This is a genomic window from Domibacillus mangrovi, assembly GCF_001906925.1.
In the GTDB taxonomy this organism is placed as follows: domain Bacteria; phylum Bacillota; class Bacilli; order Bacillales; family Domibacillaceae; genus Domibacillus; species Domibacillus mangrovi.
Genome location: NZ_MRWQ01000001.1, coordinates 115343 through 173013, shown reverse-complemented (window position 1 = coordinate 173013; position 57671 = coordinate 115343). Strand labels below are relative to the sequence as shown.

Sequence of the window (57671 nt, the reverse complement as noted above, 5' to 3'; positions counted from 1 at the left end):
ACATGAACCGGAAGAATCATATGATTCATATGAAATGCCTGAAGAAAGTTCTGGATTCCAAATTGGCGATATTCTAGGTGATCAATTAAAAGACTTAAAATAAGATGGTGATGAATAATTGAGCAGAGCGGAGCGAAAGATTGATCATATTCACTATGCGCTTTCAACGGGACAAAGCCGAGGTACTGGACTGGGTGATATTCAGTTCGTTCATCGTAGCATCCCGGGTTCCTCTGTCAACGACATATCGCTTTCAACCGAAATTGGCGGACTTCAATGGAGTTCGCCAATTTTTGTGAATGCGATGACAGGCGGAGGCGGAAAAAAAACGGCTGATATTAACCGGCAGCTAGCAGAAATGGCTGCAACATGCAGAATTCCGATGGCAGTAGGATCGCAAATGTCAGCGCTGCGTCATTCGCAAGAACGAGATACATTTACAGTAGCAAGGAAAGTGAACAAGAACGGGCTTATATTCGCGAATATTGGATCAGAAGCAACACCGGATGAAGCGCTAGCGGTGTGTGACATGATTGAAGCAGATGCTCTGCAAATTCATTTAAATGTGATTCAAGAATTGGCCATGCCAGAAGGAGATCGTGACTTTCGTGGAATGGCGGAGCGAATCGAATTGATTTCGAAGCGTGTACCTGTTCCAGTGATTGTGAAAGAGACAGGATTTGGCATAGGACGTGAAACGGCTGCACTGTTAAATGAACTTCCTGTGGCAGCGATTGATACAGGAGGTTTTGGTGGGACCAATTTTGCAATGATCGAAAATGAACGATCTGAAAAACCAATGTCGTTTTTTAATAACTGGGGTCTTCCTACGGCATCGTCTATAGTAGAAACGGTAATAGGAGCACCGGGGAAAAGAACCATCGCATCAGGAGGTCTTCAAACAGCTGAAGATTTAGTGAAATCACTAGCGCTCGGTGCATCAGCAGCGGGCATGTCTGGCTTTCTATTAAACGTTTTAATCAATGATGGTGCAGATGCATTAATCGAATATGTAGAACAATTAAAGAAAGATATGCGGATGATGATGTGTGCACTCGGTGCAAAAACGATAACAGACCTTCATCAGGTGCCGCTCGTTATTCATGGTGAAACGCATCATTGGCTGCGGGTTCGTAAATGTGATCCTGATCGGTTTGCGGTGAGAATTCCGCCGTCATTTGATTCATGAAAGAAATATTGGTAAAATAAGATGTTGACTGAACCCCTTCTCGCGGCAGAAGGGTTTTCTTTTGAACAAAATAAATAAAACGGGAATAAATGAATGAACTATTGAAGGGGAAGATGCAATAATGAAACGGACTGTAGCCATCGTCGGCAGGCCAAATGTCGGGAAATCGACGATCTTTAACCGCATTGCCGGCGAGCGTATTTCGATTGTCGAAGATGTGCCTGGTGTAACACGTGATCGAATTTACAGCTCTGGAGAGTGGCTGACGCATGAATTCAATTTAATTGATACAGGCGGAATCGATTTGAGTGACGAACCATTCTTGGAGCAAATTCGGCAGCAGGCAGAAATCGCTATTGATGAAGCGGATGTTATCGTCTTTATTGTCAATGGACGTGAAGGCGTCACATCAGCAGATGAAGAAGTGGCAAAAATTTTGTACCGATCGAAAAAACCAATCGTACTAGGCGTCAATAAAATTGATAATCCGGATATGCGCAGCGATATATATGATTTTTATTCGCTCGGTTTTGGTGAAGTTTATCCGATTTCCGGTTCACACGGAATTGGTTTAGGTGACCTTCTCGATGAAGTAGTTTCACATTTTCCTACCGGCGAAGATAAGCCGTACGATGATGACACAATTAAATTTTCATTGATCGGCCGTCCAAATGTGGGCAAGTCGTCACTTGTGAATGCACTTCTTGGTGAAGAGAGGGTTATCGTCAGTGATATTGCTGGCACAACACGGGATGCGGTTGACTCGCCTTATACGTATAACGGGCAGAAGTATGTGCTGATTGATACAGCGGGTATACGTAAACGTGGAAAAGTATATGAAACGACAGAAAAATACAGTGTATTACGTGCGATGCGTGCAATTGAACGCTCTGACGTTGTCCTCGTCGTCCTAAATGCAGAAGAAGGCATTCGCGAGCAGGACAAACATATTGCTGGTTATGCACATGAAGCGGGACGGGCAGTCGTCATTGTTGTGAATAAATGGGATGCAGTTGAAAAAGATGAAAAAACGATGAGTGAATTTGAAGAAAATATTCGCAGTCATTTTCAGTTTTTGGATTATGCACCGATCGTATATTTATCCGCGAAAACGAAAAAACGAATTCATACGCTCATGCCATTTATTGACCGGGCAAGTGAAAGCCATTCAATGCGTGTTCAATCAAGCGTGTTAAATGATGTCATTGCGGATGCAGTCGCGATGAACCCTGCGCCGGCGGATAAAGGGAAACGTCTTCGCGTGTACTATGCGACACAGGTTGCAGTCAAGCCGCCGACATTTGTTGTTTTTGTCAATGAGCCGGAACTGATGCATTTTTCGTATATTCGCTTCTTAGAAAACCGTATTCGTGATGCGTTTGTGTTTGAGGGTACACCCCTTCATATTATCGCACGTGCGAGAAAATAATCAGAAAGGCAGGGGTTCGCGTGACTAAGAAAATTGCCGTACTTGGAGCAGGCAGCTGGGGAACGGCGCTTGCGCTCGTTCTTGCAGACAATAGGCATAATGTCTTTTTATGGACGGAAAATGAAGAGCGAGTGAATGAGATAAACATGACTCATATGAACAGCCGTTATTTGCCGAATATTAAGCTGCCTGAAAACATTACGAGCACAATATCTTTAGAAGAGGCGCTTGTAGACGTTGACATTGTGGTGTTAGCTGTGCCGACAAAGGCAATCAGAGAAGTGGTTGCCGAAGTCGTAACGGTAGCTACGACGCCTGTCACGATCGTTCATGTATCAAAAGGAATTGAACCAGATTCACTTTTGCGCATATCTGAAATGATTGAACAAGAAATACCTGCAAATGTGCTTCGCAATGTGGTTGTGCTGTCCGGTCCTTCTCATGCAGAAGAAGTAAGCTTGCGTCATCCGACAACGGTTACGGTTTCCTCAAAGTCGCCCGAAGCTGCAGGAGAAATACAAGATTTATTTATGAATCAGCATTTTCGGGTCTATACAAATCCAGATATTATCGGTGTTGAAATCGGTGGTGCGCTGAAAAATATTATCGCGCTTGCCGCAGGGATATCAGATGGTATCGGTTATGGCGATAATGCAAAAGCGGCCTTGATTACACGCGGCCTCGCTGAAATTGCTCGGCTCGGGACGAAAATGGGAGCTAATCCGCTCACATTTTCGGGCCTTGCTGGTATCGGCGACTTAATTGTAACATGTACGAGTGTACATTCACGTAATTGGCGTGCTGGCAATATGCTTGGAAAAGGACAGAAGCTTGCTGAAGTACTGGGAAATATGGGCATGGTCGTTGAAGGAGTACGCACGACGGAAGCCGCTCATCAGTTATCTGCAAAGTATGACGTGCAAATGCCAATTACAAATGCATTGTATAATATTTTATTTAAACAGCAGGATCCGAAAAAAGCGGTGGATGAATTAATGGCCCGTGTCAAAAAACATGAACTGGAAGATTTAATCAATGTGCTAGGAGCGAAACAGGACGAGGTATTATAAACGAAAGGACGAACCGGAATGTCAGCATCAATGCTCAAAATGTGGATATCATTTGCTGGAATGGGGCTGATGATTATCGCCATTTTTTCGATATATGTAAGCCGATATAAAATAAACAACAGGGTTATAAAAGGTGTGACTGCACTTTTTGCCTATATGTGCATGGGCATTGGCGGTCTTATTGTGGCTTATGTGGTGTTAAGTGGTCCGACTGGCCTATAAAGGAGTATCGTGCGATGAAGAAAAAAAATCAAACAGTTGTTTTTGTAATGATGACCGCGGTGCTATTCTTAAGCGGCTGTTTATATCCCGATGAAAACCGCAGTCAAAATCAAGTGCCATATGAAGATCAATTGAAGGCTGTACAGGTAGCGGTCGATCAATTTCAATCGGAGCAGGATGGGATTTTGCCTATTAAAACAAAAGAAGATGACCCGGATCTATATGAAAAATACCCGATTGACTTCAGTAAAATTTCACCGCAGTATATGGCAGAACCGCCAGGAAATGCGTTTGAAAACGGTGGTGTTTACCAGTATGTTCTTGTGGATGTGGAAACCGATCCAACCGTTAAATTAATCGACTTACGCATTGCCGAGCAAATTCGAAGCATTCATATTCGGTTGATTGCACATAAGTATCCTCCGTTTAAAGATACACTTGCTGATAACGTGTATTCGATTAATTTCAAGGAACTCGGTTATAAAGAAGAACCGTATGTGACCAGTCCATATTCACAGAAGCAACTGCCGCTTGTTATGAGTGGTGATGGAACGTTGTATATTGATTATGCAGCCGATTTGTATGCCATATTGCAGGAAACGAAAGAAAAGCCAGAGTCAGGTGAGGATATCCGTTCATTACTCGTGAAATCATCGCCGTTTGTACCGGCTTACTCTGTCCCATACACAGTGGATGAGCAGGGAGAACCTATTTTTATGAACGGCAAGAAGTCTGACTAACCTAGTCAGACTTCTTTTTTTCATAAAGACAGGCACACGTTCATACAATGTATTGTTGGCGGCGGACGGGCCGTTAAGTACGGAAGGGGGCTCCTCATGGAAAAGGCAGAGCTGATGAAAGATATAGCAGAGCGAACGGAAGGAGATATTTACTTAGGCGTGGTTGGTGCTGTTCGGACGGGGAAATCAACATTCATTAAGCGTTTTATGGAACTGCTCGTCTTGCCAAATATGGACAGTGAATCGGAGCGGCGTAGAGCACAGGATGAGCTACCGCAAAGCGCATCTGGTAAAACGATTATGACGACTGAACCGAAATTTGTCCCAAGCCGTGCGGCTGCCGTGCAGGCAGGCGGTGTGCAAGTGAACATCCGGCTCGTTGACTGTGTCGGCTATGTCATTCCGGAAGCGATAGGGTATGAAGATGAACATGGCCCGCGGATGATTCAAACGCCATGGTTTGATGAGCCAGTCCCATTTCATGAAGCAGCTGATATCGGAACGCGCAAAGTGATTGAAGAGCATTCGACAATTGGTGTTGTGGTTACAACAGATGGCTCGTTTGGTGAGATAAGACGCAGCGTATATGTAGAAGCGGAAGAAAAAGCGATTGAAGGGCTTAAAGAAGTAGGTAAACCGTTTATTGTCATTATTAATACCGCAAGACCTGAGCATGCTGAAACGGTACAGTTACAACAAGAACTAAGTGAGAAATATGATATTCCGGTACTGGCAATGTCTGTGGAAGCGATGACAGAGTCGAATGTGTTGCATGTGCTGCAAGAAGCGCTGTTTGAGTTCCCAGTCCACGAAGTAAACGTACATTTGCCTTCGTGGATTATGGCACTTGATGAATCTCATTGGCTGCGTGACCGCTATAATGACATGGTCAAAGAAACAGTGAAAGATATTAAGCGGCTTCGCGATGTCAATCGTGTTGTCGATCAATTTGGCGGAGGCGAGTATATACAATCAGCTGTTTTAACTGGGATGGACATGGGTCAGGGTGTTGCAGAAATTAATTTAAACGCACCGGACGGTTTGTATGAAACCATTGTCAACGAAATTATTGGTGAACCGTTGCGAGGTAAAGAACACTTGCTGGAAATTATGCAGCATTATGCCCGCATTAAAGAAGAATACGGACAGGTGGAAGAAGCAGTGAATATGGTGCGACAAACGGGCTATGGAGTTGCGGTGCCGTCGCTTTCGGATATGCGTCTTGAAGAACCGGAAATTATTCGTCACGGCTCAAGATATGGTGTCAGAATAAGAGCGGTCGCACCATCTATTCATATGATTAAAGTTGATGTAGACTCAGAATTCTCTCCTATCATAGGGACAGAAAAACAAAGTGAAGAACTTGTACAGCACGTCATGAAAAACTATGATGAAGATCCATTGTCCGTTTGGGAAAGCGATATTTTCGGGCGTAATTTAAGCTCGATTGTCCGTGAGGGTATCCAATCAAAAGTATCTCTTATGCCGGACAATGCACGCTATAAATTAAAAGATACGCTTGAGAAAATCATTAATGAAGGATCGGGCGGCATGATTGCTATTTTACTATGAAAACGGTCAGGCTCTCGATTTCGAGAGTCTTTTTTGTATGGAAATGGTGAAATTGAACGTTTGAGGGGGATTCTACTTGATATGACCGAACACATGTGATAATCTTTTAACAGAATTACGGTAAAACATTGATACAACAATGTTTATCGGGTCCTATCCAGGAGGAGGTGAATGGCATGAATAAAACTGATTTAATCAATGAAGTGGCAGAAACAGCAGAACTTTCAAAGAAAGACGCTACGAAAGCGGTGGATGCTCTTTTCGATGCCATCCAGAACACATTGGCAAAAGGCGACAAAGTACAATTGATTGGTTTCGGAAATTTCGAAGTACGCGAACGTTCTGCACGTAAAGGACGCAATCCACAAACAGGTGAAGAAATCGAAATTGCTGCAAGTAAGGTACCTGCATTCAAACCGGGTAAAGCTTTAAAAGATGCAGTTAAATAAGTACATAGCCAATTGAGGCTGCAGATGGGACTGCTCTATTAAGGGCGGTTCCATTTTTTATGAAAAACTTCCCTTTGCGGGGCAATGAATTGGTGTGCTAATATGGATAATAGTACAATAGTACATAAATAAACGCATTGAGCATATATAGGAGTGATTAAAATGGCTGGAGTAGATCATGCCAAAATTCAAGAGGCTGTGCGCCTCATTTTAGAAGCAGTGGGAGAAAATCCGGACCGTGAAGGCCTGCAGGAGACACCAAAGAGGGTAGCGAAAATGTATGAAGAAGTTTTTTCTGGTCTTCATACGGATCCAAAAGAATATTTTAAAACAGTCTTTGAGGAGCAGTATGAAGAGCTTGTACTTGTAAAGGATATTCCGTTCTATTCGATGTGTGAACATCATCTTGTTCCATTTTTTGGACATGCCCATGTCGCTTACCTGCCAAAAGGCGGAAAAGTAACGGGTCTTAGCAAACTAGCTCGTGCTGTTGAAACGGTGGCACGGCGTCCACAGCTGCAAGAACGGATTACAAATGAAGTTGCAAACGCCATTATGGAAATGCTAGAGCCGCATGGTGCGATGGTGATTGTAGAAGCGGAGCATATGTGTATGGCGATGCGTGGCGTGAAGAAACCGGGTGCGAAAACAGTGACGACAGCAGCACGAGGCCGCTATGAAAATGATTCACAGCTTCGGACAGAACTCCTTGCGCTCATTCGTTCGTCATAATGAGCGATTTATGGTATACTGTACTTGTTTTTAATTGAACGGGAAATAAGAAACAATGATTTGAGATTGAGGGGTTTTAGAGATGAATGAGTGGCAAATTGAACAGACAGCGCTAGTAGAGGAAATTAGACGGACATGTTCACAGTCATTTTTGGTCAAAGTGATCGGTGCTCCCGACATTAACTCTCTGCGGGTATCTGCTTTGATGCTGGCATTTACAGACAAGGAACGAACAACACTTCAAGTACGAAAGCAAATGACAGCTGCTATAATCATTCAACTGGCCCTTGATACGCACGATCAGATTGTACCAATCTTGACGGAGATCACGCAAAAGGATCAGTTAATTGCCCTAGCAGGTGATTATTTCAGTGGGGTATACTACCGGACACTGGCAGAAGCGAAATCTATTCATTATGTTAGTATGTTGGCTGAAGCTGTTAAACAAGTAAATGAAATGAAGACAGCGCTTCACCAAAAAGAAGGTATGTCATCAGCAGAAGTATTCCAGACTGTACGCGTGATTGAATCGAATATTATTCGCGCTGTCTATATAGAAAATAAGGCAGATAGTAATTTAATTGAAGCGATGTCTTTATTATTGACAGCGGAGCGTCTTCGCAATGAAATAAAAAGTCCATTTATTGTATACGATGTGCTCCTTCATATGCTGAATCGTTCATCCCGTGTGATGGATGAAATAAAGGGCCATTTAGATGAACTTGAAAGCAGTATTCTTATGCATATACAAAAGCTGGATAATCAAACAGCAGCCGTTGTACAGGCAGAATATGACCGTATATTTGACCGTGAACTTCGATATACGGAAGAAGGGTGACGACATGCAACAATCGAAAGAAGAAAAAGTTCATCATGTGTTTGAAAAAATTTATGGGAATTACGATAGAATGAATTCTGTCATCAGTTTTCAGCAGCATAAACGGTGGCGTAAAGAAACAATGAAAATCATGAATGTGCCTGCTGGATCTTCAGCGCTTGATGTTTGCTGCGGTACAGCAGACTGGACGATGGCTCTTGCTGAAGCAGTCGGCAAAGAAGGGACAGTCAAAGGACTGGACTTCAGTAAAAATATGCTGCAAGTTGGGCAAGAAAAAGTGCAGTCGGCACGCTTGGATCAAATAGAGCTTGTTCATGGCAACGCAATGGAGCTACCATTTGAAGATAATACATTTGATTATGTCACAATCGGTTTTGGTCTTCGCAATGTGCCGGATTATATGCAGGTGCTCAAAGAGATGAATCGTGTGTTAAAACCGGGCGGCATGGCCGTTTGTCTAGAAACGAGTCAGCCGGAACTGCCGCTATTCAAAGAAGGATATACATTGTATTTCCGCTATGTGATGCCGGCAATTGGCCGTTTGTTTGCTAAAAGCTATGATGAATATTCATGGCTGCAAGAATCTGCTCGTCACTTTCCTGATATGAAAGAATTGGCGAGGATGTTTCAGCAGGCAGGATTTACAAATGTACGCTTCAAGCCGCATACAGGCGGCGTGGCGGCGACACATTATGGGAATAAACAATAGACCAAAAGCCGGGTGAAGAAAAGAATGAATATTAAACTGATTTATTCGCTTCTCAAAGCGGATATTGATTTAATTGAAAAAGAACTTGAACGCGCGGTGAAATCTCATTCTCCTGTATTAGAAGAGGCATCTATCCATTTGCTCAAGGCAGGTGGAAAACGCATTCGTCCGGTTTTGCTTTTGCTAGGTGCGAAATTTGGCGAATACGATATTCACCGGATAAAGCATGCCGCTGCGGCACTTGAATTAATCCATATGGCTTCGCTCGTCCATGATGATGTCATCGACGACGCGGTTATACGACGTGGAGAAAAGACGGTGAAAGCAGAATGGGATAACCGTGTTGCCATGTATACAGGTGATTTTATTTTTGCAGCAGCCCTTGAATGCATGGCACAAATAGATGATTCGGAAGCCCATCAAATTTTGTCACATACGATGACAGAACTGTGCATTGGTGAAATTATACAAATACAAGATAAATATCGGTATGACCAACATTTGCGTGACTATTTGCGTCGTATCAAACGAAAAACAGCGATTTTAATTGCTACTAGTTGTCAACTCGGTGCGATTACGGCAGGAGCGCCTGCTCACGTCCATCGTAAACTGTACGAGTTTGGCTATAACGTAGGGATGTCATTCCAAATTACCGATGATATACTCGATTTTATTGCCAGCGAACAAGAGCTGGGGAAACCGGCCGGCAGTGATCTTTTGCAAGGGAATATCACATTGCCTGTTTTGTATGCAATGAAGCAAGATGAACTTCGTAGCCGTATTATAAATGTTTCTGCGCATACAGATAGGCAGGATATTAATGAAATTATTTTTTTGTTGAAGCAAAGTGGTGCAATCGAACGATCAAATGAATTAAGCAGCCGTTATTTACACCGTGCACTAGCTATTCTAGATGAACTTCCACAGGGACGTCATCAAAACTCGCTTCGTGAAATAGCCCACTTTATAGGCCGCAGAAAATATTGATTTTTTCCATGAAAACGTTGTAAATTTATAATGAAAATGATACGATTCATCATGTCCGCATGCAGGCGGTATACATAATTTTAGGAGTGATAAACGATGGAAAAAACATACTTAATGGTTAAACCAGATGGCGTACAACGTGGATTAATTGGTGAAATTACAGCACGTTTTGAGAAAAAGGGATTTCGTCTTGTTGGAGCAAAACTAATGCACGTACCACGCGAAACAGCGGAACAGCATTATGGTGAGCATAAAGAACGTCCTTTTTTCGGTGAACTTGTGGATTTCATTACATCTGGTCCTGTTTTTGCGATGGTATGGGAAGGCGAGAATGTGATCGCGACTGCCCGTCAAATGATGGGGGCTACAAACCCGAAAGATGCAGCACCAGCAACAATCCGCGGTGACTATGCGGTAAGTGTTGGCAAAAACATTATTCATGGTTCTGATTCTCCGGAAAGTGCGGCTCGTGAAATCGGTATTTTCTTTAAAGAAGAAGAATTGACCGACTATCAAAAGTCTGGTTCTGAATGGGTATATTAATTTTGAAAGCTTTTAGCTGTTTTTGAGGCTGAAAGCTTTTTTTGTTTGAAAATGATACCACTACTTATCCTAAATTCAGCTATAATAAAAGTAGACTGAATTAACGGGGGAAAGGGTGAGTGAAATAGACGATTATGAAAAATTTGTTTCGTCCATTAAAAAGAAAACAGGAATTGACCTTTCTTTATATAAAGAAGCTCAGATGAAACGCCGGCTAACGTCACTTTATGAAAAAAAAGGCTATCCATCGTTTTCGGACTTTTTCGACGTATTAAGCAGCAATCAAGATATGATGAATGAATTTCTGGATCGAATGACGATTAATGTGTCGGAGTTTTACCGAAATTGGAAACGTTGGGACGTGCTGGAGAAGAAAATCTTGCCGCGTCTTCTCAAAGAAAACAGCCGCTTAAAAGTATGGAGCGCGGCATGTTCAACAGGAGAAGAGCCATATACCATGGCTATGGTGTTCTCGAACGTTATGCCACTGTCCGCGGTGAAGGTGCAAGCAACAGATCTTGATCAGAACGCGATTCAAAAAGCGAAAATAGGTATTTATTCCGAGCGTTCATTGGCAGAAGTACCGGATGCGGTGAGGAAGAAGTTTTTTCAAGAAGAAGGACCATATTTTAAAATAGTTGATGAAATTAAACGTACGGTGGCATTTAAACAGCAAAATTTGCTGTCCGATCGGTTCGAATCAGGCTATGATTTAATTGTCTGCCGGAATGTCATGATCTATTTTACAGAAGAGGCAAAAGATAAGCTGTACCATAAATTTAATGCGGCACTGCGTCCCGGCGGCGTGCTGTTTGTTGGCAGTACAGAACAAATTTTTAATCCGGAGCGATATGGGTTTGAAGTAGAAGATACGTTTTTTTATAAAAAAGGGTAAAGGAGGGGCCATAACGGCTTTTTAAATTTGTCACAAATAAACATAGAATTGTGATAAAATGCTCAAAAATAGCCGTTTTAGCTGTTCCATAAATATAAAATATGATATAGTAGTACATAACCGCTTTAACGTACTGAAGGGAGAACAAAAATGAGATATTTAACAGCAGGAGAATCACATGGTCCACAGTTGACAGCAATTATTGAGGGGCTGCCAGCCGGAATGGAGCTTTTAGCCGAAGATATTAACACCGATTTACTGCGCCGTCAAAAAGGACATGGCCGCGGACGTCGTATGCAGATTGAAAAGGATTTAGTGGCGATCAAATCTGGGGTGCGCCATGGCGAGACGCTCGGTTCTCCAGTGACGCTCGTTGTTGAAAACGATGACTGGAAACATTGGACTAAAATTATGGGCATTGAACCGCTTGAACGAGAAGAAGCGGTTGAGGAAGTGAAACGTCAAATTACCCGCCCTCGTCCTGGACATGCTGACTTAAACGGTGGGATTAAATATGGACACCGGGATATGCGGAACGTGCTTGAGCGTTCATCAGCACGTGAAACGACAGTGCGTGTAGCCGCTGGTGCCGCAGCGAAAAAGCTGTTGAAACTGCTCGGTATTGAAATTGCTTCTCATGTCATTGAAATCGGCGGTATCCGTGCAGAAAGTGTTCAATTCAATACGATTCAAGAGCTGCAAGAGCGCAGCGAAGAATCGTCTGTTCGCTGTTTAGATGAAGACGCAGCGAAGAAAATGATCGAAGCGATTGATAGTGCCAAGAAAAATGGTGACTCAATCGGCGGTGTGGTGGAAGTCATCGCAGAAGGAATGCCGATTGGTGTAGGAAGCTATGTGCATTACGATCGGAAGCTTGATGCAAAGGTTGCAGCAGCCATCGTTAGCATAAATGCGTTTAAAGGTGTGGAAATTGGCATTGGCTTTGAAGCAGCCCATAAATTTGGCAGTGAAGTGCATGATGAAATTGCCTGGAACGAAGAAGAAGGCTTTTACCGGAAAACGAATCGTCTTGGCGGATTTGAAGGCGGGATGACAAATGGAATGCCAATCGTTGTACGCGGTGTTATGAAGCCGATACCAACGCTGTATAAACCGCTTGAGAGTGTAGATATTGATACGAAAGAAACGTTTACAGCAAGCATTGAGCGCTCGGACAGCTGTGCTGTACCAGCAGCAGCAGTTGTCGCAGAAGCAGCGGTTGCTTGGGAACTTGCACAGGCCATTTTAGAGCAATTTAATGGCGACCGGATGGATGCTTTGATTGGACAGATTGAGGCCCATAAGCAGTACGCAAAGGGGTTTTGATAAATGAACCAAGTGATGATAGAAACAGTGAATAAAACATATCCTGTCATCATCGGTGAGGGAGCGGTCAATGCGATCGCTTCTTTCGTTGACGAAATGAAACAAAAACCGACACGATTATTTATCATTGCAGATGAATCGGTGCGTACAATTCATGGAGCACGCCTTGAATCAGCATTGCCTAAAGGAATTCCAGCTGACTGGCATAACGTACCAGCAGGAGAATTAGCGAAATCATTCAGCGTATTTGAACAGTGTTTAACACGAATGCTCGAATGTGCACTTGACCGTCATTCACTCGTCGTCGCATTTGGCGGCGGCGCATGTGGGGATTTAGCTGGCTTTTGTGCTGCAACGTATATGCGGGGCATTCCATTTATTCAAGTACCAACAACAATTTTAGCGCATGACAGTGCAGTGGGCGGGAAAACAGCTGTTAATCATCCGCTCGGTAAAAATATGATCGGTGCATTTCATCAGCCAGAAGCGGTTATGTACGACACGCTATTTTTACACTCGCTGTCTGAAAAAGAAACGAGAAGTGGGTTTGCGGAAGTGATTAAACATGCACTAATCGCGGATGTAGATCTATATCACGACATCCGTGTGAATGTGAACGCTGTAACAGATATTGCTAGTTCTTTTCTGGAGCATAGCTTGAAGAGAGGCATTGAAATTAAAGGGACAATCGTGAAAGAAGATGAGTTTGAAACGGGTGTTCGTGCACATTTAAACTTTGGTCACACGTATGGTCACGCGATTGAATCGTTGTCCGGCTACGGCAATGTGGCACATGGAGAAGCGATTGCTTGTGGAATGATTTTTGCCCTATATGCATCAGCGTCCAAAAATGGTCTTTCATTTGACATTTCGTCTTTTGCTTCGTGGCTAAAAGGGCTAGGATATCCGGTTGAATCGGGAACAGCATTTTCATTTGATGATATATACGATGTCATGACGCGGGATAAAAAAGCATTTGGTGGCACGGTCCGGTTTGTTTTGTTAAATGAAATAGGTCACCCATATGTGACGGATATGACGAAGGAAGAATTGCAAAAAATAGATGAACAATTTCGAAAGGAGGCCGTGCGTTGGTAAGAGGAATTCGGGGAGCCATTACAGTGAAGCAAAACGATGGTGCAGAAATGGTAGAAGCAACAGAACGTTTGATTGCGGACATGATTGAACAAAACAAAATTGATCCGGATAGCGTATGCTCGGCTTTTATTTCAGCGACAAATGATCTGGATGCAATGTTTCCAGCACGTGCTCTTCGTGAATTAAAAGGATGGGAATACGTGCCTGTCATGTGTATGCAGGAATTATCAATAAAAGGCGGCTTAGAGAAATGCATTCGCATTATGATGCATGTGAACACAGAAGTCGCGCAAAAAGATATTCGCCATATCTATTTAGAGGGCGCAGTCGTTTTAAGACCGGATTTACAGCAATCGACAAATTGAAAGGGGACCGTAAAGATGAAATGGAAAGAGCAAATGTTATCATTAAAAGCTTATCAGCCAGGGCGGACGACAGATGATGTAAAAAAAGAATATGGACTGAAAAAAGTTGTGAAACTGGCATCGAATGAAAATCCATTTGGATCATCTGAAAAAGTGAAAGAGTGCATTCGTGCGTATGCTGATTCATTTGCGATTTATCCGGATGGCTACACAGGTAGTTTGCGTACAGTGATATCTGAATTTTTACAACTTGACGAAAAACAGCTCATTTTCGGCAACGGCTCTGATGAAATTATTTTAATGATTTCCCGTGCCATGCTAGAACCGGGTAAAAATACGGTAATGGCGGCGCCAACATTTCCTCAATATCGTCATAATGCCATTGTTGAAGGCGCGGAAATCCGTGAAATTGAGCTTTTAGAAGGCGCGCATGACCTTGATAAGATGGCCAATGCGATCGATGAAAACACAGCAATTGTCTGGCTGTGCAGCCCAAATAATCCGACTGGCATACATATTACAGACAGCGAGCTTCGCGCATTTTTGGACCGCGTACCACAAGATGTATTCGTTGTGCTTGATGAAGCGTATTATGAGTACGTCACAGCAGAAGATTATTTCGACGCACGTGAGATCATCAAGCAATATAAAAATGTGATCGTTCTTCGCACATTTTCAAAAATTTACGGTCTTGCGGCATTCCGTATCGGTTACGGATTTGCGGATGAGTCATTAATCGCTCAGCTTGATCCTGTTCGCGAACCGTTCAATGTAAACTCACTTGGACAGCAGGCGGCAGCGGCAGCCATAAGTGATCAATCATTTATTGAAATGTGCAGCTCTGAAAACAAAGCGGGCTTAGAACAGTTCTATGCATTTTGTAAGGAAGAAAACTTAGATTATTATCCGTCTGAAGCTAACTTCATTTTGATCGATTTTAAATGCGACAGCAATGAGCTGTTTGAATATTTAATGTCAAAAGGTTACATCGTTCGGTCAGGCGCAGCGCTTGGCGTTCCAGGCACTGTCCGCGTAACAATCGGTTCCAAAGAACAAAACGAAGGCGTCATGAAAGCGATGAAAAGCTTTTTGACAGAAACTGTGAAGAGATAGAAGGTGTACTCGCCTATGAGAGGAAATGTGTTTATTGCAGGCCTTGGCTTAATTGGCGGATCACTTGCTAAGGCGATTAAAAAAGCGCATCCAAAGGCACATATTGTCGGATATGATTTACGTGAATCTGAACTTGGACTTGCGGACGCGCTTAATATTATTGATGAAAAAGCCGCCTCATTTGAAGCTGGAGCAGCCACTGCAGATTTAATTATTATTGCTGTACCTGTTTTGCAGACGGAGTATATGATTGAGCACCTTGCATCACTTCCACTAAAAAAAGGTGTATTAATTACGGATACAGGCAGTACGAAAAGCCGTATTATGGAGCGGGCACGTGTATTAGAAGAGAAAGGCATTGCATTTATAGGCGGTCACCCGATGGCAGGATCGCATAAAAGTGGTGTTGCAGCAGCAAAAGAATTGCTTTTTGAAAATGCGTTTTATTTGTTAACACCACCAAAATTGGCAGAAGAAAAGAATATAGCCATTTTAAAAAAATGGCTAGAAGGCACAAGGGCGAAAATAATGGAAGTGACAGCAGAGCAGCATGATGAAATGACGGGTGTCATTAGCCACTTTCCGCATATTATTGCCGCTTCCCTCGTTCACCAAGCACGAAAATTTAACGATGAAAATCCGCTAATTGAACGGCTGGCGGCTGGCGGCTTTAGAGATATTACGCGCATAGCGTCATCTAATCCAGAAATGTGGAAAGACATTTCGCTTCATAATAAAGAGATGATGCTTACACTTCTAGCAGACTGGCGCGATGAAATGAATGACATCTTGTCTATTTTGGAAAAAGAAGATGCGGATGGGTTGTATCGTTATTTTGATGATGCTAAAACATTTCGTGATTCTTTGCCGATACGTTCACAAGGTGCGATTCCTTCTTTTTACGAGCTGTACGTGGATGTACCCGATTACCCGGGGGTTATTTCGGAGTTGACGGGCTATTTAGCTGAAGAGCGCATTAGTATTACAAATATTCGCATTATGGAAACACGCGAAGATGTATTCGGTGTTCTTGTCATTAGTTTTCAAAATGAAAAAGATCGCTTACGTGCAAAAATCTGCATTGAACAAAAAACGACGTACGACTTATTTTTAGCATAAGAGAGGGTATGAACAAATGAAACTGAATTTCAGACAACCGTCTCTTGACGGGAGAATTGAAGTGCCCGGCGACAAATCCATTTCGCATCGTTCGATTATGTTCGGTGCGCTTGCAAATGGAAAAACGGTCATTCGTCACTTTTTAAAAGGAGAAGACTGTTTAAGCACAATTGATTGCTTCCGCAAACTTGGCGTAGAGATTGAAGAAACAGACGAAGAAATTATTGTTCATGGAACAGGATGGGATGGATTAAAAGAACCGTCGGCCATTCTTGATACAGGTAACTCTGGGACGACAACGCGTCTTATGCTGGGCATTCTTGCAGGATTGCCATTCCATTCGGTTATGATTGGCGATGAATCGATCGCCAGACGCCCAATGGACCGTGTAACGGTACCGCTAACATCAATGGGAGCGGATATAGCAGGGCGCGATAATGGACGGTTTACGCCGCTATCTATTCGAGGCAGCAAGCTGAAGACGATAGAGTATAGGCTTCCTGTGGCGAGCGCTCAGGTAAAATCAGCCATTATTTTCGCCGCACTGCAGGCAGAAGGTGAATCCGTTATTATCGAACCAGAAGCAACGCGTGACCACACGGAAAAAATGATTGAACAGTTTGGCGGAATCGTCCGCCGTGAAGAAGACCGAATCATCATTAAAGGTGGTCAGTCTTTTAAAGGAACCGATGTATACGTACCAGGTGACATTTCTTCCGCGGCATTTTTTATGGTTGCTGCTGCCATTGCTCCAGGTAGTGAGATTGTACTTGAAAATACGGGGTTAAATGAAACGCGTACTGGTATTGTTGATGTATTTAAACAAATGGGTGCCGATATGACGATTGAACAAACATCTTTTAAAGGCGAAGAAATTGGGACGATTACAGTCCGTACGTCCAAATTAAAAGGAACCGAAATTAGCGGAGCACTTATTCCTCGCTTAATTGATGAAATACCGGTTATAGCGCTTCTGGCTACGCAAGCAGAAGGTGATACGATTATTCGTGATGCGGAAGAGCTAAAAGTAAAAGAGACGAATCGCATCGACACAGTTGTCGATGAGTTGAAAAAACTTGGTGCAGACATTGAAGCAACCGATGACGGAATGATTATTCGAGGAAAATCGAAGCTGCACGGTGGATCTGTTTCGTCACATGGTGATCACCGTATTGGCATGGTCATGGCTATTGCAGCACTTATTGCAGATGGAGAAGTCGAACTTGAAAATCCCGAAGCGATTGCGGTATCTTATCCGGAATTTTTCGAACATGTGAATCAGCTGATCAAATAACGTCCTCTGGTCGAGGGCGTTTTTCCTGTTTAGAAAAAGAAGGAAATGAACAAAAAGAATAGAATTAACAATACAAGCGAAAAAGTTGAAGATTTGAATATGTTTGATTAAAATAAAGAATCAAGAAAAGAAGTTTGATGAAAGAAGAGGCGAATGTGTATGAAAAATGCAGAGAAAATGATCGCACATCTTGAACAGGGAGACATGGAAAAGGCGTCTTCACTGTATGAGAGTGTACTTGCCTCAAGTGATGCAGAAGAACAATTCATGCTGGGCGAGCAATTGCTCCAGCTAGGTTTTTTAGATGAAGCAAGGCAGCTTTTCATGGTACTCTTACAGTCGTTTCCCGGAGAAGGCGAGTTGTCGCTGCTTTTAGCCGAGACATTGGTCGAGATGGACCGAGAAGAAGAAGCGATGGTGATTCTGGAGGAGATTGATGATACCGATCCGTTTTATGCGCGCTCGCTGCTCGTTCTGGCAGATATTTATCAAATGCAAGGACTGTATGAAGTAAGTGAACAAAAATTATTGAAAGCGCAGCGTGTAGAGCCAGATGAGCCAATCATACATTTGGCACTCGGTGAATTATATTTAGAAGAAGGAAAGTTTTTGGAAGCAGTACGGCAATACGAGACGCTTGCTGAATCGAATGAAACGGAGATCGCTGGCATTTTGATTTATAAACGATTGGCCGAAGCATACAGTGCCGGCGGAGCGTTTGAAGAAAGTTTGCCATTCTATAAGAAAGCGCTTGAATCAAAAGTGGATGTTGATACGCTCTTCATGTATGGTTTCACTGCCTTTCAAGCAGGACAGTATAAGCTGGCGGCGATGAAATTAACAGAAGCAACTGAACTAGACCCGGATTACCATTCTATTTATCTACATCTTGCCCGTGCATATGAAATGGAAGATGAAATCGAACCAGCTCTTGAAGCGGCAAGATCTGGCATTGCCCGTGATGCGTACCAAAAAGAATTATATTTGTTAGCTGGCAAACTGGCCTTGAAAAGCGGATTGGAAGAAGAAGGAGAATCTCATTTGCGCGAATCGTTAGCCCTTGATCCAGAATACATAGAAGCGGCATTTGCGTTAAATGCGCTTTTAATGAAAAAAGAACAGTACGCAGGCGTGCTTGAAATTGTTTCGCTGTTCCGGGAATCGGGTAGTGCAGAACCTCTTCTTTTATGGGATGCGGCGCGTGCGGCCGAGCGTCTGGAAGACTATGAAGAAGCAGGCGAACTGTATGAACAGTTGTTCCCTATATTAAAAGAAAACACGGAATTTTTATCAGAGTATGGATACTTTTTACTTGAAGAAGGCCGCCGTGATGAAGCACTAGACGTCTTCGAAATACTTTTGAAAGAAGAACCGCAAAGTGAGGAATGGATAGATTTAGTCGATCGTCTTAAAATGGATGTATACTAAGTGATTGGGAGTGATGATAGTGACTGCCCCGGTTTCCGCTCATGAGAAAAAAGATTTTATCCGCTGGTTTTTAAATCATTATCAGTTGAAAAGAAGAGAATCTGTCTGGATTTTAAACTATTTAATGAGTCACGATCAGCTGATGGAAAATGTGCACTTTGTCGATGATGCCCAATATTGCCCGCGCGGCATGATTATGTCTGCACACTGTGTAGACAGCGCACCGTTTCGTTTTTTTAAAGACAATATTATGACAACAGACGCGGAGAAATCGTTTCATGATATACGTTTAAATAAAGAAGAAGACATTTTTATTGAATTGAAGTTTAACGGTGCTCCTCAGTCGCATCAATATGCAGCTGTACGAGAAGAAAATCCTTTTATGCCAAAGCAAATAAGGTTAACAGAAAAAGAAAAAGAATTGGCAGAACAGTTTTTGAAATGGAGTGTCTATGAATTTCAACGCGATCGACTCAATGAAAAAATTGATGAAGCACTTGATCGGGGAGACAAAGAATGCTTTTTACAGTTGACTGATCAATTAAATGACCTCGCAAAACATATTAAAACGTCTGATAAGTAAACAGACGTTTTTCTTTTGTCAATTGCCCCGCACTTATGTTTGCAACAGTAGAAAAGGGAGTGTATGATAAAGTAAAACTTCCATTGGTCGGGTTTAGGCCTACAGGACGTGGGTCATACAGACGTTGTCACAGGACGTGACGGTCTTAGTCTGCGTTCCGCTATCCCAACTAATGAAGAGAACTCAAGTAAAGAGCGCCGCGTCCTGCGGGAACATTTGAGTGACCAGGATCAGCCTGACCCGAACCAAGCGGGCGTTGATCCCAATCTATGCTTCTTTGAATCCCTGTACCCCTTGAAGCTCTTGAAAAGAAGATCATACTGCCCGATAATGCGGAATAAAAAAAGAGGTGAGAAAAATGAACTGGAATGGGAAAGATACGGCTCTTTTTTTGCAACAAAAAGAGTATATTGACACGGCTATTGTACCTGTTGTGCCGGCTGACTTTGGTCCGGGTATGAGTGGAGCAGCAGAACAGTATGAATTTATTCAACTGCTCGTCACATTTCTTGAAAAACAATTTAAAGGGCGTTTGCTCGTCACACCTCCGCACGCTTATTTGCCGGATCTTGATGAATGGGCAAGCGATGCTGCTGAGTGGACAGATAGGCTGAAAAAAGCAGGATTTAAACATGTCTTCTTATTCACATCAGATAGCAGATGGAGAGAAAGGGAAGAAGAAACGGGTGCGGCTGTTATTTGGGTGCCATCTGTACCGCTTGGGGATATGGAAGACAGTGTGAAATATTCACTGATTGAAAACCAGGCAAAGCAAATTGTCAATATTATTGTACAGAAATGGCAGGATAGTGTATCATAATTCAAAAAATCGTCACAACCTAATATCTGTTTTCATTCCGGATGTTATTGACCTGTTACGTTGTATAGATTATCATAATGATGTCCTAGTTTATGTTTATGCTCATACACGGTCCGTCGTGGACGAAGCTTATTGTATAGAGGGGGGAAAAGAATGAGTAAAAAACAACCTGTATCAAGACGTCAGTTCCTGAACTACACATTAACAGGTGTAGGCGGTTTCATGGCAGCGGGCATGTTGATGCCGATGGTGCGTTTTGCTGTAGATCCAGTGCTGAAAGGAGAAGCAGCCGGCGATTTCCATCCGACACAGCAAAAAGTATCTGAATTAACGGATACGCCTGTACGCGTCGACTTTTCTTATGAGCAAACCGATGCATGGTACACATCTGAAGTAACGCACACCGCCTGGGTATACAAAAATAACAAAGGCGACATCGTTGCATTATCACCAGTGTGTAAACATCTTGGCTGCACAGTCAGCTGGGAAGGAAACGATCATAAAGACAAGTTTTTCTGTCCATGCCATAACGGCCTGTACGAAAAGAACGGAAAAAATGTTCCAGGTACACCACCGCTTAAACCGCTTGATGTTTATCCAACAGCTGAAAAAGACGGCTTGCTGCAACTCGGCAAACCGGAGGCAAACAACGTGTAAAGGAGGCGTAATAAATGCTTAATAAAATTTATGACTGGGTTGACGAACGTCTCGATATTACGCCAATGTGGCGCGATATTGCCGACCACGAAGTGCCTGAGCACGTAAACCCGGCCCATCATTTTTCGGCATTCGTATACTGTTTTGGCGGTCTGACGTTTTTTGTCACTGTCATTCAAATTTTGTCAGGGATGTTTTTGACAATGTACTATGTGCCAGACATTAAAAATGCTTGGGAATCTGTTTATTATTTACAAAATGAAGTTGCTTTTGGTGTAATTGTACGTGGTATGCATCACTGGGGTGCGAGCCTCGTTATCGTTATGATGTTTTTACATACGTTACGTGTATTCTTCCAAGGAGCGTACAAAAAGCCGCGTGAATTGAACTGGGTTGTCGGTGTACTTATTTTCTTCGTTATGCTCGGGCTTGGTTTCACAGGTTACTTGCTTCCTTGGGATATGAAAGCATTATTTGCGACAAAAGTAGGGATTGAGATTGCGGCTTCAACACCGCTGATTGGTCACGAATTGAAAGTATTGCTTGCCGGACATCCTGATATTATTGGTGCGCAAACGTTAACTCGTTTCTTTGCGATTCATGTGTTCTTCTTGCCAGCGGCTCTTCTTGCTCTAATGGCAGGTCACTTTATCATGATCCGCAAACAAGGTATTTCAGGACCGTTATAAAAAATAAATTAACCGTTATTCTTTAAAAAAGAAGGAGGGGACACAATGCATCGTGGAAAAGGGATGAAGTTCGTCGGCGACTCACGTATACCGGCAGAACGCAAACCAAATATTCCAAAAGATTATTCGGAATATCCGGGCAAAACGGAAGCTTTCTGGCCAAACTTCCTTTTGAAGGAATGGATGGTTGGGTCCGTATTCCTAGTCGGTTATCTATGCTTAACAATCGCTCATCCATCACCGCTTGAGCGTGTAGCAGATCCGACAGATACAGGCTATCTTCCATTGCCTGACTGGTATTTCTTGTTTCTATATCAATTGCTTAAATACACATATGCTTCAGGTCCATATAATGTAATTGGCGGTTTTATCATTCCAGGTCTTGCATTCGGTGGATTGATGCTTGCTCCGTTTATCGATCGCGGACCGAAACGCCGTCCGACGCAGCGTCCATTCGCGACAGGCTTTATGCTGCTATCATTTGCATCAGTTGTTTACCTCACATGGGAATCAGTCGATGCAGTTGACTGGGAAGCGAAAGAAGCAATGGGAGCCATCGTAGAAGAAGCAGAAATTGACACAAATTCCGATGGATTCAAAATCTATCAAGAAAATGGCTGTATTAACTGTCATGGAGATACGTTATCCGGAGGAGCAGCTGCTCCGTCACTTATTGGCACTGGATTAACGCCAGAAGAAATTGCTAACATTGCAAAGAACGGTCAAGGTGGCATGCCTGCCGGAATGTATAAAGGCAATGACGAAGATCTCGTTAAATTGTCTGAATTTATTTCGACGCTTGAAGCAAAATAACTAAAAGAAAGGACTGCCGAAGTTGCTCGGCGGTTCTTTTTTTATCGCAGATTAACGGGCAGTAAAAACCCCATTTCAAGACTTTGAGGAATCGAAGAAGATAAGTGGAGGGTTAACTGCCCATAAAGGCCCGATTGGTTCGGGTCAGGCTGAGCCTGGTCACTCAAATATTGCTGCAGGACGCGGCGCTCTTTACTTGAGTTCTCTTCATTAGTTGGGATAGCAGAACGTAGACTAAGACCGAAGATCGTCACGTCCTGTGACAGCGTCTGCATGACCCACGTCCTGTAGACCTAAAGCCCCCACTGATGAAAGTTTCAATTTATGGAGGATTACCGATGCTGTACTTTTTTTTGTCAAACCGCTCGTTTATGTGGACACTGTTTTTGATAAACGTAGTAGGCACTATTTATGGATATATTTGGTACATGCCTCAGCTCAAACAGACACCTGCGATTTTTCTGCCGTTTGTGCCAGATAGTCCGACAGCGAGTTTGTTTTTTACGATTGCCTTATTCGGCTTGCTGATTGGACGCAGATGGAGTCTTGTGCAGGCACTCGCTGTCATGACACTATTTAAATATGGAATATGGGCCGTTGTAATGAATCTTTTAACGCTAATCGTGACGGGGCATTTGTCGTGGCTTGGCTGGATGCTTGTCGCTTCTCATCTCGGTATGGCAATACAGGGACTATTATATGCACCATTTTTTAAGGTTAAAGTCATCCATTTAGTGATTGCATCTGTATGGACTCTACATAATGAGATGATTGATTACGTATATATGCAGTATCCTGTTTATTCACAGCTTCATTTGTACATTCATGAGATTGGCTATTTTACATTCTGGCTAAGCGTTGTATCGATTTTTGTCACATGGTACGTGTGCGTTAGATCAAGCCGGACAATCTGGTGATAAATCATCATCTTTTCTCCATCAGTCTGCATATACTATGACATGTAGATGGGGGGAATAGAGATGGATAAAATCATCGCCTTTATATGGAGTTTCCTTCTCGTATTTGTTCCGGTGAGCGGTGCTGAAGAGATGAAGCCGAGAGAAAAAGAACAGCTCATTCATGTAACGGCGCTGACTGGCGGTGTGATCATTTCAGCACTTGTATATACAGGGAGAAAAAAGTATAAGGGAATGAAAAAAGAAGAAGTTGTGAAGCGTAAACATTGACGTATAGGGGAATAGACCGGTACAATAATAGTAACAAAAATGATAGTATACATGGAGGTAGACGGAAGTAAATGAGTTTTCTACTGTACTTTGCGATTATTATTATCGTACCATTATGGGCGCAATTTAAGGTGAAAAGTACGTACAAAAAATATTCACAAGTCCCGGTTTCCACAGGTATTACTGGCGCTCAAACAGCGAGACGTATTCTCGATGACAATGGTTTGCAGCAAGTAAGCGTAGTGGAGACACATGGAGTTTTAAGCGATCATTATAACCCGATGACAAAAACGGTTCATTTATCATCAAATAATTTTCACGGTCATTCTGTTGCTGGCGCCGCTGTCGCAGCGCATGAAGTGGGCCATGCTATTCAAGATAAAGAAGCATATGCGTTTCTTCGTTTCCGTCATGCACTTGTGCCCGTAGCGAATATTAGTTCAAACTTATCATGGGTATTTATTATGATCGGTATCTTTTCGACAATGACAAACATGCTGTTGCTCGGTATTGTGTTAATGGCAGCGGGTGTATTGTTCCAGGTAATCACATTGCCCGTGGAATTCAATGCTTCCAATCGTGCAATGAATCAAATTGTGTCATCCGGGATTATCCGGAATGATGAAGAACGAAAAGCAAGGAAAGTGTTAAATGCTGCTGCAATGACATATGTTGCCGCTGCAGCAGTTGCCGTACTTGAACTTGTGCGGTTGCTCTTAATGTATACAGGTATGCAGCAAAGTGATGATTAATCAAAGGCACCAGAATCTTCATGATTCCGGTGCTTTTGTTATTGGATCGGCTGTTTGTTTTCATCCAGCGTGAATCCTTCGCCAAATACGTCATGAACGACTGTAACGGATACAAATGCATGTGGATCAACAGCGTGAATCATATTTTTTAATCGGACAATTTCATTTTTACCGACGACACAGTAGAGCACATCACGCCGTTGTTTCGTGTAGGAACCATATCCTTTTAAAATAGTAACACCCCGATCCATCCGTTTGTTTATTTCAGCGGCAATCTCCTCGTGTTGATTAGAAATAATCATCGCACCGCGCGCTGCATACGCTCCATCTTGCATGAAGTCAATGACGCGTGCACCAGTGAACACGGCGACCAGTGTATACATTGCTTCCCGGTAATCAATATAGGTGAGAAGAGAGGCAAGGATGACGCATGCATCAAAAATAAACATTGTTTTCCCCATACTAATCTGCCGGTATTTGTACAAAAGCCGTGCAATAATATCGACGCCGCCGGTTGTGCCGCCATATCGGAACGTAATGCCGAGCCCGACACCGATAAAGACACCGGCAAATAAAGCAGCGAGAAACAGATCGTCATGAAGTGGAATGTGAAACTGCCAGCGCTGAAAAATCCACAAAAAAAGGGAGACGCTGAACGTACCAATGAGTGTGTAATAAAATGATACACGTCCGAGCAATTTCCATCCGATGAGAAAAAGCGGAATATTCAGCAAAAGATTGGAATAAGCCGGATTAATATGAAAAAAGCTGTATAATAAAAGCGTAATACCCGTGAATCCGCCTTCTGCTAAATTGTTTTGCATGTTAAAATGAACGAGTCCGAATGAAAAAATAGTCGAACCGAGTAAAATAAATAAGATATTTTTGAAACGCAAGCTAAAAAACATAAAATCCCTCCTTCCTTTTATTATAACGATAAGCAGAAAAAAATTGCGCCGTCTGTTTATAATTAGTAACATAGGTAGAGAAAGTGGTGAATAAAGTGGATAAATCAATGCGGGATATGCAAAAAGAAGTCGATAATTATATCAGCCAGTTTAAAGAAGGTTATTTCAGTCCGCTAGCGATGATGGCGCGCTTGACAGAAGAATTAGGTGAGCTTGCGCGTGAAATAAACCATTATTATGGGGAAAAACCGAAAAAATCGACAGAAGAAGAAAAGACGATTGAAGAAGAACTCGGCGATGTTTTGTTCGTGGCAATTTGTCTCGCAAATTCGCTTGATATCGACTTACAAACAGCACACGACCAGGTCATGACTAAATTCCAGACGAGAGATAAAGACCGCTGGACGAAAATCGAGGAGGAACAACAATGAGCAGTATTCGTGTCATTATTGCAGGTCCACGAGGCCGCATGGGAGAAGAAGCAGTAAAAATGGTGATGGACACACCAGAATTTGAACTAGTGGCAGCGCTTGATCGGAAACACGGTGGCGAAACGTTGTCAGATATCGGATTTAAAGGATCAGACGCACCGATTTATACAGATATACGCGACTGTTTTTCAGATCAATTAGCTGATGTATTAATTGATTTGACGACCCCTGAATTTGGCTATATACATACGAAAGCAGCGCTGGAGCATGGTATTCGTCCTGTTGTCGGCACAACGGGATTCACGGATGAACAGCTTCAGGAGTTAAAAGAGTTATCAGAATCAAAAGAGCTTGGGTGCATTATTGCACCAAACTTTGCCATTGGTGCCGTATTGATGATGAAATTTTCACAATTGGCTGCAAAATATTTTGGCGACGTGGAAATCATTGAATTGCATCATGATAAAAAATTAGATGCGCCGTCCGGTACAGCGGTAAAAACAGCCCAAATGATTAATGACGTGCGCGAACCGAAGCAGCAAGGCCACCCGGAAGAAAAAGAAACGCTTCCAGGTGCACGTGGTGCAGAAATGAACGGGATGCATATTCACAGTATTCGTTTGCCAGGATTAATTGCTCATCAGCAAGTATTATTTGGTGCAGATGGTGAAACGCTCACAATCCGTCACGATTCATACAATCGGGCTTCCTTTATGTCCGGTGTAAAAGTGTGTGTTGAAACGGTGATGAAAACAAAAACGCTTGTGTACGGTCTTGAAAACATTCTTGATTAATGGAGGGTTTATTTATGAACATTGCACTTATTGCACATGATAAAAAGAAAGATGCTTTAATCGATTTTGTTTCACTTCATAAAGACGTATTTGGTTTGCATTCATTATTTGCGACCGGTACGACCGGTACTAGAATTATGGAAGCAACTGCTCTTAACGTGCATCGTTTTCAATCAGGTCCGCTTGGAGGCGATCAGGAAATTGGTGCCCGCGTTGCCCGTGGCGAAATTGATTTTGTATTTTTCTTCCGTGATCCGTTAACAGCACAACCGCATGAGCCAGATGTAACGGCACTTTTGCGTCTTTGCGACGTATATGCGGTTCCGCTTGCGACAAACATTGGAACAGCACGCGCAATCGTAAACGGTATTATAGCAGAGATGAGTGAGGGAACGGCAGGCGAATAAGATGAGACTTAACATTGGTATAACGTGTTATCCAACAGTTGGCGGCTCCGGCGTTGTAGCGACGGAGCTTGGAAAGCTGCTGGCAGAAAAGGGGCACAATATTCATTTCATTACATCGGCTGTTCCATTCCGTCTGAACCGAATGTACCATAATATTTACTTTCATCAAGTGGATGTCAATCAATACTCCGTGTTTCAATATCCACCGTATGATATTGCGCTTGCTAGCAAAATGGCGGATGTCATTGAGAGGGAAAAGCTTGATATATTACACGTGCATTACGCTATTCCACATGCAGTTTGTGCGATTTTAGGAAAACAAATGGCAAAATCAAACGTGAAAATTGTGACAACACTGCACGGAACGGATATTACGGTGCTCGGATCTGATTCGTCGCTCACGCAGGCAATTAAATTTGGCATTGAACAGTCTGATGCAGTTACCGCTGTATCTCATTCACTTGTAAGCCAGACAAAGGAACTGATTGCGCCGGAGAAATACATTGAAACAGTACACAACTTCATTGACGAGCGTGTTTACCGGCCAATTAAATCGATTTATCATTTAAAACAAGAGTATGGCATTGAAGACGATGAAAAAGTCATTATTCATGTGTCGAACTTCCGGCCAGTAAAGCGGGTTACAGATGTTGTGAATGTATTTGCTCGTATTGTGGAGACAATGCCTGCGAAACTTCTTCTTGTCGGCGATGGCCCTGAAATGACAGCTGTCTGCCGGCTTGTCCAAGAGCTGGGGATTGAAGGGCGTGTCCTTTATCTAGGCAAGCAGGACAATTTAGCAGAATTGTATGCGATTAGTGACTTGAAGCTGCTTTTGTCTGAAAAAGAAAGCTTCGGTCTCGTTGCGCTTGAAGCGATGGCGTGCGGTGTACCGTGTATTGGAACAAATGTGGGCGGGATTCCAGAAGTGATTGACGATGGAAAGAATGGGTTCGTCTGTCCGGTTGGGGACATTGAAGCGATCAGTGAAGCGGCTATAGCACTATTAACGGATCAATGGTTGTATGAAAAAGTAAAAAATGAAGCCATTGAAACGGTGAAGACCCGTTTTCATTCAGCGGATATTGTAGAGCAATATGAACGTGTGTATGACCGTCTGTTAAAGGAGAATGATCATGATTGACCATCCTTTTTTAAAAGAAGCTTTCCCGATCTTACAGGCGCTTGAAGCGGCCGGTTATGAAGCCTACTTTGTAGGAGGGGCTGTACGAGATCTTTTTTTAAATAGACCTATTCATGACGTAGATATTGCAACATCAGCCACGCCAAATGAAGTCAAAACCGTCTTTTTTCACACAGTAGACGTCGGGATTGAGCACGGAACCGTTCTTATTTTGCTTAAAGGCCAAAGTTTCGAAGTAACCACATTTCGCACAGAATCCGCGTATAGTGATTTTAGAAGGCCGGACGATGTCCAGTTCGTCCGGTCGCTGGAAGAAGATTTAAAACGTCGTGATTTTACGATGAATGCAATGGCTATGATGTCAGATGGGCAGTTTATCGATCCGTTTAATGGACGGCAAGACTTGAATAACCGAATGATTCGGACTGTGGGAAGTGCATCAGAAAGATTCTCAGAAGATGCACTCCGTATGATGCGTGCCGCTCGATTTGCCAGTCAGCTTTCGTTCGAACTTGATATGGACACGAGGCAGGCAATGAAAGAATATGCGCCGTTTTTGTCACACATTGCGGTTGAACGAAAATTGAATGAAATGGATAAGTTATTGGCGGGCTTAGCTAAAGAGAAAGGATTATCTGTCCTCATTGAGACAGGCCTTTTTCTGTTTCTACCGGGTCTTTCCGGTCAAAAAAAAGCACTTGCCCAAATCGCTGCAAGGACGTTAAAGTCATTAAATGCAGATCAAATGTGGCTACTTATTGCTTTTGAAGTAGCAGACAGACATGTAACAGACTTTTTACGTAACTGGCGCATGTCAGCGAAACGGATTAAACGAATTGAAAAAGGTGTTCGTACGTTAAGAAGAGTGCGGGCAGAAGGCTGGCACGATATTCTGTTATATGAGGCACAGATTGAAGCATCTGTTGACTGTGCTGAAGTAGAAGCGGTGCTTGACGGACGTGAATCAAAATCAGCAGACGTCATCTCCCGCTGGCAGGCACTGCCGATCAAAGACAGGGATGAGTTAGACTTAACGGGTTCTGATTTAATGGAGTGGAGCGGAAAACAACGCGGCATTTGGATTAAAGAATGTCTCGTATTAGCCGAAAAAGCGGTTGTGAACCGTAAAATTGAAAATGAGAAAGAACAAATAAAGGAGTGGTTGCGGTCGTGCAATCTTCTGTAAAGCATACGTTGCTTGAAACTTTTTCAAAAGCAGACGGCGAATTCGTCTCCGGACAAGCGCTTGCTGATAGGATTGGCTGTTCACGCACAGCAGTTTGGAAGCATATTGAATCACTTCGCCAGGAAGGATTCGAGCTCGAAGTGGTCAGGAAAAAAGGGTACCGTATTACGTCCAAGCCGGATAAAGTAAGTGAAAATGAATTGCTGATCGGGCTTGAAACAAACCGTCTAGGCAAGCGGATTGTTTTTAAAGAAAGTGTAGAATCAACGCAAAAAGAAGCGCATCAAATTGCAGAGGAAGCAGAAGAGGGTACGCTCGTCATCGCAGAAGAGCAAACAGCGGGACGGGGGCGGATGGCACGTACATGGAAATCGCCAAAATATACAGGTATCTGGATGAGCCTCATTTTAAAGCCGGAACTGCCTCCCTTTAAAGCCCCGCAGTTTACGCTTATTACGGCAGTTGCCGTTACAGAAGCAATTCGTGATGTAGCAGGTGTCATGCCGTCCATTAAATGGCCGAATGATCTATTGCTAAATGGGAAAAAAATCACAGGTATTTTAACTGAATTGCAAGCAGACTCTGATCAGATCCGCTCGATTATCATTGGCATCGGTGTGAATGTGAACCAGCCTGAATTTCCAGAAGAGCTTGCTGAGATTGCCACATCGATTTCGATTGAAAAAGGGGAAACGGTCTCGCGTGCAAAAATTGTTCAAGCAATCATGAAAAAGTTGGAGACGTATTACGATGAATATACAATGAATGGATTCAGTCTCATTAAAGAGAAATGGGAATCATATGCCATATCAATCGGACGTCATATTATTGCACGTACTGTCACCGGGACAATTCGTGGTAAAGCGCTCGGCATTACCGATGAAGGTGTTTTGAAATTGGAAGATGAAAATGGAATCATTCATAATATTTATTCAGCCGATATTGAAATTGAACAGTAAATTATCGTAGTCAAAAAATAAACACCCTGCTATAATAAACTTGAATCAGGCGGTATCAAGTGAGCTGCACCGGTTAAACAAGTGAAAATAAAATTTCACCTAATAAAATAAGACGTAAACTGCCTTGATCCATACGGACAGGGACAGAGGGTCGAAACATTCAAACCGTATTGAACGGGTCCTTCTGCCTTTTTGCTGAGGACCCTTTTTATATTGTTTCGTCTCCTCTAATTTAAAAGGAGGGCGAACAGATGAAAAGAACAGAGGATTTCATCAAAATGAAAGCAAATAACGAAAATATTGCTATGGTTACCGCTTATGACTTTCCATCAGCAAAACAAGTAAAATCAGGTGGAGCAGACGTTGTTCTTGTCGGTGATTCACTCGGTATGACCGTTCTTGGCTACGAGTCCACCGTATCGGTGACGCTTGACGATATGATTCATCATACGAAAGCAGTAAAGCGCGGTGCATCTGATACATTTACGATTACGGATATGCCATTTATGACGTATCACATAAACAAAGAAGAAACGATGAAAGCGGCACAAAAGCTGATGCAAGAAGCAGGAGCAGATGCGGTAAAAGTAGAAGGAGCCGGAGATATTGTCGATCGTGTTCATGAGTTAACGGCCGCAGGAGTACCGGTTTGTGCCCATCTTGGTTTAACACCTCAGTCTGTGGGGGTGATGGGTGGATATAAAGTACAAGGAAAAACAGCTGAAGCGGCCCATCGTCTCCTGGCTGATGCGAAGGCGATGGAACAGGCCGGTGCATTTATGCTGGTACTTGAGTGTGTGCCGCATCAAGTGGCTGAAACGATCTCAAAAGCGCTACAAATACCTGTGATCGGCATTGGTGCGGGCGCCAAAACAGATGGACAGGTCCTTGTGTATCATGACCTAGTGCGCTACGGTGTCGACCGCACGGCAAAATTTGTGAAAAGCTATGCGGATTTTGACAATCAAGGTGTACCGGCTATTCAGTCGTACGTGACAGATGTAAAAGCAGGCGTTTTTCCGGCTGCTGAACATGCATTTACGATGAATGAAGATGAACTTGACCAGCTGTATGGAGGTGTGCAACCATGAAGGTGATCCGAGCCGTAGCGCAATTAAGAGATATCGTCCACACGGAAAAAAAGAACGGACAGACCATCGGCTTCGTGCCGACAATGGGGTTTTTACATGAAGGGCACATCACATTGGCGAAACAGGCACGGAAGGAAAATGATGTGGTCATTATGTCTATTTTCGTCAATCCGCTTCAATTCGGTCCGAACGAAGATTATGAACGGTATCCACGTGATCCGGAACATGATACAGAACTGGCAAAAAGTTGTGGCGTTGATTACTTGTTTATGCCATCTGTTGACGATATGTATCCAGACGAGCCGGCAGTCGTGTTAACAGTAAAAAAACGGACGAATGCACTATGCGGATTAAAGAGGGAAGGCCATTTTGATGGTGTTGCAACTGTTGTCTTAAAGCTGTTTCATATGACTGAGCCAGATAAGGCGTATTTCGGTAAAAAAGATGCACAGCAGTTGGCGGTTATTTATGGTTTAGTCGATTCCCTCAATGTGTCTGTTACGATCGTTGGTGTTGATACGGTACGAGAAAAAGACGGACTTGCGAAAAGCTCGCGTAATGTATATTTGCTACCAGAAGAACGTGAAAAAGCGCCGGCGATTTACAATGCCCTTTCTCATGCGAGAGAAGCGCTTGAAGCCGGTGAAATAAATGTGGAACGTTTAAGAGAACAAGCCATTGATTATTTGCGGGATCATTCAGGCGCGGAAGTAGAATATGTAGAAATTCTTTCGTATCCGGAGCTTGAACCAGTACGGAAAGTAGAGAGAATGATTATAATAGCGGCGGCTGTTCAATATAAAAATGCCCGGTTAATTGATAATGTCATTTTAACTATGGAAGGAGGGGCGTCATGTTTCGAACAATGATGAATGGTAAAATTCACCGTGCAACGGTGACAGAAGCAAATTTAAACTACGTTGGAAGCATTACAATTGATGAAAATTTACTCGATGCAGCGGGTATGATGGCAAATGAAAAGGTGCAAATCGTTAATAATAATAATGGTGCACGTCTTGAAACGTATATTATTCCAGGCGAGCGGGGGAGCGGTGTTATCTGTTTAAACGGTGCAGCAGCGCGGCTCGTACAGCCCGGAGACACTGTGATCATTATTTCGTATGTGATGGTCGCGGAAGAAAAAGTGAAAGATCATAAACCAAACGTACTGATTATGGACGAGAACAATCACATTGCGGACATGCTGCATCAGGAACCGGCTGCAACTATTATGTAACCTTTCAGACCGCTGTGCGTGCAGCGGTCTTTTTTTATGGTAAACTGAAGAGGAATTTACTAAAAGGTGTGTTTGCCGTGATCAATGATTTACGATTTGTGGTGGCTGATTTTGAAACGACCGGTCATTCTTATGCAAGCGGAGGCCGCATCATGCAGGCGGCATTCGTAGCCATTGAAAAAGGAACCATAACGGAACAGTATGATACATATTTAAACCCGAAGGCACCGATTCCTCCGTTTATTCAAGAATTGACAGGAATCGATGAAGAAACGGTAAAAGATGCGCCGCCATTTTCAGCGAAAGCGAGTCTTTTTAACGAATGGATGGACGCGTCCGTTTTTGTCGCACACAATGTGACGTTTGATTTAACGTTTTTGAATAGTGAGTTTGCCGCCGCTGGTTACCCTCCATTTGAGGGGCTTGTGATTGATACGGTGGAACTTTCAAAAATAGTCCTGCCAACATCGGACAGCTATAAGCTCGGTGATCTGTCTGAGCAGTTTCAGTTGAATCATGGGCAGCCGCATCGTGCCGACAGTGACGCCTATGCAACGGCCCAGCTTTTTTTGCAGTTAATGGAGCGGCTTGAGCAATTGCCGCTTGTGACGATTGAGCAGCTTGTAAAACTGGCTGTCGGACTGAAAAGTGATATTTACGCCCTGCTCACGCGTATGGCCGTACAGAAAAAAAAGCGTATTGAAACGCTGCCAGCAGATTGGACGGTATATAGGGGCCTTGCGCTCCGTAAAAAAGAACGGCCAGTGAAGCGGGAGGCGGATAAGTCGATTTCATTTCCAGAAGAAGTGGAAGCAAGCTGGGCGTTATTAGCAGGAGTGCCTGGCATGGAGCGCCGCTCTGGTCAGATGGAGATGATGAGAGCGGTGCAGAAGTCGCTTAAAAGCGGCGTTCACACAGTCATTGAAGCGGGCACTGGAACCGGAAAGTCACTCGCTTATCTTTTGCCAAGTGTGTATAAAAGCCGGCAGTCAGGCACGCCGGTTATCATTTCAACGTATACCGTATTATTGCAGCATCAGCTTCTTGAACGCGAGCTGAAAAAAATGCAGACGATGCTTCCGTTTGATGTGAAGGCAGCCGTGTTAAAAGGAAAACGTCATTATCTTGACTTGTCACGGTTTGTACGGGTACTAAGAGAACGGGAGACGAATTACGACCGGACGATCGCAAAAATGCAAATTCTCGTCTGGCTGCTTGAAACGATAACAGGAGACGGAGATGAATTAAATTTGTCTTCAGGTGGACTCCTGCTCTGGGGAGAAGTGTGTCAGGAAGATGATTATATGAATAAAGCGAAGCAGGCGTGGCGTGCATATGACTTTTTTTTGTATGCAAAAGAGGTAGCAGCAAATGCAGATATAATTGTCACGAATCATTCATTTTTAATTGCTGATATGAAAGCAGAGCGTCCGCTTTTGCCGGAAAATGGTCATGTTATTGTCGATGAAGCACATCAGTTTGAAAAAGCGGCACGTGAACGCCTTGGTAAAGAACTATCACTTTCACAATTGAAATTTTTGCTTGGGAAAATGGGTACGCCGGATGAGAAAAGGCTGCTTTATCAAATCATGAGAATAGAGAAAAAGCATTTATCTGTACCCCCTTCTGTTGCATTGACGAAGCGGATGTCATCTGTTTTAGTGGAGGCGGAGGAGTGGTTTGCCCTAATAGGGGCCTTCTTTGGGCAAAAAACGAAATGGATGGCACAATCCAAAAGGCAGTTGGCAATTGATGAAGAGAAACGCCAAACGGCTGAATGGCAGCAAATCGAATGGGGAGCAGAGCGTATATATAAAGATCTTTCGTTGTTCATTGAAGAAGTATCCAAAAAAACAGCTCCTATTGAACAAATTCGTGGACAGCTACCTGCGCGTGATGAGTTGTTTATCGATGATACAGCAGTACTACTTGAGCGGTGCCGTCAGTGGAATGAGTGTTTGTTTGAACTTGTATTCCGGCCTGATGATCGCGAAGTTGTCTGGATGGAAGGTGACGTTCGGTCATTATTAAATACATTGACTATGCGCACACAGCCTGTTCACGCAGGTGTGCTCATTAGCCATTATTTGCTTGAACGCAAACATGTTGTGTTTACATCGGCAACATTGACCGTGGAAGATTCATTTCAATTTTTTGCAAATGAAATTGGCTTGTCTGCATTTTCATATGAGGAATACGTGTTCAAATCGCCGTTCAATTATGCAGATCACTGCCGAATCGTCATTCCGAATGATGTGCCGGAAGTGAAAGATGTGGACAGTTTAGCTTATGCGGCTGCGGTGGCTAATTATATTATCGCTGCCGCAGAAGCAGCCGGTGGACGAATGCTTGTCTTGTTTACATCATTTGATATATTGAAAAAAACGTATGATTATATTCGAGAAACAGAACTGCTGGCCGATTATGCGATTATTGCGCAGGGCATTACGAATGGAAGTGTCACACGTCTAACGAAAAATTTTCGTCAGTATGACAAAGCGATTTTGCTAGGCACTGGTGCTTTTTGGGAAGGGATTGACATCCCAGGTGAAGATTTATCTGTCTTGTTTATTGTTAGACTTCCGTTTGCACCGCCGGATGATCCATTTGTAGCGGCTAAAAGCAAGCAATTGAAAGAGGATGGGGAAAATCCATTTTCCGCATATTCACTTCCACAGGCGATTATCCGCTTCCGGCAAGGATTCGGTCGTTTGATCCGCACAGAGTCTGACCGGGGGGTTGCGGTCGTGTTTGACCGGCGCATTGTATCAAGCGGGTATGGAAAATCCTTTTTACAGTCAATCCCGGGTGTACCGGCTGTTGAAGAAGATATTGCCGGTACAATGGAGCTAATTGAAAAATGGCTCCCAAATGAAAAATAACTGTATAAAGAGTGGATATTCCTGCTATAATGCCAACAGGAGGGGTTGCAATGGATTCGAAAATTGATGTACTGTCGACCGTAACGGTTGAAAATAGCGGTGATTTATATAAGCTCGTCGATACATTAAATCGGACACTGAAGCGTGAAAATTTAATGTTTGGTCTGGCGCTTGATGCAGAAGACGAAACGAAAGCCGTTTTCACCATTTATAGAACGTAAGAAGCGATGAATAAACGAACAAAATTTAAAAAATGGCTATTAATAATCGGTATTCCTATCTTTGTTGTTGCGCTAACAATCGGAATCATGTATAATAATGCACAAAAACCGTATGAAAAAGAAAAAGCGACAGCTGTACAGGTAGTGAAGGAAAAAGCCGCTCTCACAGAATTGGAAGAAGTGTACCTGTACAAGAGTACGAATGTCTTCTATACGGCGACAGGGAAAGATGAAAACGGTAAAAATGTCGCCGTCTGGATAGCGAAGGATGGCAAATCAGAACCGATTATTAAACCAATTGCTGCAGGTGTAACTGAAAAAGAAGCACGTGCTCTCTTCAAGAAGGAAGCGGGCAATGTAGAGATCCTTTCGCTCACACTTGGCATGGAAAATGAAACCCCTGTCTGGTTGTTTACGTTTGAAAATAAAAACGGCAATTTGAATTACTACTATTTATCGTTTGCAAACGGAAAATGGTGGAGAAAAATCGAAAACATATAACAGAACGGAGAATTCAAATGGATGTACAATTAGCAGAACGTGTTAAAGCACTTACCCCTTCAGCGACGCTTGCGATTACAGCGAAAGCGAAAGAAATGAAAGCGCAAGGAATCGATATCATTGGTCTTGGCGCAGGCGAACCCGATTTTAATACGCCAGATCACATTATTGAAGCAGCATATAAATCACTTCAAGATGGACAGACAAAATATACACCGGCAGGCGGCCTTGTGGAACTGAAAGCTGCTATCATTAATAAATTTAAAGAAGATCAAGGCATTACATATAAACAAAATGAAATTATTGTAACAACAGGTGCCAAACACGCGCTTTACAACCTTTTTCAGGTTATTTTAAATGAAGGCGATGAGGTCATTATTCCAACACCATACTGGGTTAGTTATCCAGAGCAAGTAAAGCTCGCAGATGGTGTTCCAGTATACGTAGACGGCAAAGAATCAAATGATTTCAAAATTACGCCTGAACAATTAGAAGCAGCGATCACAGATAAAACGAAAGCAGTGATCATCAACTCGCCATCAAATCCAACAGGTATGCTTTACACAGCAGATGAGTTAAAAGCACTTGGTGAAGTTGCACTTCGTAAAAATATTTGGGTCGTATCGGATGAAATTTATGAAAAATTAGTATACGGCGACAATAAACACATTTCAATTGCACAATTGTCTCCAGAGTTAAAAGAACAGACAATTATTATTAACGGTGTATCAAAATCTCATTCAATGACAGGATGGCGTATTGGCTATGCTGCGGGTAATGCAAAGGTCATTAAAGCGATGACAGACCTTGCAAGCCATTCTACATCAAATCCGACAACAACATCTCAATACGGTGCCATTGCGGCTTATACAGACACTCAAGCCCCCGTTGAAGAGATGAAAAAAGCATTTCAAGAGCGACTGAACATTATTTATGAAAAGTTAACGGCTATTCCAGGTGTTGCATGTTTGAAACCACAAGGTGCATTTTATTTGTATCCGAACGTAGCAGAAGCGGCAAAATTGACAGGTCATGTCAGTGTGGACGACTTTGTTGGGGCTCTTCTCGAAGAAGCAAATGTAGCGGTCGTGCCAGGAAGCGGATTCGGGACGCCTGAAAACATCCGTCTTTCTTATGCAACATCACTTGAACTGCTTGAAAAAGCAACACAACGTATTGCAGATTATGTTAATGATAATAAAAAAGGGTAACATTACTAGTGAAGCTGTCCATTCGGGCGGCTTTTCTTTTTGTGTGTCTGCTAGTATAATATGAAACAATGCCAATGAAAAAGTGTTTGAGGTGGAATGGAAATTGAAAGAAAAAGAGCTATTAATGAATTGGATGGAAGACGGGATGACAAGTATTCCAAATGTTCTTCTCCAAAACTATAAACGGCTGCAAATCGAAGAAAAAGAGATGATGGTGCTGTTACATATTTATTCGTTTACTCAAAAAGGAATATCGTTTCCAAGTTTTGAAGACCTTGCGGAACGGATGACGATTTCGTCTTCCGATTGTGCAGCCTGTGTCAAAAAAATGATTCAAAAGCAAGTGGTGGCTATTGAACAAGGCGATCAGACTGGCTATGAATTTTATTCGTTAAAACCGCTTTGGAACAAGATTGCTGCTCTCTTTGAATCTGATGCACGCGGACAGTCGTTGCAACAGGCGATGACAGCAGAAAAAGATTTATACAGCTTGTTTGAAGAAGAATTTGGCCGGCCACTTTCAGCGATTGAATGTGAAACGCTGGCGCTTTGGATTGACCAGGATGAACACGATCCGTCAGTCATTAAAGCAGCTCTTCGTGAAGCTGTGATGTCAATGAAGCTGAATTTCCGCTATATAGACCGTATTTTATTTGAATGGAAAAAGCAAGGCATTAAAACAGTGGATCAGGCGCGTGAACAAGGGCGGAAATTCCGTAAACCAACTGGCACGGAGCAGGTAACCCGTTCTGAAAATGCCGTTCCATTTTACAATTGGCTTGAGCAGTAAGGAGAATTTGATATGCTGACAAAAAAAGAAATTCGTCATTGCCTCGATACGTTTGGCGAGATGTTTCCCGATGCGCATTGTGAACTGAACCATGCCAATCCGTTTGAGCTAGTCATTGCCGTTTTATTATCTGCACAATGTACAGATGTACTCGTCAACAAAGTGACGAAAGGATTATTTGAAAAATATAAAACACCAGAAGACTATATAGCGGTGCCACTTGAAGAACTGGAGCAAGATATTCGCTCAATCGGTTTATATCGAAATAAAGCAAAAAATATTCAAAAATTGTCGCATCTGATCATCGACGAGTGGAACGGGATTGTTCCAAAAACACAGGATGAACTTGTAAAACTTCCAGGCGTCGGCCGTAAAACAGCAAATGTGGTAGCATCTGTTGCATTCGATGTACCGGCGATCGCGGTTGATACGCATGTGGAACGTATCTCTAAGCGACTTGGATTTTGCCGATGGAAAGATAATGTGACCGAAGTAGAAGCCACATTAATGAAAAAAATTCCGGTGGATGAATGGTCGGTGACGCATCATCGGATGATCTTCTTTGGACGCTATCATTGTAAGGCACAGTCCCCGAATTGCCCGGAATGCCCGCTTTTAGATCTATGCAGGGAAGGGAAAAAGCGGATGAAACGGAAAGTTTTCGCGTGACGGGGGTGGTTCTAATGCCACCCGAGCTTCGCTTTTTTTCAGATGAACAGCATGTACCAGTTCCGGAAACGCTGGATCAATATCCTTATTTTTTATATGAAATAACCGGTGAAAACACACCGTGGCTAAAAGAGCAACACGGGCTGCCAGAGTTGCTTCCGATATGGGAACGGCTAATAGCCGCTCTGGAGGAAAAGCACCGCCAGCGACAAAAGGATGTGCAGGAAGAGACGAACGCTCTGCTTGCTCTTTTTTTCATGGGGCTGTTCTGGGTAAATGGCTCGCCGGCAGCACCTGCTTTCTGGAAGCAAAGAGAAGCGGAGCTCGGTATAAAACCGATTAATTTCCGCGAACGATTTCAATTTATTGTCGCCAGTTCCTACACGTATCCGGCATTTCGACAGTTGGTTGAACTGATGTCTGAACTGAGGAAAGCAGCAGCAGTAAACGCCATCCGCAAGCGATAAAAAAGCGTCTATATGGAGCATTTGCTCCATATAGACGCTTTTGTTTTTTATCCCGCATTAACGGGCAGTAAGACTCTCGCTTCAAGACTTCGAAAAATGAGCGGGGGATCAACAGCCCTTAAAAGCCCGATTGGTTCGGGCCGGCTGAAGCCGGTCACTCAGGTATGGCCGCAGGACGCGGCGCTCTTTACCCGAGTTCTTTTTTATTTAGTGGGGATAGATAGCGGAACCCAGACTAAGATCGTCACGTCCTGTGACAACGTCTGCATGATTCACATCCTGTGAACCTAACCCCCACTCAATGAAGTTTCACTTTATTCTGTTTCTGCAGGTTCCCTAATACTGTTACTTTGCGTACTGCCACTGTTGTTCCCATTTCCATTCCCATTGTTCCCATTTCCAGTAGGTATGTCTGGCTCTGGTTCTGGCTTTGGTTCTGGCTTTGGTTCTGGCTTTGGTTCTGGCTTTGGTTCTGGCTCCGGCTCCGGTACTGGCTCTGGAGTTGGTTTTTCTGGCTCGGGTTCTACCACAGGGTTTTCCGGCTCTGGGGTTTGGCCTCCTGGAATGGTGACCGATGTAGAAGCAGAGTCAACGCTTTGACCATTGACAAGTGCTGTCACTGTAATCGAGTAGGTCTGACCAGGCTGTCCGCCCCCAAATACGGTAGAGAATCCGCCAATCGACTGCGTTTCAGATCCGTTTGTCACGCTAAATGATGCGCCACTGCCGCTGAATGACCAGGAGACAGAGATGTTGCCGCTTGCGTCCGCTGAAGCACTTAATCCGGTTACCTCACCAGAAGTTGTCTCTTCTTCCGGTTTTTCTTTGTCATCTTCAACAGGTTCTTTTTCTTCAATTTTATTCATTGTCCGTTTAGGCTGTTCACCACGTACGAACAACTCATAGACTTTATCACTGTCAGATATGCCATTTCCAGCAATTTGGGCTGGATTGGACCCTTTTACAATGGCCAGTTCAACGACACTGTCCGGTTTTTTAAAGTCTTTGGTTGCTATATCAGATGATACTTCCGTCATTAACTGTCTAAATAATTCTTTTGCAATTTTTTGGCTTTCTGTTGATAGATATTCTGTCCGATTCTCATAGCCTGTCCAAACGGCGGCCGTATAATTTGTCGTATAGCCAACAAACCAAGAATCCGGCGATCCACTGTATGGAATGTTATATTTCGCTAGTTCGTCTGGCGTATAGTTTGTTGTTCCTGTTTTACCGGCAACAGGGAGTCCCGGAATATTAGCGGCTCTTCCGGTTCCATGGTCCACAACGTCCTTTAGCATATCTGAAATCATGTAGGCTGTGTAATCACTCATGGCGGATTCAGTTTTAAATTCGCTTTTAATTTCTGTTCCATCCGGAAGCGTAATTTTTGTCACGGTATGCGGTTCATTGTACGTACCGCCATTGCCAAATGCGGCATAGGCACCAGCCAGTTGCAGAGGAGATATCGCATCTTCGCCGTCATTAGCACCGATCGCATATGATTCATATTCATTCTTCATATCAATACCTAGTCCCGACAAGAATTTAAATGAATCTTCAAATCCGACTTCTTTCAACGTACGAACCGCTGGTGTATTTTTCGATCGTACAAGTGCTTCACGCATCGTCATCATGCCGGCGTACGAACCGCCGGCATTTCCGACAGATGGTCCACCATTGGAATAATTGAGGGGGCTGTCGTCAATTTGTTCGTACGTTGACCATTTCAAATATTCAATTGCTGGCCCATAATTGATAAGCGGTTTAATAACGGAGCCGGACTGGCGCTGAGAATCAACTGCATAGTTCCAGCCACGCTGTACTTCTTGGTTACGGCCACCGCCAATAGCACGAATTTCACCAGTCTGTGTATCCGTAAGCGCAATCCCAGCTTGGAACAATTCATTCGGGTAGTTAATGAATTCATCGCTGTTTAACAATTTATCCATATATAATTGTGCGTCTTTATCAAGTGTTGTTTCAATGATTAAGCCGTCCGAGTACGCCTTGTAGCCCATATCTTCTACTTCTTCAACAACAAGGTCAACAAAGGAGTCATATTCTTTTTGCACCTCTGATTTGTTCACTGGTTCGGTCAAGGAGTCGGCAATGTCTTGATTTTGAGCTTCTTCCATTTCTGACTGTGTAATTTTATCATGCTGATTCATAAGAGAAAGAACGATGTTTTTTCGTTTATTCGCCTTTTCAGGATAATCAAATGCATTGTAGTTATTCGGGCTTTGTGGCATACCGGCAATGTATGCCGCTTCAGCTAACGATAAGTCACTTAGTTCTTTATCAAAATAATAATCTGCTGCTGCTTTAATTCCATTAATCCGGTCTGACATAAAGACTTTATTTACATACATTTCAAAAATTTCTTCTTTTGAATAGGCTTTTTCCAGTTTATATGCAAGCCATGCTTCCTGCGCCTTTCTTTTCAGGGTTTTGTCATAATCTAAATAGGACATTTTCACGACCTGCTGGGTAATTGTACTGGCGCCCTGTGAGCCAAAGCCCTCTGTTACGTTTTTTACAACGGCGCCGGTGAGGCGGATCGGGTCTATCCCTTTATGTTTAAAAAAGCGAATATCTTCTGTGGCCAAAATTGCATCTCGCATGAGAATAGGAATGTCCTTATAATGAACATAATCGCGCCGTTCTGACCCAATATTCGTAATGAGGTCGCCGTTCATATCATTAATTTTCGATGAAATCGGATCACGAAGCAGTGCATCATCCAATTCCGGTGCATCCTTTACAAAGTAAGCAAACAGTCCTGCGCCTCCTGCAAGTGTTAAAAAGGCAAGCAGTAGGAGTGCAAGCAAAATGCGTTTAATAATAGACTTCTTTTTATTGGTAGATGTTTTTTTCTGTTTCGGTATTTTGCTTGAGCGAGCCGTTTTTTTTCGCTGTTGGCTCCGCTTTTCAGTTCTCGATTTGTATTCATCAGACATGTGTCTTATTTCCTCGCTTTCAAAAGTTAAAAATATATGCTTTCAACCGCATCCAAATAAGGGATTCGGGGTGATAATCCGAGCTTGAGGGGTATACTGCATGCTAGGAGCTCTTCTTTCGCAATCGATTTGCGTCCGCCCTCAATCATTCGACGCCAGAATGTATACAGAGCTTGAAAAGGTAGAAAAAAGAGCTCGTCCAAGTGAGAAAAGCGAATGATGACAAAAGCAATGCCGCCATGCGACTCTACCTGTTTCATATGACTGATTTGATGTTCGTGAAAATTTTTGAGAGGAAAAGAAGACGCAATTTTCGTTTCTTTAGCTTCAAAATCAATGTATTTTCCTTTGTATACCCCGTTATAATCCGTTGTGGACGCCTGCCTGAAATAAGCTTCTTTAATGACAGCTGCACTTCGAACTGGATAATCAACACGGACAACTTGGATGGGGACAGGTTTTTTGTGAATGACCGCAATCCCACGATTTAAATAATACGAATTCGTTGTATTAATATCATCTTCAAGCGTCATGCCCCGGTTGCTGAAAGTGGTGTCTGTCAGCCGTTTTTCAGATTGATTTAGACGTGCCGGATACGTATGTTTTTTGCCATTCGGGTAGCGGATAGCCATTTTTTTCCCCTCCTCCTAAATCCACTTATATCATACCACATGAACGAGCAAATCGCCTGCTTGAAAAGCCTTATTGCTTTTTCCCTATTAACATTGAATAATCCACGTCATTCGGCTACTATAATAATAGCTAGCCATATGCATAAAAAAGCCAGGCCATCTCTAATAATGATTGTCGAAATTATTCTTTCTTTGCCAGACCGCAACCTGTTTTGTCGACAGGGAAGGGATTACACAAAGAAGTGCGAATATTTATTATTATTACAGCAAAGGGGTGGAGACGATCATGACAAAAGAAGAATGGATGGAACGGTTAGCCGAGATTGAACAACAGACGCTGGAACTGGAAAAAATCGTACATGCAAAAGTAGCAGCTGAACGGCATCGACAGTTATTCGGACTGCGGTTACAAAGAGAACGCATTCAAAACAGGCTGCTGCTTGTAGAAGAAGGCGCTCGCTTTTTATGCGGCGAACCGGACGTACCTTCTTTTATGTCTACGTTAAAACCGGCGGCAGGGTCAATGTAAATGAAACGGGGTAGTAGGTAGTGCAGTTGATTGAACAGACAAACACACTTCAAACGCTTATCCATAAAGCAAAATCAATTTATGAAGAGCGGAGAGAAACAAAAGAAGTAGCCGATTTTTTCAGTGTTGTGAAGCCATTTGCTGACGAAATGGACAAAGTGGTCGATGCCTGGGAACAATCCGCGCTTGACTGGCTGAAAACAAATCCACAAAAATATGTACATGCGGTTCAAGTGACACAAACGGCGGATAATGCACGCCGCGTCGGTGCATACGCACATTTTTTTGACACTGGCAAAGCAAAATTTATTCAATCGGCAGATTCCGCGTTATACGTACTTGAATCGATTGGGAAAATATTGAAAAAGGATGGGGCGCTATAGGCGCTCTTTTTTTGGGCTTTCAAAAAGAGCGTTTGTTCGTTAAACTAGCATAGTAGGAGAGGTGTGAAGGTTGATGAAGAAGAAAACACTTTCAAAATTAATTACTGAATTGCGAAACAATGAACATATTATAAATTGGCATGAGATCGAACCGGAGGAAGCGAAAACGAAACCGATCCCGGAAATGATCGATGAGCGGATTCGGAAGGCTCTTTGGCAAAGAGGTGTCGGGGAGTTATATACGCATCAATATTCTGCTTTTAAGGCGGTCGAAAGTGGAGAAAATATTGTGGCGGTGACACCGACTGCTTCAGGGAAAACGCTTTGTTACAATTTGCCTGTTCTGCAATCGATCGCTGAAAACGAAGCGAACCGGGCGCTATATATTTTCCCGACAAAGGCGCTTGCTCAGGATCAGAAAAGTGAATTAAATGAAATGATCAGTGAAATGGGCATCGATATTAAAAGTTTTACATATGACGGAGATACGTCGCCTGCGATCCGACAGAAGGTGCGAAAAGCAGGCCATATTGTGATTACGAATCCCGATATGCTTCATTCAGCTATTTTGCCAAACCATACGAAATGGGTTCATTTATTTGAAAATTTGAAGTATATCGTAATTGATGAACTGCATACGTACCGCGGTGTCTTTGGCAGCCATGTAGCGAATGTAATCCGGCGATTAAAGCGAATCTGTTCTTTTTATGGAAGCAGTCCGATTTTTATTTGTACATCCGCGACCATTGCGAATCCGCAAGAACTGGCGGAGCAATTAACAGGCAATCCGATGAGACTGATCGATAATAACGGGGCACCAAGAGGAAGAAAGCATTTTGTCTTTTATAATCCACGAGTCGTGAACAAACCGCTTAATATTCGAAAGAGCGCCACGGTGGAAGTTAACAATATCGCAAAAGAATTTTTAAAGAATAAAATTCAAACGATTATTTTTGCGAGAAGCCGGGTGAGAGTGGAGGTTATTTTAAGCCATATTCAAGAACTGGTGAAAAAAGAGATAGGAACGAAGACGATCCGCGGGTACCGCGGCGGTTATTTGCCTAATGAACGGCGGGCGATTGAAAAAGGGCTGCGGGATGGAGAAATTTTAGGCGTTGTCAGTACAAATGCCCTGGAGCTCGGTGTCGATATTGGACAGCTGCAAGTGTGCGTGATGACAGGTTATCCAGGAAGCATTGCTAGCACATGGCAACAGGCCGGACGAGCCGGGCGAAGGCACGGTGAAGCGCTTATTATTATGGTTGCAAGTTCTACACCGATCGATCAATACGTCGTCCATCACCCTGACTACTTTTTTGATCGTTCACCGGAATCTGCACGGATCAATCCGGAAAATTTGATTATTCTCGTTGATCATTTAAAATGTGCCGCTTACGAACTGCCTTTTAAAGAAGAGGAAAAATTCGGGCCGATTGAAGTCCATGATATATTAGATTACTTGGAGGAAGAACGGGTACTTCACTACAATGGAGGCAAATATCATTGGGCACATGAATCATTTCCAGCAACGAATATTAGCTTGCGTTCTGCCGCACAGGAAAATGTGGTGATTGTCGATCAATCTGATGTCGCGAACGTAAAAATTATTGGTGAAATGGACCGGTTTAGCGCAATGACACTTTTGCATGATGAAGCCATTTATTTGCATGAAGGCAGACAATTCCAAGTTGAAAAGCTCGACTGGGAACATAAAAAAGCATATGTACGGAAAGTGGATGTGGAGTACTATACAGATGCGAATTTAGCTGTTCAGTTAAAAGTGTTGGAAATTGATCGATCGACAGAGCGAAACACGACAGCGATTCATTATGGTGACGTGACAGTGAATGCACTTCCGACCATTTTCAAAAAAATCAAGCTGTCGACATTTGAAAACATTGGATCAGGACCGATATCACTGCCGGAAGAAGAGATGCATACGAGCGCAGCATGGCTGGAATTAAAAGAGATCGGTCCGGAATTGAAAGAAAAGGCGCTTGAGCAATTGCTAATGGGAATTGCGAATGTGTTGAATCACATTGTGCCGATCCTTACGATGTGTGATCGCAATGATATTCACGTCGTCTCGCAAATAAAAGCAACACATACGGGACTTTCAACAATCTTCTTATATGATCATTATCCGGGCGGCATTGGTTTAGCTGAAGATGTGTATAAGAGATTTGATGAAGTGAAAGCTGCTGCAAAAGATTTAATTGAAAAATGCCCATGTCAGGATGGATGTCCTTCTTGCATTGGCATGGAAATCGGTGGAATGAATGCAAAACGAAAAAGTATCCAACTGATTGACCAATTTTAAGGAAGGAGTACGGACGGATGAGTATGACCAAAAAACTGCAAAGGATGAAAAAACATCTTGTGCGGGAAGAGACAGCTGTACCGATCAAAAAGCAGCAGGAGAACATTCGTCACTGGGATATGTGGGAAGCGGCAGGCGCAAACATATTCCATTTTGAAGGCGAGTATTGCATTACCCGTGAAACGCATTATTCACTTGATTATCAGCATGGCCATTACACATTTCTTGATGCGGAAAGAACGATTGAGGACTGGTCTTCTTTTGAAGGCGCTCATCCGTTGTCCGCAAAAGGATTTTCTTCATCGGATTTGTATTTTTTTGATACGGAAACAACAGGCCTTAGAGGATCAGGCAGTGTTATCTTTTTGCTCGGAACGGCCCGCATTTCAGGCAATCGTGTGACAGTAAAACAATATTTCCTGCCGTCACCCGGTAATGAAACGGCACTCTACGCGAAGTTTTTACAAGAAACCGATTATACGACACTTGTCACCTATAATGGAAAATCTTTTGATTGGCCACAGGTGAAGTCACGCCACACATTTGTGCGTGAACGAGTGCCGGCTCTTCCTGCATTTGGCCATTTCGATCTATATCATGCATCGCGCCGATTATTTAAGCATACAATGGAGTCGGTCAAGCTCGTCAACGTAGAAAAAAACATTTTGGGCATTGAGCGGATCGATGATGTGCCGGGCCATTTAGCACCAATTATTTACTTTGATTATGTAGAGCGTGGGGACCCGGAAGGTATATTACAGGTAATGAAGCATAATGAGCGTGATATTCTCAGCTTGCTTACACTGTATACACATATTAGCCGGCTTGTGCTAGATGGCTCGACCAGAAAGGATGATCGCACAGCCCTTGAAATCGCTAAATGGTTTGAATCATCCGGCAACGTTGATGCTGCCCGAATGGCCCTTGCCCAGTCAGCGGGTAGGGGACAAGATAATGTGGCGCTCGAAGCTGCCTATAGACTCGCGATGCAATATAAGCGGAGAAAATCATTTGAAGAAGCGAGAATGCTATTTGATCGCGTTAGGCATTCCCGCAGTACGCGGGCATTAGATGCATCAATTGAGTTGGCGAAGCTGTATGAACATACGTGGAAAGAAATAGACGAAGCGTTTAAGGTAACCGAGCAGGCAATTGAAATGGTGACAGATGAAAGGATAAGAAAGGAAGTTGAACACCGTTTGACACGGCTAGAAAGAAAAAAGTCGAAAGACCTTAAAAACTAATGTCATTTTGTTGTAACATGTTTGAAAACATCGTAAAATGAAGAGTACCATTTTAACAAGAGAAATGATAACTATGAGGTGAATGACAGGTTGAATCGTGCAATTTTTCTATTATTCTTTGTGTTTATCGGATTGACTGCATTTGTGCTAACGAATTTAAAAGATAGTTTCTATGCTTTTTTGTAAAAAACAATAAACCTTTAAACGACCTGTTTCCTAATTGACAAACGGCACTGTTTTTGAAACAATTAACGTATAAAAACAGGACTCGATGAAGGTGGTGCAAGGCAATGTTGTCAGATCAACTTAAGCTGACCGGGAAAGACATTCTCGAAAAAGAATTTAAAACATCCATGCGCGGATACAATCCGGATGAAGTGGATCAATTTTTAGATCTGATCATTAAAGATTATGATGTATTTCAACAGGCAATTGAAGAATTACAGCAGGAGAATTTACGTTTGAAAAAAGAAAACAGTTCCATCGCTTCCCGTCAAAGACAACCGGAGCCGCCAATACGCGCGCAGCAACCAGTAGCAGGGTCAACAAATTTCGATATTTTGAAGCGTTTGTCGAATTTAGAGCGTCACGTATTTGGTGATCGTCTTAACAACGAATAAATACTCGTTGCATTTAGAACGGTCATCCATTATAATAGGGAAACGAAAATGAATAACGTTCGGGTAATCGCTGCAGTCCGAGCGGCTGCAGAGGAAAGTCCATGCTCGCACAGTGCTGAGATGCCTGTAGTGATCGCGCCTGGCGAAACCATAAGCCAGGGCAGCATTTTAATGCTGACGGCAGGGAAAACACCTAAGTCCCTAGAGGATATGGTGTGAATACTTTGAAAGTGCCACAGTGACGGAGCTTTATCAGAAATGATAAAGGTGGAACGAGGTAAACCCCGTGAGCGAGCAACCCAAATTTTGGTAGGGGCACTTTCCGGACGGAACTGAACGAATGGAAAGGCAGAAGCTTAAGTTTCTGCAGACAGATGATTGCCACCGGAGTACGAGGTCATACCCTGGCCGTTTGCAGTACGAAGGAACAAAACATGGCTTACAGAACGTTATTCAGGGTTCAAATATACACAATACGCGGCTCTCCTTTTTAGGGGAGCTTTTCTTCTATTTGATAGAAGAGGCGCCTTCATATGAAAAAATATAACTCAATGCGAAAAAAAGTAAATGAAATGATCTATAACTACATACAAGAAGGGATCGTGATCCCTGATGCAAATGGGATTATTTTATTATTGAATCCTGCTTTACCATTGACCATTTAAAAGTTATAAGGGATTGGAAGTAAGCATCAAATTCAATTGTTAACCGGCAAATTATAAGATTATATTCAAGGCTTTTCCTATTCAAAGCCAGTTCCAATTGCAAAATAAATTGATTTTCATTATTTGGATCTAATGGAAGAATACGAATGAAAAGAGGATGTTATGACGTATACAATCATTGCGACAGCCGCTATGGGTTTAGAGGCACTCGTTGCTAAAGAAGTGAAAGAACTCGGTTATACCCCGCGAACAGAAAACGGAAAGGTGTATTTTGAAGGAGATGCGAAAGCGATTGCCCGTTGCAATATGTGGCTGCGAACGGCAGATCGAGTCAAAGTAGTGGCCGCTGAATTTTATGCGGAAACATTTGATGAATTATTTGAAAAAACGAAAGCGATTGAGTGGGAACAGTTTTTGCCGAAAGATGCATCTTTCCCAGTACAGGGGAAATCGGTTAAGTCAACGCTGTTCAGTGTATCTGACTGTCAGGCCATCGTTAAAAAAGCGATTGCAGAACGACTAAAGCATGCGTATAAAATAGAGTCGTGGCTGCCAGAAACAGGTGCTCATTTTCCGCTTGAAGTTGCCCTCTTAAAAGATAAAGTGACGATTACGATCGATGCGAGCGGTGCAGGTCTACATAAACGGGGTTATCGGGTCGGACAAGGAGAAGCACCAATCAAAGAAACATTGGCTGCTGCACTTGTTCAGCTGACAAACTGGTATCCGGATAAGCCATTTATTGATCCATTTTGCGGTTCTGGGACAATCCCGATTGAAGCAGCACTGATCGGTCAAAACATTGCGCCTGGTTTTAACCGGGATTTTGTGTCTGAACAGTGGGCCTGGATTGGGGACAACGTATGGAATGATGTCCGAATGGAAGCAGAAGACAAAGCAAACTACGATCAGCCGCTTGACATTGAAGGGTTTGATATTGATTCAACTATGATCAGGATCGCCAACAGCAATGCGTTTGAAGCAGGACTTGGTGACTTAATTAACTTCCGTGTTGGAGATGTTGCACAGTTTGAAACAGATAAAGAGTATGGTGTCATCATTGGCAATCCGCCATATGGCGAGCGGCTAAGCGACCGTCCAGCTGTTGAAAAATTGTATGCCGATATGGGATACAAATTCAAATCGCTTGATACGTGGTCTATTTACATGCTCACGTCGCATGAACAATTTGAAGAAGTATATGGCAAGCCGGCGACGAAAAAGCGAAAACTATTCAACGGATTTATTCGCTGTGATTACTATCAATACTGGGGCAAGCGCCCGCCACGCCGCTCTGAATCTGAATAAAGCGGATTGATGAAAAATCCAGAAGAGATAAAAAAGCGCAAAAGCGGCGTCAGGCCTGCTTTTGCGCTTTTTTATATAATATTACCAGAGCTTGAATCCTTTTGATCCGAGTGGACCGCCGTTGATTATGTCCATAATTGGAACGGCGTAGGCAACTAAGATGAGCGCAACTAGTACGGTGATCCAAACTTTCCAGTTTTCGAGAATCTTTGGTGTTTGTTCAGCATCTTTGTCGACTTCACCAATAGGGAATTCTTCATCGCCTTTTGGTGCAAACCAGCATAGGTTCACGAAAATGATTAACACGAAAATGATGCCGAGGAACAAGATAGTGCCGCCGACGGCCTGTGCGATTTGATACGGAATCCATTCCATTGCCTGTGCAGCATCGCCATATGTTGAGTAAGACGAACGGCGTGGTGCCCCGAGAAGACCCGCCCAATGCATCGCGCCGGACATAATCGTCATCCCGAACGCCCATGTAAATGCTTGTATAATCGCAAGTTTATTCATTTGCGGTGTTAAAACACGTCCTGTTAAATGTGGAATGAGCCAGTAAGCAATTCCGAAAAACGTTAATAAAACAGTGGTCGCCACGGTTAAATGAAAATGGCCCGTTACCCAGATTGTATTGTGAATCACCTGATTCATTTGGTGAGAAGCGTTAATGATCCCGCCGGCACCAGCTGGAATAAACGCAGCCATACCAATAAATGGAACGGTGAAACGTGCATCACCCCAGGGGAGTTTGTGAAACCAGCCGAACAATCCTTTGCCACCGAGTTCACGTCCGCGCAGCTCAAATGTGGCAAACATACTGAATGCCGTCATGAGCGACGGGATGATAACCATAAAGGTTAAAACAACCTGCACGAATTTCCAAAACTCTGTAATACCTGGTTCTGTCAGCTGATGGTGAATGCCGACCGGAATGGAGAACAATAAAAATAAAATAAATGAAAGGCGGGCAAGTGAATCGGAGAAAATTTTACCGCCGATTACTTTCGGGATAACGACATACCATGCCATATAAGCAGGAAGAAGCCAGAAATAGACGAGTGCATGACCGAAATACCAGAACAATGTACGTGTAATTGCCACATCGACACGTTCAATGAACCCGAGTGACCATGGCAAAAGTTGAAGCAATACTTCCGCTGCAACGCCAAGTGTTGCAACGAACCACATAAGGGAATTGGCAACGACCATATACGTTAAAAGCGGAGACGATTCACCTTTGTTTTCTTTACGCCACTGTGCGTACTTTGCCATATGGGCGAAGATGACGAACCAGCTGCCAACGACGATAAATGTTAAACCGAGATAAAAAATCCAATGTGCTTGCAGCGGTGCATAAAATGTATATAAAACCGTTGCTTCATTTAATAAAATCATCGTTGCTGACATGACCGTGCCAAGGAGCATAATCCAAAAACCAATCCAGCTAGTAAGGCGCTGTTTTGCTGTAAACGTGCCGGATGTACGGCTGACAGCAGCTGCTTGGAATCCAAGAATGAAAAAGGTTGTGAAGACAAGCCCGAGCATGACGCCGTGAACGGTTAATACTTGATAATAACCGATATTTGCTGGAAGCTCGAAACGCCCGGAACGAACAAATACTTGTAACAGTCCCATTAATCCGCCAATAGCAAGGGCTGCAAATGCAACATACATATGGGCCATTACGAGGCGCGCATCACGTTTATCTACGCGTAACAATGTGCTGTTATTCATTGACGTCTACCACCTTATACATCATTTTCATCGTGTGATGCCCTGTCCCGCAATACTCGTTGCATACGACAAGGTATTCACCTATTTTATCCATCGTCGTGACATATTCACTTATGTAGCCGGGTTCGAGCATCATGTTAATATTTGTACCAGTCACCCCGTATCCGTGCACAACGTCTTTCGTTGTAGCGATAATTTTCACCGTTGACCCAACGGGAATTTCCACTTCAGCCGGCATGTACATGAAAGCAGAGGCAACGACAACAAGTTCGTAGTCCCAATCTTTACCACTCACTTTTGTAAGGCCAGGTTCATTAAATGGTGTGACTTTGTCCACTTGTTCATAGTTAATCGTTTTTACTGAACTAGGCGGCTGATGTCCTTGGTGGAACGCACCAATTCCAACGATGATGAGGAATAAGACAAGTGAGCCGATTCCAAACGTGATCCACCACTTTTCATAACGGTGTAAATGCATACGTATAATTCCTCCTTCAAACAAATTAGAAACGATCAGTGAAAATAGAAAAGACGGCGAACCATGAAGCGATGACAAAAATGCCGATTCCAAATACGGCATATAATGTTCCTTTTAATGATTGCTCTTCTTCTTGAAGTTTGTGATTGCGTTTTCCTGAAGCCATTTTAAATCACTCCTTTCTTGATCGTCTTATTTCCTTGTAACACTATCTTAAGCGTGTAAAAAAACAGATTCTGTGAGGAAAATCACGGAAAATCTTTTCAGTGTGAAAAAAGTGTGAAATAGTGGTGAATATATATTAACGAATAATCAGAAAAAATAGAAACTTAACGTTCGTGTTTTATCTTGATTTTTTTGTATGGTCTGCTATTATATAAAACATAAATCAATGATATTCCTATATATAATCGTGGGAATGGGCCTGCAAGTATTTACCGGACTGCTTTAAATAGGCTGGCTATGAGTGAACAGCAGCACGCTTCATCTATTTTCAGCTTGAAGGGTATTGTTCACTCTGTTCATTAAAAGGAAAATCATGCTTCAGGCTTTTTTTTATGCTTGAAGATGTAAATAGGAGGAAGAAAGTAATGAAACGTCTTCAGGAAAAAATGGAACAAGATGGACGTATTTTGTCCGAGCACGTTTTAAAAGTAGATTCTTTTTTGAATCATCAAATTGATCCTTTGCTTATGAAAGAAATCGGAGAAGAATTTGCCAATCGTTTTGCATCAGAAAAAATCACAAAAATTGTAACACTTGAATCTAGTGGAATAGCACCATCTGTTATGACGGGTCTCGTACTCGATGTGCCAGTCGTGTTTGCTCGTAAACGGCAGTCACTCACGATGACAGATGATTTACTGACAGCCAATGTGTATTCATTTACGAAAGAAACGGCGAATCGTATTGCCGTTTCTAATGCCTTTTTATCAGCGGATGATCATGTACTTATTATTGATGACTTTCTTGCCAACGGTCAGGCAGCGCTCGGATTGATCGACATCGTTCGTCAGGCAGGCAGTTCCATTGCAGGTGTTGGTATCGTCATTGAAAAGTCATTTCAAAATGGTGCTGAATTACTTTACCAAGAAGGGATACGTGTCGAATCATTGGCTCGCATCAAGTCGCTTAAAGAAGGAAAAATCGAGTTTAAAGAAGAGGAACCTGAAAAATGAACCCTTCGACATTTAAAACAGCCTCACTTGGCATTCAGCACGTCCTTGCCATGTATGCTGGAGCAGTCCTCGTTCCATTAATCGTAGGTGCAGCGATCGGCATGAACTCGGAACAGCTGACGTATCTCGTATCGATTGATATTTTTATGTGCGGAATTGCCACGTTGCTGCAAGTATGGAGCGGCAAATGGATCGGTATAGGGCTTCCTATTGTTCTTGGCTGTACGTTTACCGCGGTCAGCCCGATGATTGCAATCGGAACAACGCATGGTATTAACTATATATACGGTGCCATTATTGCATCAGGCGTTTTTGTTTTACTTATCGCTCCTTTTTTCAGCAGGCTTGTCCGCTTTTTCCCGCCGGTTGTGACGGGTTCGGTCGTGACGATTATTGGTGTGACACTCATTCCAGTTGCTATGAACAATATGGGTGGCGGGCAAGGCAGCCAGAACTTTGCTTCAACTGAGAATATTATACTTTCATTCACGACGCTTATTATTATTATTTTAATGTATCGCTTTTTTGATGGCTTTGTCCGGTCCATTTCTGTGTTGCTCGGTCTTCTGATCGGCACGGTTATTGCTTTCTTTATGGACAAAGTCGATTTTACCCCTGTTATGGATGCATCTTTGTTCCATGTCATTCAGCCGTTTTATTTTGGCCTCCCTGCGTTTGAATGGTCCGGTATTTTAACGATGATTCTCGTGGCGATGGTGAGTCTTGTTGAATCTACAGGTGTTTACTTTGCTGTTTCAGATATGTGTGATGAAGAAGTGGCCGAGCACGATTTAGCGAAAGGATACCGTGCAGAAGGATTAGCGATTATTCTCGGCGGGATTTTTAACGCATTCCCGTATACGGCTTTTTCACAAAACGTCGGTCTTATGCAATTGTCGGGTGTGAAGTCTAGAAACGTTATTTTTTATACAGCGGGCTTTTTAATTTTCTTGGGCCTTGTGCCAAAAATCGGTGCATTCACGACGATTATCCCGTCGAGTGTACTTGGCGGTGCGATGCTGGCGATGTTCGGAATGGTGCTTGCTCAAGGCATTAAAATGCTTGGGCGTGTCGACATGGAGAAACAGGAAAACTTATTGATTATTGCCTGCTCAGTTGGGATGGGGCTTGGCGTGACAGTTGTACCGGATTTATTTGCGGGTCTGCCGGACGGTGTGGAAATTTTAACGGGAAATGGAATCGTCGCCGGCAGTTTGACAGCACTTGTCCTTAATGTACTGTTTAATGAAATCGGCCACAAACGGACAGCGAATGCGACTATGAAAGAAAAAGTGTCATAAAAAACGATAAAAAACTCCCGCGTTTTAAAGACATTAACATGTCGTAACGTCATCTCCATTTCTTACATGAAAAGAAATGGAGGTGGCGTTTTTATGTTCAAAAAAGGTTAAAAAATAAAAACTAGTCACGTCAATCATATTTTAATTATTCTAATAGATGGCATGTAAATATCTTTTTGAGTACTAAAGATATAGCTAAAAATACTGACAATCGAGAAGATATACAGTAAAATAAAGTGAAACTTCATTTTGTGGGGGTCTTAATACCTACTAATGTGGAATAAAAAAGCGGGGTGCGAATATGGAAAACACACAACTAGGTAAAAATGCGGTTATTAAAGAAGTGTTGAATTGCGCCATTGAATCCATCCGGACGGTCATTCCAATCGAAGCGCAGGTGGGGCAGCCAATATTATTAATGGAGTCATTTAGCCATCATGCAATAGGTGTTTTTATCGGCATCACGGGTGATTTGCCAGGCCGCCTCATTTTAAATGGATCGGAAGAATCGTTTTCACGTTTAGGGACGAAGATGTTTGGTATGCCAATCGAAGGTGAAATGGTGGAGTCATTTGCCGGCGAAGTTGTCAATATGATCGCAGGCAATATGGGAGCGGCATTGTTTGCCAAAGGAATTACGATTGATATTACACCGCCGACGATCATTGTAGGCGATTCGAAAATTTCTGGATTCAGGCAGGCGATCAAGCTGCCAATAGCGTTTCAGGAAGCCGGGGAATACGAGTTAGTTTTAAATATTGAAAAAGGTTAACAGCAGTTGTTGAATTCCATATACATAAATATATTTACGTATGCATAATATGACATTGAATAGGCTGTTATATGAAACAGAGATAACGTCTTTCGTGCGAATGGTAAGGGAGATTTCATTTTTGTCCTTGTGTGATGCTTACTTATTGTATACATCTTTTTGAATGATGCTGAATAGGGCATCTTTTTTGGTTGCAAAAAAAGAAAATGGGTGCTAAGATACAAACAAGGATGAAAATCATTATCAACTAAGAAAGAAGGCGTTTGGAATGATCTGGTTATTTGTGACGGCGACAGTAGTAACGTATGGTGGAGTAATGAAATTTGTGCTGGATCGTACGGCAAATCAAACGAGTACGCCTGTATTTAAAAAATAATAAATGACAATGAGTATAAGGATAAGGATACAATGAAACAGGTGCACACCACTTTCATTGTATCCTTTTTTATTTGTTAAAAATCATATACAATGATAAAAAAAGGTGTACGCATCGAAGGGATGGAACAAATATGGAAGCACCGACAAAAAGCCGTATGATGGAAACAATCCGGACACGCACAGCGAGACTTTATGAACAATTTATACATAATGAAGATACTGAACGGGCGGAAAAGGCCGAGCTCTTTTTACGCAAAATGAATGATCATGAATTTATCGTCGCGTTTTGTGGCCATTTTTCAGCCGGTAAATCGACGATGATTAATGAATTAACAGGCGAAGCACTTTTACCGTCAAGCCCCATTCCAACAAGCGCCAATCTCGTTAAAATTAAACCGGCCGAAGAAGACTTTGCTAAAATTAACTACCATGATGGCCGTCCGCTCCTATTTAAAGCGCCATATGACATAAAGCATGTGAAAAAATTTGCAAAAGATGGCGATGAAGTGGCATCGATTGAAATCGGACATTCATCGTCTCATTTGCCGCCTGACGTGACTGTGATGGATACGCCGGGTGTTGACTCGACCGATGATGCGCATCGCATTTCAACAGAGTCTGCACTTCACCTTGCGGATATGGTGTTTTACGTGATGGATTACAATCATGTGCAGTCAGAATTGAACTTTATTTATACGAAAGAACTGTTGTCACATGGAGTGAAGCTGTATTTAATTATTAACCAAATTGATAAACATAAAGAAGAAGAATTATCGTTTAGTGCATTCCGACAGTCTGTATATGATTCGTTTGCGACGTGGAATGTACAGCCAGAAGCGTTTTTCTTTACGAGTCTGCATGGAAGAGATCTGCCATATAATGATTTCGATGAAGTAAAGAAGCTTATTCATGATAGTATGGCGAACCGGGAGCAGCTGTCTGAACAATCAGCTGAAACGATGATGAATCGTCTCGTGCATGAACATATCGAATGGCTTTTAAATCAGCAAAAAGAAGAGAAGACACAGTTTGAAGCGGTCATTGCGGAAGCAGGGGCCCAGTCCATTGAAGAAAAAGAAGCGGCTCTTGCGAAAGAACTAGAAAAGCGTGATGCGGCATTCTGGCTGAAACAGTTTGAAAGAAGACGTGAAGATGTGCTGAAAAATGCAATATTAATGCCGGCATCTACACGTGAAATGGCTCGCAGTTATTTGGAATCGACTCGTCCAGAATTTAAAGTAGGAATGCTGTTTGCGAAAAAGAAAACGGAAGAAGAGCGTGAAAAACGCTTGAATGCGCTGCTTGCTGATTTAAAAAAACGGACAGAAGCACAGCTGGAGTGGCACGTACGGCAAGTGACCGCTTCATGGCTGAAAGAAAGCGGCTTGGACGATCCTTCGCTAGCTCTTCAGGCGGAGGAATTAGCTGTGCCAGTGGATTCATTGGTCATTACAGATGCAGTGAAACCAGGTGCGGGTGTAACAGGAGATGCTGTGCTGAATTACTGTGAAGATGTCGCTAGTCTCATTAAAAAGCGGGCTCGTGCTATATCGGATGAATGGAAACGTGAAGCAGCACCGATTTTAACAGAACAGTTTGAAGGAGAATATGCACAATTCGCGGCCGATCACCGTATTTGGAAAGAGCGCCTCATA

The 57671-nt window shown here is 42.9% G+C and carries 62 protein-coding genes, 1 other RNA gene and 1 riboswitch (2 of these 64 running past the window's edge); of the genes, 57 read left to right on the top strand and 6 right to left on the bottom strand.

From position 1 onward, the window contains the following. The 29 genes from rpsA to BLL40_RS00685 all read left to right on the top strand — a co-directional run. Window positions 1-103: the end of a 30S ribosomal protein S1 gene (gene rpsA / locus BLL40_RS00825; RefSeq protein WP_073710013.1), read on the top strand. Its footprint begins 1037 nt before the window's first position; only the last 103 of its 1140 coding nucleotides appear in the window; its start codon lies beyond the left edge, outside the window; the stop codon is at window positions 101-103. 15 nt (window positions 104-118) lie between these two features. Beyond that, the gene (gene fni / locus BLL40_RS00820; RefSeq protein ID WP_073710012.1) at window positions 119-1189 is read left to right on the top strand and encodes a type 2 isopentenyl-diphosphate Delta-isomerase; all 1071 of its coding nucleotides are present in this window, start codon (window positions 119-121) and stop codon (window positions 1187-1189) included. A 118-nt stretch (window positions 1190-1307) separates the two neighbouring features. After that, window positions 1308-2618, top strand: coding sequence for a ribosome biogenesis GTPase Der (gene der / locus BLL40_RS00815; RefSeq protein ID WP_073710011.1), 1311 nt, complete (start codon window positions 1308-1310; stop codon window positions 2616-2618). A gap of 20 nt (window positions 2619-2638) precedes the next feature. Continuing rightward, the gene (locus tag BLL40_RS00810; RefSeq protein WP_073710010.1) at window positions 2639-3688 is read left to right on the top strand and encodes an NAD(P)H-dependent glycerol-3-phosphate dehydrogenase; all 1050 of its coding nucleotides are present in this window, start codon (window positions 2639-2641) and stop codon (window positions 3686-3688) included. Between the two features lie 18 nt (window positions 3689-3706). Next, complete coding sequence (locus BLL40_RS00805; protein WP_073710009.1) at window positions 3707-3910, top strand: DUF2768 domain-containing protein; 204 nt, start codon at window positions 3707-3709, stop codon at window positions 3908-3910. Between the two features lie 14 nt (window positions 3911-3924). Further along, window positions 3925-4650, top strand: a complete 726-nt coding sequence (locus BLL40_RS00800) for a hypothetical protein (protein WP_073710008.1) — start codon at window positions 3925-3927, stop codon at window positions 4648-4650. Window positions 4651-4746: 96 nt separating this feature from the next. Beyond that, window positions 4747-6222, top strand: coding sequence for a stage IV sporulation protein A (spoIVA, locus tag BLL40_RS00795; protein ID WP_073710007.1), 1476 nt, complete (start codon window positions 4747-4749; stop codon window positions 6220-6222). Window positions 6223-6398: 176 nt separating this feature from the next. After that, window positions 6399-6671: an HU family DNA-binding protein gene (locus BLL40_RS00790; RefSeq protein ID WP_018393795.1), complete on the top strand. Its 273-nt coding sequence runs from the start codon at window positions 6399-6401 to the stop codon at window positions 6669-6671. Between the two features lie 162 nt (window positions 6672-6833). Beyond that, window positions 6834-7403, top strand: coding sequence for a GTP cyclohydrolase I FolE (gene folE / locus BLL40_RS00785; protein WP_073710006.1), 570 nt, complete (start codon window positions 6834-6836; stop codon window positions 7401-7403). Between the two features lie 82 nt (window positions 7404-7485). Beyond that, a complete protein-coding gene (locus BLL40_RS00780) occupies window positions 7486-8241 on the top strand; it encodes a heptaprenyl diphosphate synthase component 1 (protein WP_073710005.1) in 756 nt (251 codons plus the stop codon). Between the two features lie 4 nt (window positions 8242-8245). After that, the gene (locus BLL40_RS00775; protein WP_073710004.1) at window positions 8246-8950 is read left to right on the top strand and encodes a demethylmenaquinone methyltransferase; all 705 of its coding nucleotides are present in this window, start codon (window positions 8246-8248) and stop codon (window positions 8948-8950) included. A gap of 24 nt (window positions 8951-8974) precedes the next feature. Continuing rightward, window positions 8975-9937 (top strand): heptaprenyl diphosphate synthase component II, encoded by a 963-nt coding sequence (gene hepT / locus BLL40_RS00770; RefSeq protein ID WP_073710003.1) that lies wholly within the window; start codon window positions 8975-8977, stop codon window positions 9935-9937. A gap of 96 nt (window positions 9938-10033) precedes the next feature. Continuing rightward, on the top strand, window positions 10034-10480 hold the full coding sequence (ndk, locus tag BLL40_RS00765; protein WP_073710002.1) for a nucleoside-diphosphate kinase: 447 nt from the start codon (window positions 10034-10036) through the stop codon (window positions 10478-10480). Between the two features lie 124 nt (window positions 10481-10604). Next, a complete protein-coding gene (locus BLL40_RS00760; RefSeq protein WP_073710367.1) occupies window positions 10605-11375 on the top strand; it encodes a CheR family methyltransferase in 771 nt (256 codons plus the stop codon). Between the two features lie 150 nt (window positions 11376-11525). Continuing rightward, a complete protein-coding gene (aroC, locus tag BLL40_RS00755) occupies window positions 11526-12701 on the top strand; it encodes a chorismate synthase (RefSeq protein WP_073710001.1) in 1176 nt (391 codons plus the stop codon). A 3-nt stretch (window positions 12702-12704) separates the two neighbouring features. Beyond that, window positions 12705-13799 carry a 3-dehydroquinate synthase gene (gene aroB, locus BLL40_RS00750; protein ID WP_073710000.1) on the top strand — a complete coding sequence of 365 codons (1095 nt, stop codon included), beginning with the start codon at window positions 12705-12707 and terminating at the stop codon, window positions 13797-13799. Further along, a complete protein-coding gene (gene aroH / locus BLL40_RS00745; RefSeq protein WP_073709999.1) occupies window positions 13793-14164 on the top strand; it encodes a chorismate mutase in 372 nt (123 codons plus the stop codon). The genes aroB and aroH overlap by 7 nt, the downstream gene beginning before the upstream one ends. Before the next feature lie 15 nt (window positions 14165-14179). Beyond that, window positions 14180-15277 carry a histidinol-phosphate transaminase gene (hisC, locus tag BLL40_RS00740; RefSeq protein WP_073709998.1) on the top strand — a complete coding sequence of 366 codons (1098 nt, stop codon included), beginning with the start codon at window positions 14180-14182 and terminating at the stop codon, window positions 15275-15277. A 15-nt stretch (window positions 15278-15292) separates the two neighbouring features. Beyond that, the gene (locus tag BLL40_RS00735) at window positions 15293-16396 is read left to right on the top strand and encodes a prephenate dehydrogenase (RefSeq protein WP_073709997.1); all 1104 of its coding nucleotides are present in this window, start codon (window positions 15293-15295) and stop codon (window positions 16394-16396) included. Window positions 16397-16412: 16 nt separating this feature from the next. Further along, a complete protein-coding gene (gene aroA, locus BLL40_RS00730; protein ID WP_073709996.1) occupies window positions 16413-17690 on the top strand; it encodes a 3-phosphoshikimate 1-carboxyvinyltransferase in 1278 nt (425 codons plus the stop codon). Between the two features lie 159 nt (window positions 17691-17849). Further along, window positions 17850-19118 (top strand): tetratricopeptide repeat protein, encoded by a 1269-nt coding sequence (locus BLL40_RS00725; protein WP_073709995.1) that lies wholly within the window; start codon window positions 17850-17852, stop codon window positions 19116-19118. A gap of 19 nt (window positions 19119-19137) precedes the next feature. Beyond that, window positions 19138-19701, top strand: coding sequence for a ReoY family proteolytic degradation factor (locus BLL40_RS00720; RefSeq protein ID WP_095532803.1), 564 nt, complete (start codon window positions 19138-19140; stop codon window positions 19699-19701). Window positions 19702-20059: 358 nt separating this feature from the next. After that, window positions 20060-20521, top strand: coding sequence for a YpiF family protein (locus tag BLL40_RS00715; protein WP_073709993.1), 462 nt, complete (start codon window positions 20060-20062; stop codon window positions 20519-20521). A 153-nt stretch (window positions 20522-20674) separates the two neighbouring features. Further along, entirely contained in the window at window positions 20675-21178 is a 504-nt protein-coding gene (locus BLL40_RS00710; protein ID WP_073709992.1) for a Rieske (2Fe-2S) protein, read from the top strand. Window positions 21179-21192: 14 nt separating this feature from the next. Then, window positions 21193-21867 carry a menaquinol-cytochrome c reductase cytochrome b subunit gene (gene qcrB / locus BLL40_RS00705; RefSeq protein WP_018393778.1) on the top strand — a complete coding sequence of 225 codons (675 nt, stop codon included), beginning with the start codon at window positions 21193-21195 and terminating at the stop codon, window positions 21865-21867. Between the two features lie 45 nt (window positions 21868-21912). Beyond that, entirely contained in the window at window positions 21913-22680 is a 768-nt protein-coding gene (locus BLL40_RS00700; protein WP_073709991.1) for a menaquinol-cytochrome c reductase cytochrome b/c subunit, read from the top strand. A 338-nt stretch (window positions 22681-23018) separates the two neighbouring features. Next, complete coding sequence (gene lhaT, locus BLL40_RS00695; RefSeq protein ID WP_073709990.1) at window positions 23019-23597, top strand: lipoprotein heptaprenylglyceryl N-acetyltransferase LhaT; 579 nt, start codon at window positions 23019-23021, stop codon at window positions 23595-23597. Window positions 23598-23660: 63 nt separating this feature from the next. Further along, window positions 23661-23867 (top strand): sporulation protein YpjB, encoded by a 207-nt coding sequence (locus tag BLL40_RS00690; RefSeq protein WP_073709989.1) that lies wholly within the window; start codon window positions 23661-23663, stop codon window positions 23865-23867. A 71-nt stretch (window positions 23868-23938) separates the two neighbouring features. Continuing rightward, window positions 23939-24619: a zinc metallopeptidase gene (locus BLL40_RS00685; RefSeq protein WP_073709988.1), complete on the top strand. Its 681-nt coding sequence runs from the start codon at window positions 23939-23941 to the stop codon at window positions 24617-24619. 38 nt (window positions 24620-24657) lie between these two features. Here the strand turns inward: BLL40_RS00685 and BLL40_RS00680 are convergent, their stop codons facing one another. Next, on the bottom strand, window positions 24658-25527 hold the full coding sequence (locus BLL40_RS00680; protein ID WP_073709987.1) for a YitT family protein: 870 nt from the start codon (window positions 25525-25527) through the stop codon (window positions 24658-24660). A 107-nt stretch (window positions 25528-25634) separates the two neighbouring features. On the opposite strand from BLL40_RS00680, the gene BLL40_RS00675 reads away from it, so the two are divergent. The 16 genes from BLL40_RS00675 (at window position 25635) to BLL40_RS00600 (ending at window position 39517) form a co-directional block, all read left to right on the top strand. Then, window positions 25635-25958 (top strand): nucleotide pyrophosphohydrolase, encoded by a 324-nt coding sequence (locus tag BLL40_RS00675; RefSeq protein ID WP_083566154.1) that lies wholly within the window; start codon window positions 25635-25637, stop codon window positions 25956-25958. Then, window positions 25955-26752, top strand: coding sequence for a 4-hydroxy-tetrahydrodipicolinate reductase (gene dapB, locus BLL40_RS00670; RefSeq protein WP_073709985.1), 798 nt, complete (start codon window positions 25955-25957; stop codon window positions 26750-26752). Before BLL40_RS00675 ends, dapB begins: the two co-directional genes overlap by 4 nt. Before the next feature lie 14 nt (window positions 26753-26766). After that, the gene (gene mgsA / locus BLL40_RS00665) at window positions 26767-27159 is read left to right on the top strand and encodes a methylglyoxal synthase (protein ID WP_073709984.1); all 393 of its coding nucleotides are present in this window, start codon (window positions 26767-26769) and stop codon (window positions 27157-27159) included. A gap of 1 nt (window position 27160) precedes the next feature. Then, the gene (bshA, locus tag BLL40_RS00660; protein ID WP_073709983.1) at window positions 27161-28303 is read left to right on the top strand and encodes an N-acetyl-alpha-D-glucosaminyl L-malate synthase BshA; all 1143 of its coding nucleotides are present in this window, start codon (window positions 27161-27163) and stop codon (window positions 28301-28303) included. Next, entirely contained in the window at window positions 28296-29489 is a 1194-nt protein-coding gene (locus BLL40_RS00655) for a CCA tRNA nucleotidyltransferase (RefSeq protein ID WP_083566152.1), read from the top strand. The genes bshA and BLL40_RS00655 overlap by 8 nt, the downstream gene beginning before the upstream one ends. After that, complete coding sequence (locus BLL40_RS00650) at window positions 29474-30448, top strand: biotin--[acetyl-CoA-carboxylase] ligase (RefSeq protein WP_073709982.1); 975 nt, start codon at window positions 29474-29476, stop codon at window positions 30446-30448. The genes BLL40_RS00655 and BLL40_RS00650 overlap by 16 nt, the downstream gene beginning before the upstream one ends. 251 nt (window positions 30449-30699) lie before the next feature. After that, window positions 30700-31539: a 3-methyl-2-oxobutanoate hydroxymethyltransferase gene (panB, locus tag BLL40_RS00645; protein ID WP_073709981.1), complete on the top strand. Its 840-nt coding sequence runs from the start codon at window positions 30700-30702 to the stop codon at window positions 31537-31539. After that, a complete protein-coding gene (panC, locus tag BLL40_RS00640) occupies window positions 31536-32408 on the top strand; it encodes a pantoate--beta-alanine ligase (RefSeq protein ID WP_073709980.1) in 873 nt (290 codons plus the stop codon). The genes panB and panC overlap by 4 nt, the downstream gene beginning before the upstream one ends. Beyond that, window positions 32393-32776, top strand: a complete 384-nt coding sequence (panD, locus tag BLL40_RS00635) for an aspartate 1-decarboxylase (RefSeq protein ID WP_073709979.1) — start codon at window positions 32393-32395, stop codon at window positions 32774-32776. Before panC ends, panD begins: the two co-directional genes overlap by 16 nt. Before the next feature lie 77 nt (window positions 32777-32853). Next, entirely contained in the window at window positions 32854-35658 is a 2805-nt protein-coding gene (gene dinG, locus BLL40_RS00630; protein ID WP_159434165.1) for an ATP-dependent DNA helicase DinG, read from the top strand. Between the two features lie 50 nt (window positions 35659-35708). Beyond that, entirely contained in the window at window positions 35709-35879 is a 171-nt protein-coding gene (locus BLL40_RS00625) for a YpmA family protein (RefSeq protein WP_073709978.1), read from the top strand. 6 nt (window positions 35880-35885) lie between these two features. Further along, entirely contained in the window at window positions 35886-36380 is a 495-nt protein-coding gene (locus BLL40_RS00620; protein WP_073709977.1) for a cell wall elongation regulator TseB-like domain-containing protein, read from the top strand. Window positions 36381-36397: 17 nt separating this feature from the next. Further along, complete coding sequence (locus BLL40_RS00615; RefSeq protein WP_073709976.1) at window positions 36398-37591, top strand: pyridoxal phosphate-dependent aminotransferase; 1194 nt, start codon at window positions 36398-36400, stop codon at window positions 37589-37591. 124 nt (window positions 37592-37715) lie between these two features. Then, on the top strand, window positions 37716-38381 hold the full coding sequence (locus BLL40_RS00610; RefSeq protein WP_073710364.1) for a DnaD domain-containing protein: 666 nt from the start codon (window positions 37716-37718) through the stop codon (window positions 38379-38381). 12 nt (window positions 38382-38393) lie between these two features. After that, entirely contained in the window at window positions 38394-39050 is a 657-nt protein-coding gene (nth, locus tag BLL40_RS00605) for an endonuclease III (RefSeq protein WP_073709975.1), read from the top strand. A 14-nt stretch (window positions 39051-39064) separates the two neighbouring features. After that, a complete protein-coding gene (locus BLL40_RS00600; RefSeq protein WP_073709974.1) occupies window positions 39065-39517 on the top strand; it encodes a YpoC family protein in 453 nt (150 codons plus the stop codon). A gap of 314 nt (window positions 39518-39831) precedes the next feature. Here the strand turns inward: BLL40_RS00600 and BLL40_RS00595 are convergent, their stop codons facing one another. Together BLL40_RS00595 and recU are read right to left on the bottom strand one after the other, a co-directional pair. Continuing rightward, entirely contained in the window at window positions 39832-42474 is a 2643-nt protein-coding gene (locus BLL40_RS00595; protein ID WP_073709973.1) for a transglycosylase domain-containing protein, read from the bottom strand. Between the two features lie 26 nt (window positions 42475-42500). After that, a complete protein-coding gene (gene recU, locus BLL40_RS00590; RefSeq protein ID WP_073709972.1) occupies window positions 42501-43106 on the bottom strand; it encodes a Holliday junction resolvase RecU in 606 nt (201 codons plus the stop codon). 286 nt (window positions 43107-43392) lie between these two features. On the opposite strand from recU, the gene BLL40_RS00585 reads away from it, so the two are divergent. The 8 genes from BLL40_RS00585 to BLL40_RS00555 all read left to right on the top strand — a co-directional run bounded on the left by BLL40_RS00585 (window position 43393) and on the right by BLL40_RS00555 (window position 50175). Then, window positions 43393-43635: a hypothetical protein gene (locus BLL40_RS00585; protein ID WP_073709971.1), complete on the top strand. Its 243-nt coding sequence runs from the start codon at window positions 43393-43395 to the stop codon at window positions 43633-43635. 20 nt (window positions 43636-43655) lie between these two features. Then, window positions 43656-44018: a DUF1798 family protein gene (locus BLL40_RS00580; RefSeq protein WP_073709970.1), complete on the top strand. Its 363-nt coding sequence runs from the start codon at window positions 43656-43658 to the stop codon at window positions 44016-44018. Between the two features lie 73 nt (window positions 44019-44091). Next, on the top strand, window positions 44092-46338 hold the full coding sequence (locus BLL40_RS00575) for a DEAD/DEAH box helicase (RefSeq protein WP_073710363.1): 2247 nt from the start codon (window positions 44092-44094) through the stop codon (window positions 46336-46338). 17 nt (window positions 46339-46355) lie between these two features. Then, entirely contained in the window at window positions 46356-47582 is a 1227-nt protein-coding gene (locus BLL40_RS00570; protein WP_073709969.1) for a ribonuclease H-like domain-containing protein, read from the top strand. Window positions 47583-47872: 290 nt separating this feature from the next. Next, window positions 47873-48202: a cell division regulator GpsB gene (gpsB, locus tag BLL40_RS00565; RefSeq protein WP_073709968.1), complete on the top strand. Its 330-nt coding sequence runs from the start codon at window positions 47873-47875 to the stop codon at window positions 48200-48202. A 55-nt stretch (window positions 48203-48257) separates the two neighbouring features. Then, window positions 48258-48649, top strand: an RNA gene (gene rnpB, locus BLL40_RS00560) — RNase P RNA component class B. Window positions 48650-48735: 86 nt separating this feature from the next. Then, window positions 48736-48867, top strand: coding sequence for a hypothetical protein (locus tag BLL40_RS17950; protein ID WP_281247221.1), 132 nt, complete (start codon window positions 48736-48738; stop codon window positions 48865-48867). Window positions 48868-49029: 162 nt separating this feature from the next. After that, window positions 49030-50175, top strand: a complete 1146-nt coding sequence (locus BLL40_RS00555) for a THUMP domain-containing class I SAM-dependent RNA methyltransferase (RefSeq protein ID WP_073709967.1) — start codon at window positions 49030-49032, stop codon at window positions 50173-50175. Window positions 50176-50256: 81 nt separating this feature from the next. On the opposite strand, the gene BLL40_RS00550 is transcribed toward BLL40_RS00555, so the two are convergent. Genes BLL40_RS00550 through BLL40_RS17490 form a run of 3 tightly spaced genes read right to left on the bottom strand, consistent with a single transcriptional unit; the run spans window position 50257 to window position 52553 of the window. Beyond that, a complete protein-coding gene (locus BLL40_RS00550; RefSeq protein ID WP_073709966.1) occupies window positions 50257-51909 on the bottom strand; it encodes a b(o/a)3-type cytochrome-c oxidase subunit 1 in 1653 nt (550 codons plus the stop codon). Next, the gene (locus tag BLL40_RS00545; RefSeq protein ID WP_073709965.1) at window positions 51902-52387 is read right to left on the bottom strand and encodes a cupredoxin domain-containing protein; all 486 of its coding nucleotides are present in this window, start codon (window positions 52385-52387) and stop codon (window positions 51902-51904) included. The genes BLL40_RS00550 and BLL40_RS00545 overlap by 8 nt, the downstream gene beginning before the upstream one ends. Window positions 52388-52412: 25 nt before the next feature. Continuing rightward, a complete protein-coding gene (locus BLL40_RS17490) occupies window positions 52413-52553 on the bottom strand; it encodes a hypothetical protein (protein ID WP_173799873.1) in 141 nt (46 codons plus the stop codon). 216 nt (window positions 52554-52769) lie between these two features. Further along, a riboswitch (purine riboswitch) is annotated at window positions 52770-52870 on the top strand. A gap of 107 nt (window positions 52871-52977) precedes the next feature. Between BLL40_RS17490 and BLL40_RS00540 the strand changes: the two genes are divergently transcribed. The 4 genes from BLL40_RS00540 to BLL40_RS00525 all read left to right on the top strand — a co-directional run. Next, entirely contained in the window at window positions 52978-53565 is a 588-nt protein-coding gene (locus BLL40_RS00540) for a xanthine phosphoribosyltransferase (RefSeq protein WP_073710362.1), read from the top strand. Continuing rightward, the gene (locus BLL40_RS00535) at window positions 53562-54866 is read left to right on the top strand and encodes a nucleobase:cation symporter-2 family protein (RefSeq protein WP_073709964.1); all 1305 of its coding nucleotides are present in this window, start codon (window positions 53562-53564) and stop codon (window positions 54864-54866) included. Before BLL40_RS00540 ends, BLL40_RS00535 begins: the two co-directional genes overlap by 4 nt. Window positions 54867-55167: 301 nt before the next feature. Next, window positions 55168-55638, top strand: coding sequence for a chemotaxis protein CheX (locus BLL40_RS00530; RefSeq protein WP_073709963.1), 471 nt, complete (start codon window positions 55168-55170; stop codon window positions 55636-55638). 509 nt (window positions 55639-56147) lie between these two features. Then, a protein-coding gene (locus BLL40_RS00525; RefSeq protein ID WP_073709962.1) for a dynamin family protein crosses the window boundary here: on the top strand, window positions 56148-57671 show its beginning. 2106 nt of this gene lie beyond the right edge of the window; only the first 1524 of its 3630 coding nucleotides appear in the window; its start codon is at window positions 56148-56150; its stop codon lies beyond the right edge, outside the window.

What these genes read in the sequence shown, in the direction of transcription:
- BLL40_RS00535 (WP_073709964.1), top strand. Translation starts at nt 53,562, where the DNA reads ATGAACCCTTCGACATTTAAAACAGCCTCACTTGGCATTCAGCACGTC.
- BLL40_RS00675 (WP_083566154.1), top strand. Translation starts at nt 25,635, where the DNA reads ATGCGGGATATGCAAAAAGAAGTCGATAATTATATCAGCCAGTTTAAA.
- BLL40_RS00655 (WP_083566152.1), top strand. Translation starts at nt 28,296, where the DNA reads ATGATTGACCATCCTTTTTTAAAAGAAGCTTTCCCGATCTTACAGGCG.
- BLL40_RS00610 (WP_073710364.1), top strand. Translation starts at nt 37,716, where the DNA reads ATGAATTGGATGGAAGACGGGATGACAAGTATTCCAAATGTTCTTCTC.
- aroC (WP_073710001.1), top strand. Translation starts at nt 11,526, where the DNA reads ATGAGATATTTAACAGCAGGAGAATCACATGGTCCACAGTTGACAGCA.
- aroB (WP_073710000.1), top strand. Translation starts at nt 12,705, where the DNA reads ATGAACCAAGTGATGATAGAAACAGTGAATAAAACATATCCTGTCATC.
- dapB (WP_073709985.1), top strand. Translation starts at nt 25,955, where the DNA reads ATGAGCAGTATTCGTGTCATTATTGCAGGTCCACGAGGCCGCATGGGA.
- BLL40_RS00680 (WP_073709987.1), bottom strand. Translation starts at nt 25,527, where the DNA reads ATGTTTTTTAGCTTGCGTTTCAAAAATATCTTATTTATTTTACTCGGT.
- gpsB (WP_073709968.1), top strand. Translation starts at nt 47,873, where the DNA reads ATGTTGTCAGATCAACTTAAGCTGACCGGGAAAGACATTCTCGAAAAA.
- panD (WP_073709979.1), top strand. Translation starts at nt 32,393, where the DNA reads ATGTTTCGAACAATGATGAATGGTAAAATTCACCGTGCAACGGTGACA.
- BLL40_RS00530 (WP_073709963.1), top strand. Translation starts at nt 55,168, where the DNA reads ATGGAAAACACACAACTAGGTAAAAATGCGGTTATTAAAGAAGTGTTG.
- BLL40_RS00625 (WP_073709978.1), top strand. Translation starts at nt 35,709, where the DNA reads ATGGATTCGAAAATTGATGTACTGTCGACCGTAACGGTTGAAAATAGC.
- BLL40_RS00615 (WP_073709976.1), top strand. Translation starts at nt 36,398, where the DNA reads ATGGATGTACAATTAGCAGAACGTGTTAAAGCACTTACCCCTTCAGCG.
- BLL40_RS00545 (WP_073709965.1), bottom strand. Translation starts at nt 52,387, where the DNA reads ATGCATTTACACCGTTATGAAAAGTGGTGGATCACGTTTGGAATCGGC.
- hisC (WP_073709998.1), top strand. Translation starts at nt 14,180, where the DNA reads ATGAAATGGAAAGAGCAAATGTTATCATTAAAAGCTTATCAGCCAGGG.
- BLL40_RS00570 (WP_073709969.1), top strand. Translation starts at nt 46,356, where the DNA reads ATGAGTATGACCAAAAAACTGCAAAGGATGAAAAAACATCTTGTGCGG.
- BLL40_RS00585 (WP_073709971.1), top strand. Translation starts at nt 43,393, where the DNA reads ATGACAAAAGAAGAATGGATGGAACGGTTAGCCGAGATTGAACAACAG.
- lhaT (WP_073709990.1), top strand. Translation starts at nt 23,019, where the DNA reads ATGCTGTACTTTTTTTTGTCAAACCGCTCGTTTATGTGGACACTGTTT.
- folE (WP_073710006.1), top strand. Translation starts at nt 6,834, where the DNA reads ATGGCTGGAGTAGATCATGCCAAAATTCAAGAGGCTGTGCGCCTCATT.
- BLL40_RS00725 (WP_073709995.1), top strand. Translation starts at nt 17,850, where the DNA reads ATGAAAAATGCAGAGAAAATGATCGCACATCTTGAACAGGGAGACATG.
- BLL40_RS17490 (WP_173799873.1), bottom strand. Translation starts at nt 52,553, where the DNA reads ATGGCTTCAGGAAAACGCAATCACAAACTTCAAGAAGAAGAGCAATCA.
- ndk (WP_073710002.1), top strand. Translation starts at nt 10,034, where the DNA reads ATGGAAAAAACATACTTAATGGTTAAACCAGATGGCGTACAACGTGGA.
- aroA (WP_073709996.1), top strand. Translation starts at nt 16,413, where the DNA reads ATGAAACTGAATTTCAGACAACCGTCTCTTGACGGGAGAATTGAAGTG.
- BLL40_RS00540 (WP_073710362.1), top strand. Translation starts at nt 52,978, where the DNA reads ATGAAACGTCTTCAGGAAAAAATGGAACAAGATGGACGTATTTTGTCC.
- BLL40_RS00690 (WP_073709989.1), top strand. Translation starts at nt 23,661, where the DNA reads ATGGATAAAATCATCGCCTTTATATGGAGTTTCCTTCTCGTATTTGTT.
- BLL40_RS00555 (WP_073709967.1), top strand. Translation starts at nt 49,030, where the DNA reads ATGACGTATACAATCATTGCGACAGCCGCTATGGGTTTAGAGGCACTC.
- BLL40_RS00600 (WP_073709974.1), top strand. Translation starts at nt 39,065, where the DNA reads ATGCCACCCGAGCTTCGCTTTTTTTCAGATGAACAGCATGTACCAGTT.
- nth (WP_073709975.1), top strand. Translation starts at nt 38,394, where the DNA reads ATGCTGACAAAAAAAGAAATTCGTCATTGCCTCGATACGTTTGGCGAG.
- panC (WP_073709980.1), top strand. Translation starts at nt 31,536, where the DNA reads ATGAAGGTGATCCGAGCCGTAGCGCAATTAAGAGATATCGTCCACACG.
- BLL40_RS00775 (WP_073710004.1), top strand. Translation starts at nt 8,246, where the DNA reads ATGCAACAATCGAAAGAAGAAAAAGTTCATCATGTGTTTGAAAAAATT.
- BLL40_RS00800 (WP_073710008.1), top strand. Translation starts at nt 3,925, where the DNA reads ATGAAGAAAAAAAATCAAACAGTTGTTTTTGTAATGATGACCGCGGTG.
- BLL40_RS00595 (WP_073709973.1), bottom strand. Translation starts at nt 42,474, where the DNA reads ATGTCTGATGAATACAAATCGAGAACTGAAAAGCGGAGCCAACAGCGA.
- BLL40_RS00790 (WP_018393795.1), top strand. Translation starts at nt 6,399, where the DNA reads ATGAATAAAACTGATTTAATCAATGAAGTGGCAGAAACAGCAGAACTT.
- mgsA (WP_073709984.1), top strand. Translation starts at nt 26,767, where the DNA reads ATGAACATTGCACTTATTGCACATGATAAAAAGAAAGATGCTTTAATC.
- BLL40_RS00715 (WP_073709993.1), top strand. Translation starts at nt 20,060, where the DNA reads ATGAACTGGAATGGGAAAGATACGGCTCTTTTTTTGCAACAAAAAGAG.
- bshA (WP_073709983.1), top strand. Translation starts at nt 27,161, where the DNA reads ATGAGACTTAACATTGGTATAACGTGTTATCCAACAGTTGGCGGCTCC.
- BLL40_RS17950 (WP_281247221.1), top strand. Translation starts at nt 48,736, where the DNA reads ATGAAAAAATATAACTCAATGCGAAAAAAAGTAAATGAAATGATCTAT.
- BLL40_RS00700 (WP_073709991.1), top strand. Translation starts at nt 21,913, where the DNA reads ATGCATCGTGGAAAAGGGATGAAGTTCGTCGGCGACTCACGTATACCG.
- panB (WP_073709981.1), top strand. Translation starts at nt 30,700, where the DNA reads ATGAAAAGAACAGAGGATTTCATCAAAATGAAAGCAAATAACGAAAAT.
- recU (WP_073709972.1), bottom strand. Translation starts at nt 43,106, where the DNA reads ATGGCTATCCGCTACCCGAATGGCAAAAAACATACGTATCCGGCACGT.
- BLL40_RS00575 (WP_073710363.1), top strand. Translation starts at nt 44,092, where the DNA reads ATGAAGAAGAAAACACTTTCAAAATTAATTACTGAATTGCGAAACAAT.
- qcrB (WP_018393778.1), top strand. Translation starts at nt 21,193, where the DNA reads ATGCTTAATAAAATTTATGACTGGGTTGACGAACGTCTCGATATTACG.
- BLL40_RS00685 (WP_073709988.1), top strand. Translation starts at nt 23,939, where the DNA reads ATGAGTTTTCTACTGTACTTTGCGATTATTATTATCGTACCATTATGG.
- BLL40_RS00780 (WP_073710005.1), top strand. Translation starts at nt 7,486, where the DNA reads ATGAATGAGTGGCAAATTGAACAGACAGCGCTAGTAGAGGAAATTAGA.
- BLL40_RS00550 (WP_073709966.1), bottom strand. Translation starts at nt 51,909, where the DNA reads ATGAATAACAGCACATTGTTACGCGTAGATAAACGTGATGCGCGCCTC.
- BLL40_RS00805 (WP_073710009.1), top strand. Translation starts at nt 3,707, where the DNA reads ATGTCAGCATCAATGCTCAAAATGTGGATATCATTTGCTGGAATGGGG.
- BLL40_RS00620 (WP_073709977.1), top strand. Translation starts at nt 35,886, where the DNA reads ATGAATAAACGAACAAAATTTAAAAAATGGCTATTAATAATCGGTATT.
- BLL40_RS00710 (WP_073709992.1), top strand. Translation starts at nt 20,675, where the DNA reads ATGAGTAAAAAACAACCTGTATCAAGACGTCAGTTCCTGAACTACACA.
- hepT (WP_073710003.1), top strand. Translation starts at nt 8,975, where the DNA reads ATGAATATTAAACTGATTTATTCGCTTCTCAAAGCGGATATTGATTTA.
- BLL40_RS00735 (WP_073709997.1), top strand. Translation starts at nt 15,293, where the DNA reads ATGAGAGGAAATGTGTTTATTGCAGGCCTTGGCTTAATTGGCGGATCA.
- spoIVA (WP_073710007.1), top strand. Translation starts at nt 4,747, where the DNA reads ATGGAAAAGGCAGAGCTGATGAAAGATATAGCAGAGCGAACGGAAGGA.